This is a genomic window from Mycobacterium sp. E2989 (assembly GCF_001667595.1).
Taxonomy (GTDB): Bacteria; Actinomycetota; Actinomycetes; order Mycobacteriales; family Mycobacteriaceae; genus Mycobacterium.
The window spans coordinates 1-56,004 of sequence record NZ_LZJX01000043.1 but is presented as its reverse complement, the minus strand read 5'-3'; the positions used below and the strand labels follow the sequence as shown (position 1 = coordinate 56,004).

At 68.5% G+C, this 56,004-nt stretch carries 58 protein-coding genes (1 of these 58 only partly in view); 31 read left to right on the top strand and 27 right to left on the bottom strand.

Annotation, left to right across the window (positions count from 1 at the left end):
- A protein-coding gene (locus A5680_RS08790) for an FKBP-type peptidyl-prolyl cis-trans isomerase (protein WP_067818341.1) crosses the window boundary here: on the top strand, positions 1-26 show its 3' end. The gene continues 562 nt to the left of window position 1, outside the view; only the last 26 of its 588 coding nucleotides appear in the window; its start codon lies beyond the left edge, outside the window; the stop codon is at positions 24-26.
- Between the two features lie 25 nt (positions 27-51).
- Here the strand turns inward: A5680_RS08790 and A5680_RS08785 are convergent, their stop codons facing one another.
- Entirely contained in the window at positions 52-495 is a 444-nt protein-coding gene (locus A5680_RS08785) for a nuclear transport factor 2 family protein (RefSeq protein WP_055399243.1), read from the bottom strand.
- A 117-nt stretch (positions 496-612) separates the two neighbouring features.
- Between A5680_RS08785 and A5680_RS08780 the strand changes: the two genes are divergently transcribed.
- The gene (locus A5680_RS08780) at positions 613-1,245 is read left to right on the top strand and encodes a heme oxygenase (biliverdin-producing) (protein ID WP_067818339.1); all 633 of its coding nucleotides are present in this window, start codon (positions 613-615) and stop codon (positions 1,243-1,245) included.
- A gap of 25 nt (positions 1,246-1,270) precedes the next feature.
- On the opposite strand, the gene A5680_RS08775 is transcribed toward A5680_RS08780, so the two are convergent.
- Entirely contained in the window at positions 1,271-2,704 is a 1,434-nt protein-coding gene (locus A5680_RS08775; protein ID WP_067818337.1) for an FAD-binding oxidoreductase, read from the bottom strand.
- Between the two features lie 239 nt (positions 2,705-2,943).
- Between A5680_RS08775 and A5680_RS08770 the strand changes: the two genes are divergently transcribed.
- Both A5680_RS08770 and A5680_RS08765 read left to right on the top strand, forming a co-directional pair.
- Positions 2,944-3,627, top strand: a complete 684-nt coding sequence (locus tag A5680_RS08770; RefSeq protein WP_067818336.1) for a GAP family protein — start codon at positions 2,944-2,946, stop codon at positions 3,625-3,627.
- 52 nt (positions 3,628-3,679) lie between these two features.
- Positions 3,680-4,450 (top strand): class I SAM-dependent methyltransferase, encoded by a 771-nt coding sequence (locus A5680_RS08765; RefSeq protein WP_067818333.1) that lies wholly within the window; start codon positions 3,680-3,682, stop codon positions 4,448-4,450.
- Positions 4,451-4,461: 11 nt separating this feature from the next.
- On the opposite strand, the gene A5680_RS08760 is transcribed toward A5680_RS08765, so the two are convergent.
- The gene (locus A5680_RS08760) at positions 4,462-5,697 is read right to left on the bottom strand and encodes an osmoprotectant NAGGN system M42 family peptidase (protein ID WP_156675038.1); all 1,236 of its coding nucleotides are present in this window, start codon (positions 5,695-5,697) and stop codon (positions 4,462-4,464) included.
- Positions 5,698-5,784: 87 nt separating this feature from the next.
- Positions 5,785-6,210 carry a hypothetical protein gene (locus A5680_RS25640; protein WP_156349397.1) on the bottom strand — a complete coding sequence of 142 codons (426 nt, stop codon included), beginning with the start codon at positions 6,208-6,210 and terminating at the stop codon, positions 5,785-5,787.
- 357 nt (positions 6,211-6,567) lie between these two features.
- Between A5680_RS25640 and A5680_RS08750 the strand changes: the two genes are divergently transcribed.
- Positions 6,568-7,305, top strand: a complete 738-nt coding sequence (locus A5680_RS08750) for a sensor domain-containing protein (protein WP_067818383.1) — start codon at positions 6,568-6,570, stop codon at positions 7,303-7,305.
- A 10-nt stretch (positions 7,306-7,315) separates the two neighbouring features.
- On the opposite strand, the gene A5680_RS08745 is transcribed toward A5680_RS08750, so the two are convergent.
- On the bottom strand, positions 7,316-8,197 hold the full coding sequence (locus A5680_RS08745; protein ID WP_067818327.1) for a CoA ester lyase: 882 nt from the start codon (positions 8,195-8,197) through the stop codon (positions 7,316-7,318).
- Positions 8,198-8,321: 124 nt separating this feature from the next.
- Here A5680_RS08745 and A5680_RS08740 point away from each other — a divergent pair, with 124 nt between their 5' ends.
- On the top strand, positions 8,322-9,245 hold the full coding sequence (locus A5680_RS08740) for a class I SAM-dependent methyltransferase (RefSeq protein ID WP_067818380.1): 924 nt from the start codon (positions 8,322-8,324) through the stop codon (positions 9,243-9,245).
- 8 nt (positions 9,246-9,253) lie between these two features.
- On the opposite strand, the gene zwf is transcribed toward A5680_RS08740, so the two are convergent.
- Positions 9,254-10,762 (bottom strand): glucose-6-phosphate dehydrogenase, encoded by a 1,509-nt coding sequence (gene zwf / locus A5680_RS08735; protein WP_067818324.1) that lies wholly within the window; start codon positions 10,760-10,762, stop codon positions 9,254-9,256.
- A 152-nt stretch (positions 10,763-10,914) separates the two neighbouring features.
- Between zwf and A5680_RS08730 the strand changes: the two genes are divergently transcribed.
- A complete protein-coding gene (locus A5680_RS08730) occupies positions 10,915-11,097 on the top strand; it encodes a hypothetical protein (RefSeq protein ID WP_055399222.1) in 183 nt (60 codons plus the stop codon).
- Positions 11,098-11,100: 3 nt separating this feature from the next.
- On the opposite strand, the gene A5680_RS08725 is transcribed toward A5680_RS08730, so the two are convergent.
- Together A5680_RS08725 and hrpA are read right to left on the bottom strand one after the other, a co-directional pair.
- Entirely contained in the window at positions 11,101-12,579 is a 1,479-nt protein-coding gene (locus tag A5680_RS08725) for an FAD-dependent monooxygenase (RefSeq protein ID WP_255380316.1), read from the bottom strand.
- A 121-nt stretch (positions 12,580-12,700) separates the two neighbouring features.
- On the bottom strand, positions 12,701-16,600 hold the full coding sequence (gene hrpA / locus A5680_RS08720) for an ATP-dependent RNA helicase HrpA (protein ID WP_067818321.1): 3,900 nt from the start codon (positions 16,598-16,600) through the stop codon (positions 12,701-12,703).
- Between the two features lie 53 nt (positions 16,601-16,653).
- On the opposite strand from hrpA, the gene A5680_RS08715 reads away from it, so the two are divergent.
- The 3 genes from A5680_RS08715 (at position 16,654) to A5680_RS08705 (ending at position 18,558) form a co-directional block, all read left to right on the top strand.
- Positions 16,654-17,427 carry an enoyl-CoA hydratase/isomerase family protein gene (locus A5680_RS08715; RefSeq protein ID WP_067818318.1) on the top strand — a complete coding sequence of 258 codons (774 nt, stop codon included), beginning with the start codon at positions 16,654-16,656 and terminating at the stop codon, positions 17,425-17,427.
- A gap of 7 nt (positions 17,428-17,434) precedes the next feature.
- Positions 17,435-17,794, top strand: coding sequence for a DUF3253 domain-containing protein (locus tag A5680_RS08710; protein WP_231964960.1), 360 nt, complete (start codon positions 17,435-17,437; stop codon positions 17,792-17,794).
- Between the two features lie 86 nt (positions 17,795-17,880).
- On the top strand, positions 17,881-18,558 hold the full coding sequence (locus A5680_RS08705) for a cutinase family protein (protein WP_067818315.1): 678 nt from the start codon (positions 17,881-17,883) through the stop codon (positions 18,556-18,558).
- A 4-nt stretch (positions 18,559-18,562) separates the two neighbouring features.
- Here A5680_RS08705 and A5680_RS08700 read toward each other — a convergent pair whose 3' ends face one another.
- Positions 18,563-19,225, bottom strand: coding sequence for an IF2 family translation initiation factor (locus A5680_RS08700; protein ID WP_067818312.1), 663 nt, complete (start codon positions 19,223-19,225; stop codon positions 18,563-18,565).
- A gap of 26 nt (positions 19,226-19,251) precedes the next feature.
- On the bottom strand, positions 19,252-19,809 hold the full coding sequence (locus A5680_RS08695) for a CsbD family protein (RefSeq protein WP_055399212.1): 558 nt from the start codon (positions 19,807-19,809) through the stop codon (positions 19,252-19,254).
- A gap of 246 nt (positions 19,810-20,055) precedes the next feature.
- Here A5680_RS08695 and A5680_RS08690 point away from each other — a divergent pair, with 246 nt between their 5' ends.
- The 6 genes from A5680_RS08690 to A5680_RS08670 all read left to right on the top strand — a co-directional run bounded on the left by A5680_RS08690 (position 20,056) and on the right by A5680_RS08670 (position 24,002).
- Positions 20,056-20,310, top strand: a complete 255-nt coding sequence (locus A5680_RS08690) for a hypothetical protein (RefSeq protein WP_055399210.1) — start codon at positions 20,056-20,058, stop codon at positions 20,308-20,310.
- 176 nt (positions 20,311-20,486) lie between these two features.
- Complete coding sequence (locus A5680_RS25105) at positions 20,487-20,732, top strand: DUF6480 family protein (protein ID WP_082970311.1); 246 nt, start codon at positions 20,487-20,489, stop codon at positions 20,730-20,732.
- Positions 20,733-20,754: 22 nt separating this feature from the next.
- Positions 20,755-21,000 carry a hypothetical protein gene (locus A5680_RS08685; RefSeq protein WP_369827633.1) on the top strand — a complete coding sequence of 82 codons (246 nt, stop codon included), beginning with the start codon at positions 20,755-20,757 and terminating at the stop codon, positions 20,998-21,000.
- 103 nt (positions 21,001-21,103) lie between these two features.
- Complete coding sequence (locus A5680_RS08680; protein WP_055399202.1) at positions 21,104-21,319, top strand: ferredoxin; 216 nt, start codon at positions 21,104-21,106, stop codon at positions 21,317-21,319.
- The gene (locus A5680_RS08675; RefSeq protein WP_067818307.1) at positions 21,316-22,719 is read left to right on the top strand and encodes an NAD(P)/FAD-dependent oxidoreductase; all 1,404 of its coding nucleotides are present in this window, start codon (positions 21,316-21,318) and stop codon (positions 22,717-22,719) included. The genes A5680_RS08680 and A5680_RS08675 overlap by 4 nt, the downstream gene beginning before the upstream one ends.
- Before the next feature lie 14 nt (positions 22,720-22,733).
- Positions 22,734-24,002, top strand: coding sequence for a cytochrome P450 (locus tag A5680_RS08670; protein ID WP_067818304.1), 1,269 nt, complete (start codon positions 22,734-22,736; stop codon positions 24,000-24,002).
- A gap of 6 nt (positions 24,003-24,008) precedes the next feature.
- Here the strand turns inward: A5680_RS08670 and A5680_RS08665 are convergent, their stop codons facing one another.
- The 3 genes from A5680_RS08665 to A5680_RS08655 all read right to left on the bottom strand — a co-directional run bounded on the left by A5680_RS08665 (position 24,009) and on the right by A5680_RS08655 (position 26,943).
- Positions 24,009-24,854, bottom strand: a complete 846-nt coding sequence (locus A5680_RS08665; RefSeq protein WP_067818301.1) for an MOSC domain-containing protein — start codon at positions 24,852-24,854, stop codon at positions 24,009-24,011.
- A gap of 89 nt (positions 24,855-24,943) precedes the next feature.
- Positions 24,944-25,225, bottom strand: coding sequence for a DUF732 domain-containing protein (locus tag A5680_RS08660; protein WP_156675037.1), 282 nt, complete (start codon positions 25,223-25,225; stop codon positions 24,944-24,946).
- A 389-nt stretch (positions 25,226-25,614) separates the two neighbouring features.
- Complete coding sequence (locus A5680_RS08655) at positions 25,615-26,943, bottom strand: PPE domain-containing protein (RefSeq protein WP_067818368.1); 1,329 nt, start codon at positions 26,941-26,943, stop codon at positions 25,615-25,617.
- 360 nt (positions 26,944-27,303) lie between these two features.
- On the opposite strand from A5680_RS08655, the gene A5680_RS08650 reads away from it, so the two are divergent.
- Both A5680_RS08650 and A5680_RS08645 read left to right on the top strand, forming a co-directional pair.
- Entirely contained in the window at positions 27,304-28,494 is a 1,191-nt protein-coding gene (locus A5680_RS08650) for a glycosyltransferase (protein ID WP_067818293.1), read from the top strand.
- 9 nt (positions 28,495-28,503) lie between these two features.
- Complete coding sequence (locus A5680_RS08645; RefSeq protein WP_067818289.1) at positions 28,504-29,547, top strand: bifunctional 2-polyprenyl-6-hydroxyphenol methylase/3-demethylubiquinol 3-O-methyltransferase UbiG; 1,044 nt, start codon at positions 28,504-28,506, stop codon at positions 29,545-29,547.
- Positions 29,548-29,552: 5 nt separating this feature from the next.
- On the opposite strand, the gene A5680_RS08640 is transcribed toward A5680_RS08645, so the two are convergent.
- Both A5680_RS08640 and A5680_RS08635 read right to left on the bottom strand, forming a co-directional pair.
- The gene (locus A5680_RS08640) at positions 29,553-31,058 is read right to left on the bottom strand and encodes an FAD-dependent oxidoreductase (protein ID WP_197499748.1); all 1,506 of its coding nucleotides are present in this window, start codon (positions 31,056-31,058) and stop codon (positions 29,553-29,555) included.
- 59 nt (positions 31,059-31,117) lie between these two features.
- Positions 31,118-31,942, bottom strand: a complete 825-nt coding sequence (locus tag A5680_RS08635; protein WP_067818283.1) for a hypothetical protein — start codon at positions 31,940-31,942, stop codon at positions 31,118-31,120.
- A 133-nt stretch (positions 31,943-32,075) separates the two neighbouring features.
- Here A5680_RS08635 and A5680_RS08630 point away from each other — a divergent pair, with 133 nt between their 5' ends.
- From A5680_RS08630 to katG, 3 genes are all read left to right on the top strand, one after another.
- Positions 32,076-33,332 carry an Ig-like domain-containing protein gene (locus A5680_RS08630; RefSeq protein WP_067818281.1) on the top strand — a complete coding sequence of 419 codons (1,257 nt, stop codon included), beginning with the start codon at positions 32,076-32,078 and terminating at the stop codon, positions 33,330-33,332.
- An 84-nt stretch (positions 33,333-33,416) separates the two neighbouring features.
- Positions 33,417-33,857: a Fur family transcriptional regulator gene (locus tag A5680_RS08625; protein ID WP_055399182.1), complete on the top strand. Its 441-nt coding sequence runs from the start codon at positions 33,417-33,419 to the stop codon at positions 33,855-33,857.
- Positions 33,858-33,953: 96 nt separating this feature from the next.
- Complete coding sequence (gene katG / locus A5680_RS08620) at positions 33,954-36,080, top strand: catalase/peroxidase HPI (RefSeq protein WP_231977593.1); 2,127 nt, start codon at positions 33,954-33,956, stop codon at positions 36,078-36,080.
- A 61-nt stretch (positions 36,081-36,141) separates the two neighbouring features.
- Here the strand turns inward: katG and A5680_RS08615 are convergent, their stop codons facing one another.
- The 3 genes from A5680_RS08615 to A5680_RS08605 all read right to left on the bottom strand — a co-directional run bounded on the left by A5680_RS08615 (position 36,142) and on the right by A5680_RS08605 (position 39,330).
- Positions 36,142-36,879, bottom strand: a complete 738-nt coding sequence (locus tag A5680_RS08615; RefSeq protein WP_082970309.1) for a glycerophosphodiester phosphodiesterase family protein — start codon at positions 36,877-36,879, stop codon at positions 36,142-36,144.
- A 69-nt stretch (positions 36,880-36,948) separates the two neighbouring features.
- Positions 36,949-37,608, bottom strand: a complete 660-nt coding sequence (locus tag A5680_RS08610) for a DUF1906 domain-containing protein (protein ID WP_369827636.1) — start codon at positions 37,606-37,608, stop codon at positions 36,949-36,951.
- 168 nt (positions 37,609-37,776) lie between these two features.
- Complete coding sequence (locus A5680_RS08605; RefSeq protein WP_067818273.1) at positions 37,777-39,330, bottom strand: GMC family oxidoreductase; 1,554 nt, start codon at positions 39,328-39,330, stop codon at positions 37,777-37,779.
- Between the two features lie 290 nt (positions 39,331-39,620).
- Between A5680_RS08605 and A5680_RS08600 the strand changes: the two genes are divergently transcribed.
- The 4 genes from A5680_RS08600 to A5680_RS08585 are packed head-to-tail and all read left to right on the top strand — an operon-like array spanning position 39,621 to position 43,069.
- Complete coding sequence (locus A5680_RS08600) at positions 39,621-40,874, top strand: glycosyltransferase family 4 protein (protein ID WP_067818270.1); 1,254 nt, start codon at positions 39,621-39,623, stop codon at positions 40,872-40,874.
- Positions 40,868-41,620: a class I SAM-dependent methyltransferase gene (locus A5680_RS08595; protein WP_067818268.1), complete on the top strand. Its 753-nt coding sequence runs from the start codon at positions 40,868-40,870 to the stop codon at positions 41,618-41,620. The genes A5680_RS08600 and A5680_RS08595 overlap by 7 nt, the downstream gene beginning before the upstream one ends.
- Entirely contained in the window at positions 41,607-42,683 is a 1,077-nt protein-coding gene (locus A5680_RS08590) for a prenyltransferase (RefSeq protein ID WP_067818266.1), read from the top strand. Before A5680_RS08595 ends, A5680_RS08590 begins: the two co-directional genes overlap by 14 nt.
- Entirely contained in the window at positions 42,680-43,069 is a 390-nt protein-coding gene (locus A5680_RS08585) for an ester cyclase (protein ID WP_197499747.1), read from the top strand. Before A5680_RS08590 ends, A5680_RS08585 begins: the two co-directional genes overlap by 4 nt.
- A 34-nt stretch (positions 43,070-43,103) precedes the next feature.
- On the opposite strand, the gene A5680_RS08580 is transcribed toward A5680_RS08585, so the two are convergent.
- Positions 43,104-43,769: a class I SAM-dependent methyltransferase gene (locus A5680_RS08580; protein ID WP_067818263.1), complete on the bottom strand. Its 666-nt coding sequence runs from the start codon at positions 43,767-43,769 to the stop codon at positions 43,104-43,106.
- A 156-nt stretch (positions 43,770-43,925) separates the two neighbouring features.
- Here A5680_RS08580 and A5680_RS08575 point away from each other — a divergent pair, with 156 nt between their 5' ends.
- The gene (locus A5680_RS08575; RefSeq protein ID WP_369827635.1) at positions 43,926-44,561 is read left to right on the top strand and encodes a cutinase family protein; all 636 of its coding nucleotides are present in this window, start codon (positions 43,926-43,928) and stop codon (positions 44,559-44,561) included.
- A gap of 128 nt (positions 44,562-44,689) precedes the next feature.
- On the opposite strand, the gene A5680_RS25635 is transcribed toward A5680_RS08575, so the two are convergent.
- Positions 44,690-44,896, bottom strand: a complete 207-nt coding sequence (locus tag A5680_RS25635) for a hypothetical protein (RefSeq protein ID WP_156349501.1) — start codon at positions 44,894-44,896, stop codon at positions 44,690-44,692.
- A gap of 257 nt (positions 44,897-45,153) precedes the next feature.
- On the opposite strand from A5680_RS25635, the gene A5680_RS08570 reads away from it, so the two are divergent.
- A complete protein-coding gene (locus A5680_RS08570; RefSeq protein ID WP_067818259.1) occupies positions 45,154-45,990 on the top strand; it encodes a family 16 glycosylhydrolase in 837 nt (278 codons plus the stop codon).
- Positions 45,991-45,996: 6 nt separating this feature from the next.
- Here A5680_RS08570 and A5680_RS08565 read toward each other — a convergent pair whose 3' ends face one another.
- Together A5680_RS08565 and A5680_RS08560 are read right to left on the bottom strand one after the other, a co-directional pair.
- Entirely contained in the window at positions 45,997-46,842 is an 846-nt protein-coding gene (locus A5680_RS08565) for an SAM-dependent methyltransferase (RefSeq protein WP_067818257.1), read from the bottom strand.
- Positions 46,843-46,871: 29 nt separating this feature from the next.
- On the bottom strand, positions 46,872-47,528 hold the full coding sequence (locus A5680_RS08560; protein WP_231633787.1) for a hypothetical protein: 657 nt from the start codon (positions 47,526-47,528) through the stop codon (positions 46,872-46,874).
- Between the two features lie 61 nt (positions 47,529-47,589).
- Between A5680_RS08560 and A5680_RS08555 the strand changes: the two genes are divergently transcribed.
- On the top strand, positions 47,590-48,600 hold the full coding sequence (locus A5680_RS08555; RefSeq protein WP_067818254.1) for an NADP-dependent oxidoreductase: 1,011 nt from the start codon (positions 47,590-47,592) through the stop codon (positions 48,598-48,600).
- 2 nt (positions 48,601-48,602) lie between these two features.
- On the opposite strand, the gene A5680_RS08550 is transcribed toward A5680_RS08555, so the two are convergent.
- Together A5680_RS08550 and A5680_RS08545 are read right to left on the bottom strand one after the other, a co-directional pair.
- Positions 48,603-49,436: a class I SAM-dependent methyltransferase gene (locus A5680_RS08550; protein WP_055402258.1), complete on the bottom strand. Its 834-nt coding sequence runs from the start codon at positions 49,434-49,436 to the stop codon at positions 48,603-48,605.
- A gap of 54 nt (positions 49,437-49,490) precedes the next feature.
- The gene (locus A5680_RS08545; RefSeq protein WP_055402335.1) at positions 49,491-50,138 is read right to left on the bottom strand and encodes a heme-binding protein; all 648 of its coding nucleotides are present in this window, start codon (positions 50,136-50,138) and stop codon (positions 49,491-49,493) included.
- 225 nt (positions 50,139-50,363) lie between these two features.
- On the opposite strand from A5680_RS08545, the gene A5680_RS08540 reads away from it, so the two are divergent.
- Positions 50,364-50,618 (top strand): hypothetical protein, encoded by a 255-nt coding sequence (locus tag A5680_RS08540; protein WP_055402337.1) that lies wholly within the window; start codon positions 50,364-50,366, stop codon positions 50,616-50,618.
- Between the two features lie 92 nt (positions 50,619-50,710).
- Here the strand turns inward: A5680_RS08540 and A5680_RS08535 are convergent, their stop codons facing one another.
- Positions 50,711-52,165 carry an aldehyde dehydrogenase gene (locus A5680_RS08535; RefSeq protein ID WP_055402260.1) on the bottom strand — a complete coding sequence of 485 codons (1,455 nt, stop codon included), beginning with the start codon at positions 52,163-52,165 and terminating at the stop codon, positions 50,711-50,713.
- 191 nt (positions 52,166-52,356) lie between these two features.
- Between A5680_RS08535 and A5680_RS08530 the strand changes: the two genes are divergently transcribed.
- Positions 52,357-53,178 carry an alpha/beta fold hydrolase gene (locus A5680_RS08530; protein WP_067818251.1) on the top strand — a complete coding sequence of 274 codons (822 nt, stop codon included), beginning with the start codon at positions 52,357-52,359 and terminating at the stop codon, positions 53,176-53,178.
- 3 nt (positions 53,179-53,181) lie between these two features.
- Here the strand turns inward: A5680_RS08530 and A5680_RS08525 are convergent, their stop codons facing one another.
- A complete protein-coding gene (locus A5680_RS08525) occupies positions 53,182-54,084 on the bottom strand; it encodes an NAD(P)-dependent oxidoreductase (RefSeq protein WP_067818249.1) in 903 nt (300 codons plus the stop codon).
- Between the two features lie 145 nt (positions 54,085-54,229).
- On the opposite strand from A5680_RS08525, the gene A5680_RS26480 reads away from it, so the two are divergent.
- Positions 54,230-54,913 (top strand): PE family protein, encoded by a 684-nt coding sequence (locus tag A5680_RS26480; RefSeq protein ID WP_067818246.1) that lies wholly within the window; start codon positions 54,230-54,232, stop codon positions 54,911-54,913.
- A gap of 18 nt (positions 54,914-54,931) precedes the next feature.
- On the opposite strand, the gene A5680_RS08515 is transcribed toward A5680_RS26480, so the two are convergent.
- Positions 54,932-56,004 (bottom strand): acyl-CoA dehydrogenase family protein (locus A5680_RS08515; protein ID WP_067818244.1); only part of this gene is annotated, 1,073 nt, incomplete at its 5' end.

The following is a 56,004-nucleotide window of genomic DNA, read 5'->3' as shown; positions in this document are numbered from 1 at the left end:
TCAAGATCCTCAGCGCGTCGAGCTAGCCGGACGCGCCAAATCGCTTGTCACTCAACCGTTCAGCGGCGCAAACATCAGCGCGGGGTCGATCCCGAGTTGCTGTGCGACGTGGGACGCGTCCCAATACTCGCGCCAGTAACTGATCGCGCCGTCGCGCACTCCGAAGAACGCCGTGACGTAGAACGTCACGGCGACACCGTTCATGGCGTTTACGTCGACGCGCTCGACGACGACGGTGTCACCGTCGGAAACGATGGTGCGGATCTCGCTGCCCTCGACCATCCCCGTCGAAAGCGTGTTGTGCTTCTCGAGTTCCGCGCGCGCCGCGTCGCGCCCGCGAACGACGGGTGAAAGCGGCACGTGGAGCTGCCAAACGAAGTCGTCGGCCATGAGCGCCGTCATCGCGTCGATATCCATGCTCTCGCCGTAAGCGGAATGGATAAAATCGACGACGATCTTTTCGTTGTCGTTCTTGGTTGCAACGCTTTTCGCCATCTGGTCGTCCTTTGAAGGTGATTGCGGTTCGCTATTGGTCGAACTGTAGACGGCCGCCAGTGGAATAGGCGCCGATATACGAATCGCTTAGCGCGGGCCATGTAATCTGACCAGGACATGCCCCCAACCGCAGCCGCAACCCGCCGCCGCTTGTCGGTCGCGATGAAGGCGGGGTCGGCGGCGGAGCACACCGCCGCCGAACAGAGCGCATTCGTCGCCGAACTACTCGCCGGCCGCGTCACCGCTCGCGGCTACTCCGAATACTTGCTGCGCCTGCGTGTGGTCTACGCCGCGCTCGAGGACGCCATCCGGGCCCGCCGCGAGGATCCCATGGTCGCCGCCGTGTACGACCCGACTTTGCAGCGTTCGGCGGCCATCGACGCCGACCTGGAGCACTGGCGGCCCGGCGCCCCGCGGGAGGTCGACTCACCCGCGGCCACGGCATACCGGGACCGGATCGCCGCCCTGACGTGGGGTGGCGCGCTGCTGGCCCACCACTACACGCGCTATCTCGGCGACCTGTCCGGCGGGCGGATCATCCGCAAGGCGCTCGATCGCACGTTTGACCTTCGCGGCGCCGGGCTCGCGTTCTACGAATTTCCGGTGCGGCCCAAGCCGTACAAGGACGCCTACCGGGCGCGGATCGATGCGCTGCCCACCGGCGCGGACGACATCGAGCGGATAGTCGACGAGGTCAAATTGGCCTTCGGCTTCAATCGTGCGTTACTCGACGAACTCGCCGTCGGCTAGCGCGCTCGAGGGCCCGTCGGCAATCTCAAAGATTCAGCCCCGAGAACATGGTTCGGCTGGGATCGTACTTCTGCCGCACGGCGGCCAGCCGCGACAGGTTCGAGCTGAAATACCTCGAGGCGGGTTGGTTCGCCTCGATGTAGTTCACGTATCCCCCCACCGAGTGGCCTTGCACGGCCTGGTGCGCGGTGTTGAGCCAGTTCGTCGCCGCCCCCGCGTCACCGGTCTCCACGTACCACTGCACCAACGCATACTGCCGGCGCCACGGGAAGGCGGTCGCCCCCGGCGCCACATCGGCGAGGGCGCCGTCGAGCGCATGCATGATCGCCAGCATGCGGCCCGCTCCACGGGGAAAGGCGTTGACGGCCTGGGCGATCCCCTGCGCGGTGGCCGCGTCGACGACCGGCAGCACGTCGGACCCGCCGACGTATCCGAGCGGTGCCGGGTTGAGGTTCCCCACGGCCAGATACCGCACCAGGTCCAGGTAGTTGAACGTGTGGTTCTCGGTCCCCGTCGGTTGCACGCCAACGGCTTTGGTGATGTTGGCCCCGACGCTGGCGCCCGACCCGACCGGGCAGGTGGCCATGATGCGGCAGTGCGTTCCCATCGGCTCCACGGTGGCGTCCGCCAACGCCCAGCTGTTCCGGTCGGCGGTACGCAACCAGTTCTGCCAGCCAACCAACACCTGCGCCAACGCCTCCGGCGGGAAATTGAGGTTCACCACGTCGAGATCGGTGGTCGGGAACGTGGCGAAGGTCAGCGAGGTGGTCACGCCGAAGTTTCCGCCGCCGCCACCGCGCAACGCCCAGAACAGGTCCGGGTTGCTGGCGTTGGAGGCGGTCACCGCCTGCCCGCCGGGCAGCACGACCGAAGCCGACACCAGTTGGTCACAGAGCAGGCCCGCGTGGCGGGAGTTGGCGCCCAATCCCCCGCCCAGCGCGTGCCCTGACGCGCCGACCGACGGGCAGGTGCCCGTCGGGATGCCCCGGCCCGCGCCGGCCAGCGTCTGATGCATCGCATACAAGCTGGTCGCGGGCGCCACGGTGATGTTTCCGGTGGCGGCGTCGTAATTGATGCCCCCCGGCAGCTGGCGGAGGTCGAGCACCATGACGCCGTTCGCGGTCGAGGCGCCGATGTAGGAGTGCCCGCCGCTGCGCGGCGCCACCTTCAGGTTGTGGGCGGCGGCGAACGCCATGGCCTTCTGCACGTCCGCGGGCGACGTCGGGGTGACGATCGCGGCGGGCGTCGAGCCGTTGAAGTTGGTGTTGAACACCTGCTTGGCCGAACCGTAACCGCCGTTGTCGGGCAGCAGCACCTGCCCGCCGATCGCGGTGGACAGCCCCTCCCAGCCGGTGGGGTTGGGGGCGGCGGTGGCCCGGGCCGAGCCGAACACGGTGCCGGCGGCCAAGGCTCCGGCGGCGCCCCGCAGGAACGTCTGGCGGGACATCTCACGCGCCATCGCCGGGCTCCCGCGTCTGCCTCATGTCCGCATTGTCAAACGGGCGACAACGAAACCCGCGGTGCCCCATGCCCTGTGACCGGATCGAAACCGATACGAGCCGCCGCGGTGATGCGCTCCGCGGGACACGTCGACGCCTCGAACAGACACGCCACGTTCCGCCTCGTATTGTCTGCAGCATGGTCGCCGCATCCACGTCCACTCTCGGCGAGTTCACGCGGTAGGCGGGGTCGGGGCGCGTGGGTGCTCTTTTGGTGGCGCTTGCCGGCCTGGCGTTGCTCGATTCGTTGAACGTGCTCAATGTGGGCGTGGTATCCGCGGTCATCTTCGACAGCCGGTTGAGCCGGCGATCACCGATTCCGGGCGCGCTGAGCTACGTCGCGGGCGTGTTCGCCGTGACGACCACCTTCGGGCTTTGCACCGTGCTGGGTCTCAGCTTCTTGACCCATGTCGTCGGGTTTCACGTGACACCGGCCATCCGTTTCTGGGGCGAGCTGGTGCTCGGCCTGGTGCTGACCTGCCTGGCCTACTTTCCGTTGACCGCCCAATCAGCGGCTCCCGGTTGGGCATTGGCGGCGATGCGCGAGCGTCCCTGGCTGCTTGGTTTCCTCGGGCTGGCGGTCGGTAGCGGCCAGGCGCCCACGGCGATTCCCTATCTCACCGGCTTGGCCATGCTCGCCGCCCTGCATCCGCGGCCGCCGCTGTGGCCATTGGTCATCGTCGTCTATTGGACTATCGCGCTTTCCCCGCCGCTACTGATCCTTGCCCTCTCGATGAGGAAGACCATGCGAGCCAAGCGCATTCAGCGTCGGCTGGTCCGCGCCCTCACCCGCTACGGCCCGATATCCGTGCGGCTGCTTTTCCTGGTCTTCGGAATCGGGCTGATGGCCGATGCGCTGGTCAATCACAGCGCGCTGTGGTGAGGCACAACCCTTTCTCACGTCTTGCCCAGCGAACCGGATTACCTTGGCGGATATGACCGATCGCCACGAACGCGCGCTGTCCTTCGGCTCGATTGCGGAGGACTACGACGGTTTCCGCCCGAGGCCTCCGCAAGACGCGGTGGATTGGCTGCTGCCGACCCGGTGCGAGGTGGCAGTCGACCTGGGTGCGGGCACCGGGCTGTTCACCCGGGCGCTGCTCGGCAGGGCGACCGAGGTGATCGCCGTGGAACCCGACGCGCGCATGCGTGCGGTGCTCACCAAGCGGTCGCCCGAGGTGCGGGCCGTCGAGGGCACGGGTGAGTCGATCCCGCTCGAGGACGCGGCCGTCGACGCGGTGTTCGTCTCCTCCGCCTGGCACTGGATGGACCCTGAGCGCGCCGTCCCCGAGATCGGCCGGGTGCTGCGCGACAACGGGCGGTTCGGCCTGATTTGGACCAGTCGAGACCGTGAGGTGGATTGGGTCCGCGAACTGGACCTGCTTCCGGGCGAAGACACGCCCGATGCGGAATCCCCCGACCGCTTCCGCCGGCGCCACGAGAACGTCGTGCTTCCCGACCCGCAGATATTCCACAACGTTTCCCGCGAGACGTTCACGTTTGTGCGGGCCATGACCATCGACGATGTCGTCGCGATGGTCGGCACGTACAGCAGGGTGATCATCGCGTCCCCGGACGAGCGCGCCGCGCGCCTGGCCAATGCCCGCGCCGCGTTGACCGAGCGCTTTTCCGGTGCGGAAGCGATCGACGTCCCGATGAAGTCCCGGTGCTGGCGCGCAGACCGGATGCCCCGCGGCGGCCGGTAGGCGTTAGCCGCTCAGGACTGCGGACCCTCCGACGGCGGCCAGACCGAACCCGGCGAGGCCTCGCCGGGCGAATCGTGTTCCCCACGGGCCAAAGGCACCCACCGCTCGCTGGGCGCGGGCTGCTTGGACGACGGGAAGTCCCGCAGCTTGCCCGACGGCTTGGCATCCCATTTGGCGAACGTCAGCGGAGTCTGCAGCCAGGCGTGCAGCAGGCAGTACGCCGCCTGCAGCGAATCCAGGTGGGTGCGCTCCCAGCCGTGGCTGCCGTCGAGCCCGAACCCGACAAGCGCTGCGCGTGTTCCCGCCCCCGCCTCGATCGCTGCGGCGGCGTCGGAGCGGTAGAACCGGAACACATCTCGCGCGCACGGGACGCCCTGCTCCTCGGCGAGCTTGCACAGCTTCCGGGTCAGGTGGTAGTCGAACGGCCCGTGCAGATCGGCCATCGGGATGGTCACGCCGTCCTCGATGGAGTGCTGGCCCGGTGCGCACACCGCGTTGTCCACCGAGACCAACTCCGCGACGTCGGCGGGCAATCCGTGGCTGGCGCCGTGGCCAACCTCCTCAGTGATGGTGATCATGACCATGGTGCGGTGCGGCAGCACGATTTTCTGCTCGGCGAAGTTCTTGGCGAGCGCGAGCGCGATTGCGACGCCGGCCTTCCCATCAAGGTGCCGGGAGACGATGTAGCCGTCCGCGGTGAGTTCCGGGCTGGCGATGAACGCGACGAAGTCGCCGACCTGTAGGCCGAGGCGGATCAGGTCCTCCCGCGAGGACACCTTGCGGTCGACTCGGACCTCGACGTGTTCCCAGTCGGTGGGCTGCAGGTCGATCTCGTCGCCGAATGCGTGCCCGCTCGCCTTCAGCGGCAGGACGGTGCCCGTGATGAATTCGTCGGGGTCGTCGGAGAAGATGCGCACGCGGGCGCCGGCGGCGAACCGCGCCGAGAAGGTGCCGACCGGAATCACCTCGAGGCGGCCGTTGTCCTTGAGCCGGCGCACCATGCAACCGATCGTGTCGGCGTGCACCACGATCGCGCGGTCGATGGCCGCCGACTTTCCGGGGAGTTCGGCGGTCAGCGCCCCGCGCCGAGTCAGCTCGAACGGCACGCCGAAGCCATCGAAGATGTCGCCGATGAGCTGCATCACCGCGTCCGTCCGCCCCGCCGGACTCGGCGTTTGGAGCAGCGCGAGCAGCGTGTCGACCATCCATGTGCGGTCGGCTTCGGACATGGCCGCGCTTGTGCGCACGGTCCCTCCTCTCGAATCACCCGGGACCGGACCAACCTACCGCGTGGCCACCGTTGATCCACCCGCCCGGGCCAAATGCCCGCGTGCTCAGGGATTCACGTTGGGGCAGACCTGCTTGATCCAACCGGTGATCTGGTCCCTGTTGGCGTTCAGGTCGGGATCGTCGGGCCGCGCACCGCCGGTGGTGACGAAGTGCTCGATCGCGGCCTTCACGTTGTCGGGCGGGCCGTACTTCTCCAGCGTGTCCGCGTACTTGCGCGCCTTCTCGGGGTTATTGGCCACCATCAAGTTGTCTTTGGCGAACGAAATGTCCAGGCAGGTGGACTGATCCAACGGACCGCCTTGCGCGGCGGACGGCGACGGCGTCGTCGTCGACGGCGGCGGTGGGGACTGCGAACTCGAGGTCGGCGACGGGCTGGACGATGAATCCGAGGACGAGGCGCCGTTCGAGCAACCCGCCGTGACGATCGCGATGGCGACGATCCCTGCACTAGTGATTCGGTCTAGCCTCATCGGAAGCTCCTCTGCTTCTTCAGGTGGTGTTTGCTGCATGCACCTTATCGGCAACTTGCCTCGCGCCGCCGTGCGAACAGTCCGAATCCGCAGCGAGCGGCGTGCGGCGGCTCTGTTCGCGGTCGCGTACCGCCCGCTTTTGTTGCCCTGGGAAACCCTTGATCTGCGAATGTTTCACGATTGCCGCGCATCGCACGGGTGTCGTGGGCCACTCGGCGAGTCGCCGGCTTCCCCCAACCGCGCGGCTCACCCGACGGTTGCTGCAAAACTTCGCGGTGAACCGCGCGATTTGCTGCCACAGCGGTTATGCTTCCGTCCGGCTTCCGGCAGCGGATGCAATCACGAAGGGTGAGCAACATGCGCCAATTACCAGTCGCCGTCGCCTCCATCGCCGTCCTAGTCGCCGCATGCGGGGGCGGCAAAGAAAGCGGCTCCGGCTCGTCGACGACCTCGACGGCGCCCCCGGTCGCGCAGGCCGCCCTGTCGGGCTTGCTGCTCAGCTCGGCCGACCTCGACGCCGCGCTGGGCGTGACCGGATCGAAGAGCAAGGAGAAGAGCGACAAGCTCAAGGACGACGCCGCCAAGCAGCCGTGGCCCGCGGGCTGGAAATTCCCCGACGACTGCGTCTACGCGTTCGGCCCGGGGCAGGCTCCCGTGTATGCCGGCAGCGGCTATACCGCGGTCAGCGGTGACGACGAGGTCGCTTCCCTGCCCCCCAACTCGAACGAACCGGACCCCGAGGTCGAACAGGTGCTGGTGTTGTTCCCGACCGCGAAGGAGGCCGGCGCCTTCTTCGCCCAGTCGGCCCAGCGCTGGCCCGCCTGCGCCAACCGGCAATTCACCACGCCGGCCGGGCAGGACACCCCCGAGACGGGTTGGCAGGTGGGACCGGTCACCAACTCCAACGGAACGTTGAGCACCACCCTGACCATGACGATGCGCGACAACGGCAACGTGCTGCTCACGATTACCGCCCAGCGGGCGCTGACGGTGCGCAACAACGTCGCGATCGATGTCAGCGCGCTCCGCAAGGACCCGACGGACTCCGCCGTCAAGCTCGCCGGTCAGATCGCCAACCGAGTCGACAAGCAGTGAGCCACATCGCCTAGGAGGCGGACGCCAATTCCGCGATGAGATCCGCGAGGGCGAGGATCCGTTCCGCGTTGCGGACGTGCAGGCTTTCGATCATGCGACCGTCCACCGTGATGACGCTGGTCCCCGCGGCACGGGCCTCTTCGTAGGCCGCGACCACCTTGCGGGCGTCGGCGACGTCTTGCTGCGACGGACCGAACAGGTCGTTGGCCGGGCCGATCTGGGACGGATGGATCAAAGTCTTGCCGTCGAAACCCATTTCGCGGCCCTGCCGCGCTTCCGCCTGGAAGGCGTCTTCGTCCGTGATGTCGTTGAAGACCCCGTCCAGGATCACCTTGCCGGCTGCCCTGGCCCCCAGCACCGCCAACGACAACGCGGCCAGCACCGGCGCTCGGCCAGGCACGTGTAAACCGTGCAGGTCGTTCACCAGGTCGTTGGTGCCGACCACCAACGCGGCCAACCGGTCACTGGCCGAGGCGATCTCCTCGGCCCTCAGGAAGGACCTCGGCGTTTCGATCATCACCCACACCCGCAACGACTCCGGCGCGCCGAGCCCGTCGAGCGCGGCGGCCAGGGCCCGAACCTGCTCGCCCGACTCGACTTTCGGGACCAACACTCCGTGGGCGGCCGAACCGGCCACCGCCGCCAAGTCCGCGTCGTGCCACTCGGTGTCCAGTCCGTTGATGCGCACCACGACCTCGCGGGGCCGGTAGCCATCCGCCGCGATCGCGTCGCAGACGGCGGCCCTGGCGTCGGCTTTGGCGTCGGGCCCGACCGCATCCTCGAGGTCGAGAATCACCACGTCCGCGGGCAACGACTTTCCCTTCTCCAACGCTCGCGGCTTGTTGCCTGGCAGGTAGAGGGCGGAGCGTCGCGGGCGCAGGGTCGGTGCCAAGTGAATCGCTTCCTGTCGTCTAGCAGAGCGGGCGCGCGGTGCGCGGCATAGGCAGAAAGTACCCTTCGGTCTTGGCGGTGTGGTCGCGCAGGCGATCGGCGGCGACACAGGAGGGAGCGAGAAAGTGTCATCACTTGGTTCTGCGCGCACCGAGGGCGACAGCTGGGATTTGGCGTCCAGCGTGGGGGCGACCGCGACCATGGTCGCCGCGTCCCGAGCGCTGGCCTCCCGCGGGCCGGACCCGCTGCTCGATGACCGGTTCGCCGAGCCGTTGGTTCGCGCGGTCGGGCACCCCTTCTTCGTCCGCATGCTGGACGGCCAGATCCCGCTCGACAGCGACGACATGCCCCTGACCCTGCAGCAACGCCGCGAGCAGATCGCCGTGCGCACCAAGTTTTTCGACGACTTCCTCACGTCCGCGACCAGCACCGGGATCCGCCAGGCTGTCATCTTGGCCGCCGGCCTTGACGCCCGGGCCTACCGGTTGGACTGGACCGCGGGCACGGTGGTTTACGAGGTGGATCAGCCCGAGGTCATCGCCTTCAAGGGCGACACACTGGCCCGGATGGGTGCCGAACCGACCGCCGAACGCCGGACCGTGGGCATAGACCTGCGTGAGGATTGGCCAACCGCATTGCGGGACAAGGGCTTTGATACCGCAGCGCCCACCGCGTGGATCGCCGAAGGCCTGTTGCCCTACCTGCCGCCGCAGGCCCAGGACCGGCTGCTGGACAGCATTACCGCGCTCAGCGCGCCGGGCAGCCGGCTGGCCACCGAGAACATCACCGACATGGGCGTGTTCAGCGACGAGCGCGCGCGGGCGATGCGCACGGCGTGGCGCAAGCACGGACTCGACATCGATGTCGCCGAACTGGTGTGGCAGGGGGAACGCCAGATAGCCGGAGAGCACCTGGCCGCCACCGGGTGGGCCGTCACCCGCTACCCCACCGAGGAGCTATACGCCGATTACGGCTTCGTCGTCCCCGACAACGAGATTCTTCGGCAGTTCCGGCACGCCATCACCTACGTCAGCGCCAAACTCGGCTGAGCGCGCCCTCAGCCGTCGTTGGGTTTGGCCTCGCGCCACTCCCGCTCGAACGGCAACCGCCACGCGTTGGGGGCGATCAACTGATGAATGGCGTTGGGTCCCCAGGTGCCCGGCTGATACAGCTTCGCCGGCGGCGGGTCGTCGAGCAGGTCCTGCGAACGCTCCCATAGCGATTCGATGCCCTCCGCGGTGTTGAACAGGGTGTGATCGCCGCGCATCGCATCGAGGATGAGCCGCTCGTACGCCTCCAGCACGTCCACCACGGTGTCGATCTCCTGCGAGGAGAACTGCATGGACAGCTTGTCCAGCTTCATGCCCGGTCCGGGCCGCTTGCCGTAGAAGGACAACGAGACTTTCGAGTTGTCGGCGAGGTCGAAGGTGAGGTGGTCGGGCCCCTGGGTGCCCACCCCCGAGCCGGGCGGAAACATCGTCCGCGGGGCCTCTTTGAAGGCGATCGAGATGATGCGGATGCCCTCGGCCATCTTCTTGCCGGTGCGAAGGTAGATGGGCACGCCCGCCCACCGCCAGTTGTCGATGCCGACCTTGAGAGCGATGAACGTCTCGGTGTCGGAATCCTTCGCCACGCCCTTCTCGTCGCGGTAGCCGATGTACTGTCCGCGCACCACGTTCGAGGGCTTCACCGGCAGCATCGACCGGAACACCTTGTTCTTTTCTTCACTGATCGCGAAGGGCTCGAGCGCCGTCGGTGGCTCCATGACGACGAACGCCATCACCTGGAACAGGTGGGTCACCACCATGTCCTTATAGGCGCCGGTTTCCTCGTAGAAGTTCGCCCGCTCATCCAGGCCCAGCGCTTCGGGGATGTCGATCTGAATGTGGTCGATGAAGTTGCGGTTCCAGATCGGCTCGAACAGGCCGTTGGCGAAGCGGAACGCCAGGATGTTCTGCGCGGCCTCCTTGCCCAGGAAGTGGTCGATGCGGAAAATCTGGGATTCCTCGAAGGTTTCGTGCACGAAGTCGTTGAGCGCCACCGCGCTGGCCAGGTCGGTTCCGAACGGCTTCTCCATCACCACGCGCGAGCGCTCGACGAGCTTGGCGTCCCGCAGCATGGTGATGACTTCGCGCGCGGCCTTCGGCGGCACCGACAGGTAATGCAACCGCCTGACGTTGGGACCCAGGTTGGCTTCGGCTTCGGAAACCGCCTCGGCCAGCGCCTCCGGTCCATCGCCCTGCGGAACGTAGGTGATGATCTTGGCGAAGTTGGCCCACTGCTCGGACGTGAGCTTGTGGCTGCCGAACGAATCGATCGCGTCCTTGGCAATCTCGCGGAAGTCGTCGTCACTCAGGTCTTCCAGCGACGTCGCGACGATCTGGATGTCGGGCGCGAGTTCGGACTGGTCCAGGTACGCCAGCCCGGGGAGCAACTTGCGTTTCGCCAGATCTCCCGTCGCGCCGAACAGGACGATGACATGGGGGTCCAGCGGGTCGGTGTCGTGGCGGCGCCGCCGTTGATCCGGCGCCGGGTAAGAGATGGTCTGCGGTTTCTTGTCTGCCACTCTTGCGATACTTCCACCGACGCGGCGCAATGTCGCGTCCGTCACGTCTAGCTCGGACAACGTGGCCCTTTGCCGCCACCAACCAACGATTTCGGTTATCGCGCGGCTGACGGGGTACTGGGTACCGACGGGGCGGTACCCAACCAGAGTCGATGGAAAGCGATATGACGAATCCCGACAAAGACCTACGCGGGCACTCTCAGGAGCTGGAGGACATCGTCGACCAGCTCGAGGAAAAGGTCGCCGACGACCGGGAGGCCGAAGGGGTGGCCGGCAAGCCCAGCGACCGGGAACGCACCCCCACCCGCGGCACCGGCGACGAACCGCCCGACTAGGAGTTAAGCGCCGAACCACGCGGTGAGGGCGCTGCGAAGGCCGGAGTCGCCGGAATCTTCCACCCAGGCCACATGTCCGTCCGGCCGGATCAACACGGCATCGGGGGCCGCGACCGCACCAACAGCCGGAAGTTCCCAGCCACCGGCACATTTCGCGTCGATCAGCGCGAGCCGCTGTGCCCAGGGCGTGATGTCGAATCGACCCGGTTCGCCGAGGTTGAGCAGCACCGGGCGGGCCTGGTGCAGGAGCACGTAGACGCGCCGCGGGCCGTCGGCGGTCACCAGGTCGAGGTCGGGCATGCGGCGTCCGAGCAGCGGGTGCCCGTCGCCCAGGTCGTAGCGGATGTCCAGACCCGACATCATCGCGGCGAACCGCTTGCGCGGTTCCTCCATGGCCAGCAGGTCGGACACGGTGTCGCGCAGGGCCTTGGTGCGGTCGTCCGGGCGGAGCAGCGCCATCTGCGCGACGGCGTTGCGCAGCACGCGCGCGGCGACCGGGTGGCGCTCGGTGTGATAGGTGTCGAGCAGGCCGTCGGGCGAGAGCCCGTTGACCACCTGACCCAGCTTCCATCCCAGGTTGACCGCGTCCTGAACACCCGTGTTCAGACCCTGTCCGCCCACCGGGTGATGGACATGGGCGGCGTCACCGGCCAGCAGGATGCGCCCATCGCGGTAGGCCGCGGCCTGCCGCGCCGTGTCGGTGAACCTGGAAAGCCAAGCGGGACTGTGAATCCCGTAGTCGGTTCCGTAGACGGCGACAAGCGCCGCACGCAGCTCGCGCAGCGTGGGTTCGCTGCTGCGACCGAGGCTGCGCTCGGTGACCATGACGCGCACAGCCCCGCCGTCCTCGGGGGCGGCCAGGGAATGCACGCCGAGCGCGTCGTGGTGGATTCCCCACCTCGGGGAATCGCCTGCCCCTAAATCCATTTCGACCTCGGCCAGCAGGTAGCTGGTGGTGGGCTCCCATCCGGGGAAATCGATGCCGGCGGCTTTGCGGACCACGCTGCGCCCGCCGTCGCAGCCGACGAGGTATCCCGCACGCAGCGAGCGGCCATCGGACAACGCGACGTCCACGCCTGCGCCGGATTGGGCGACGCCCGTCACCTCATGTCCGCGATAGAACCGCACCCCGAGCTCGCTCACCCAGTCGGCGAGTATGCGCTCGATCTCGTTCTGCCACAACGCCAGACCGTAGGGGTGCCGGGTGGGAAAGTCGCTGATGTCCAGACGGATCTGCGAGAACCCGGCGACCTGGGCGACCTGGCCCCGGGCGAGAAACCGGTCGGCGATGCCGCGCTGATCCAGGACCTCGATGGTGCGCGCGTGCAGACCCCCCGCGCGGGCGCCGACCAGGCCTTGGTCGACGCGCCGTTCGACGACGGCCACGTCGGCGCCCGCCAAGGCCAGTTCACCGGCCAGCATCAGCCCGGTCGGGCCCCCTCCTGCAACCAGCACCGCATGGTCGACGTTCCTGCTTGACAACTCTTCAACCCCCAGACAAGTGCGAAAATCGGCTTCGGCCAGCGATTGTGCGGCATCACCCCGCCCTTGCGGCAAGCCCCCCGGTGCGCTATAGGTTGAGAGTGGGAGGGCAATAATTCGCTTAGCGGTCCCGCAGCGCGTCGATGGCGCGGTAGATCCGCTGTTCGCTCACCGGCCGTGGGGTGCCCAATTGCTGGGCCCACAGGCTCACCCGCAATTCCTCGATCTGCCAGGCGATGTCGCGGATGTCGTTCGCCGCCGGTGGCGGCGTGGCCGCCAGTTCGTCGTAGGCCCGCTGCACCGCGTGGACCCGCTGCATCCGGTCGCGGTCGGCCGCTATCGCGTGCGGAAGCCGGTCAAGGCGCTGCCGGATGGCGGTCAGGTAGCGGGTGAGGTCGGCCAGGCGCGGGCGCCCGGTGACGGTGACGAACCCCGGCGGCAAAAGCCGCTCCAGCTGGGCGCGGATGTCGGCGATCGCGTCGGCCTGCGCGGGCGGCGGCTGTCCCGGTAGCAGCAGGTGCACCTGCTGCGCCGCGGCCAGCACCCGCTCCACGCGGCCCACGATGTCGACGGTCGTCGACACCAACGCCTTGCCGACCCGGTCGCACAACGCCCTGAACTCGTCGCGGGTCCACACGGGTCCGGTCATCAACGCGTCGGTCGCGGCGTCGGCGCAGTCTTCGAGCAGCGCGGTCAGGGAGCCGTCGGGGTTGGCGCCGAGCGCCAGCCGCGAACGTGGGCTCAGTTGTCGCTCAATCGATTTGACCGGTGACGCCACGCTCAGCCGCACCAATCGGCGAATGCCGGGCCCCGACAGGGCGTCCCGCTCTTCCGACGTCGCAAACACCCGAAGGTCGACCGCGCCGCCCGCGTCGACGAGACCGGGAAAGCCGCGCACCGCGCGTCCGTCGACCGTCCGCTCGACGGTGCGCGGCAGCGCGTCCAGCTCGTCGGGCCAGGCACGCAGGCCCGTCCGCTCCAGTTCGGCGGCGACCGCCTGCGCGACGGCCCGGCGAGCCGGGCCGGCCAGCCGTTGCTGGATCGCCGCCAGGTCCTTGCCGCGCGCGACCTCGGTGCCGTCGCCGGATTCGACCGCGAAGGTCACCCGCAGATGCGCCGGCAGCTTCTCCAGGTCGAAGGCGTCGACGGGCACCAATATGCCGCTGCGACGGCGCAATTCGCGCTGCAGCGCCGGCAGCAGCGGCTCACCCGCCGGATCGATCCCACCCAGCACGGCGCGGGCGGCGTCGGGGGCGGGAACGAAGTTGCGGCGCAAGTCCTTTGGCAGTGAGCGGATGAGGGCGGTCACCAGCTCCTCGCGCAGCGCCGGCACCTGCCAGGCGAACTCGTCGCCACCCAGCCGCGCGAGCACGTCGATCGGCACATGCACCGTGACACCGTCGTCGGCGGCGCCCGGCTCGAACCGGTAGGTCAGGGGCAGGGTGACATCGCCGGAGTGCCAGGCCGTCGGCCGCTCGGCGTCGGCTGTGTCGCCGGTGCGCAACAGGTCGTCGCGGGTGAACGTCAGCAGTTGCGGGGTCTTGTGCCGCTGCTTGCGCCACCACGCGTCGAAGTGCCGCGCGGAGACGACATCTCCGGGGATGCGCGCGTCGTAGAACGCGTACACCTCGTCGTCGCCGACGAGCAGGTCGCGGCGGCGGGCCCGCTCCTGAAGTTCCTCGAGCTCTGCCCGCAGCCGCGCGTTGTCGCGGAAGAAGTGATGGCGGGTCTGCCAGTCTCCCTCCACCAGCGCGTGTCGGATGAACAGTTCGCGCGCCACCGCCGGCTCCACCCCGGCGTATCCGACGCGGCGGCGCGCCACCAGTGGCAGCCCGTACAGCGTCACCCGCTCGTAGGCCATCACCTCGCCGGGCTTGGCGTCCCAATGCGGTTCGCTATGGGTGCGCTGCACCAGGTCGCCCGCGACCCGTTCGACAACCTCCGGCTGGATACGCGCGGCGGTGCGCCCGAACAGGCGGCTGGTTTCGACCAGCTCGGCCACGACCACCCACCGCGGCGGCCGCTTGGTCAGCACCGAGCCCGGCGCCAGCACGAAGCGGGAGTTACGGGCGCCCAGATACTCGCGGCCGTCCTCGCGGCGCATGCCCACATGCGACAGCAACCCAGCCAGCAGCGCCGCGTGCACGCGGGCCGGATCGGCCGGTTCGTCGGACTCGATCGCGCCCAGGTCGCGCGCGATGCTGCGCAGCTGCCCGACCAGGTCCTGCCACTCGCGGATGCGCAGATAGTGCAGGAACTCCTCCCGGCACATCCGCCGAAAGCCGTTGCCCGACAGCCTGTTGCGTTGCTCCCGCAGGTAGCGCCAGAGGTTGAGATACGACAGGAAGTCGGAGTTCTCGTCGGCGAATCGGGCGTGCTTCTGACGAGCGGCCTCCTCGCGGTCGGCCGGCCGTTCCCGCGGGTCGTGGATGGTCAGCGCCGCGGCCAGCACCAGGACCTCCCGCACGCAGCCCTGGGTTTCGGCTGCCAGGATCATCCGGCCCAGCCGGGGGTCGACCGGCAGCCGCGCCAGGCGGCGGCCGAGCTCGGTGATCGCCCCGTGGGCATCGAACGCCCCCAGCTCCTGCAGCAACTGCACCCCGTCGCGGATGCTGCGCCGGTCCGGCGGGTCGAGGAATGGGAAGTTCTCTACCTCGCCCAGCCGCAGCGCCGCCATCTGCAACAGCACGGCGGCGAGGTTGGTCCGCAGGATCTCGGGCTCGGTGTAGCGCGGGCGGGCCGCGAAATCCTGCTCGGAGTACAGGCGAATGCACACCCCGGCGGCGACCCGGCCGCAGCGGCCCGCGCGTTGCGCGGCGGACGCCTGCGAGATCGGTTCGATCGGCAACCGCTGCACCTTCAAACGGCGGCTGTAGCGCGAGATGCGGGCGTTGCCGGGGTCGACGACGTAGCGAATGCCGGGCACCGTCAGCGACGTCTCGGCGACGTTCGTCGCCAGCACCACCCGGCGCCCGGTGTGCGGTGCGAACACCTTCTGCTGCTCGGCGGTCGGCAACCGGGCGTACAGCGGAAGCACCTCGGTGTAGCCTGGGCCGGCCGTCAAGAAATTCAAAGCCTCTGCGGTGTCCCGGATTTCGCGTTCCCCGGAGAGGAACACCAGCACGTCCCCGGGCGGCTCGGCCTCGAGTTCTGCGATCGCGTCGACGATCGCCTCGACCTCGTCGCGGGTTTCGGTGCGGACGATCTCGTGGTCGGGGTCGTCGGGGTCGTCCTCGGCACCGCTCACGACGGGAAGTTCCAACGGCCGGTAGCGGATCTGCACCGGGTACGTCCGCCCGGACACCTCGATGATCGGCGCGCCGCCGAAGTGGTCCGAGAATCGTTGCGGCTCGATGGTTGCCGAGGTGATGATCACCTTCAGCTCGGGGCGCCGCGGCAGCAGTTCGCGCAGGTAGCCCAGCAAGAAGTCGATGTTCAGGCTGCGCTCGTGCGCCTCGTCGAGGATCAGCGTGTCGTAGCGCAGCAGGCGGCGGTCGCGCTGAATCTCGGCGAGCAGGATGCCGTCGGTCATCAGCTTGATCAGCGTGCGGTCGCTGACCTGATCGGTGAAACGGACACTGTAGCCGACGGTTTCGCCGAGGGGGCCACCCAATTCGTCGGCGATGCGCTGGGCGACCGTGCGTGCGGCCAGCCGCCGGGGCTGGGTGTGCCCGATGGTTCCGCGGACGCCCCGGCCGGCGTCGAGACAGATCTTGGGCAGTTGGGTGGTTTTCCCCGAACCGGTTTCGCCGGCGACGACGACGACCTGGTTGGCCCGCACGGCGTCGGCGATCTCCTGGCGCCGCTCGCTGACCGGCAGGTCGGGGTAGGCGATGGCCGGCACGGCGGCGTGCCGCGCGGCGACGAGCGCTTCGGCCCTCGCGATCTGCTCCGCGAGCTGGCGCAGTTGGTCGGGTTTCGCGCCGCGGAGGTTTTTCAGGCGCCTGCCGAGGCGGGACGCCTCGCGGATGGTCAGACCGTCAAGGCGGCTGCGCAGATCCGCGACGGACAGTTCGGGCACTTTGGCCAGGATAGGCGTGCCGTCGACGACGTCCGCCGCCCTAGGGTGAACCCATGAGCCTCGTCACCTATGAGCTGGACGACCACGTCGCCACCATCACCCTCAACCGCCCCGAGGCTCGCAACGCCATCAACGGCGCCCTGCGCCACGATCTGAACGCGGCCTGGGATCGTTTCCGCGACGACCTGGACGCTTGGGTCGGGATCCTGACGGCCAACGGCAGCGTCTTCTGCGCCGGCGGTGACCTCAAGGACGGCGAGGGCTCGGTCGGCACCTTCGGCGGCACGTTCTGGGAGAAGCCGACGATCAACTCCTTCGAATCCGGGATGGAGCTGTTCAAGCCGACCATCGCCGCCGTGCACGGGCCCTGCATCGGTTACGGGGTGACCGGGGTACTGTTCTGCGATTTCGTCATCGCCAGCACCGAGGCCACGTTCTGCTTTCCCGAGGTCGCGATCGGGGTGCCGACCATCGTCGGGGCCATCCGGCTTCCGCAGCGGGTGGGCTGGGCGAACGCTATGGAGCTGCTCCTGACCGGCAAGCCGATGAGCGCCGAGCGGGCAAAGGAGGTCGGTCTGGTGTGGCGGCTGGTGGAACCCGATCAGCTGCAGGCCGAGGCCAAGGCGTGGGCCCGCACGCTCACCGAGGCGGCCCCCTTGGCCCAACGGGCCACCAAGGAGGTGGCGTGGCGAACCGCGGACATGGGCTGGATCGAGTCGGTCCGCTTCGGCGAGACCATGCGCAAGGTGGCCGGCGCGACCGAGGACGTCGGCGAGGGGCTACGGGCGTGGGCCGAAAAGCGCAAGCCGCAGTGGCGCGGCCGCTAGTTGCGCGGTGGCCTTGACCGGTCGGGCGGGTGAGCGATTGCGGGCCGAGCTGGCGCGGGTCCTTGACGGCGGCGGGCGCGGGGCCGACCACGCCGCGCGCGCCCTCGGGGACGGGCCGGTCGGGCAGCGGCTGGAATCGGCGATCCGTGCGCTGGCCGGGCATCGCGGCCGGCGCAGCAGCATCTGCCCGTCGGACGCCGCCCGGGCCGTGGGCGGCGACGACTGGCGCGCGTTGATGGCCGACGCCCGGCAGGTCGCCCGGGACCTGGCCAAAGCGGGCGACGTCCAGATCACGCAGCGCGGCGCCGTCGTCGACCCCGACGCTGAGTGGGCCGGACCCATCCGCATCCGAACCACCTCGGATTGACCTGTGCGGCAAGCCGACTCGGCCGTGCCCGCACGGGTACCTGCCCGCCGGGACGGGCGTGGCCGGTGATGTGACAGGATTTCGGCATGAGTTCACGCAGACTTGCTCGCATTATGGGTGTTTCGGTGGCGACGACGTGGGCGGCCTTGAGCAGCCCGCTCTGGGGGCCGTCGGCCCTGCCCACCGCGGGCGCCGATGCCTGCGCCGACGTGTCGGTGGTCTTCGCCCGCGGCACCCACCAGGAGCCCGGGCTGGGCAACATCGGCCAGGCCTTCGTGGACTCGCTCACCTCGCAGCTCGGCGGGAAGTCCGTCGACGTCTATGCGGTCAACTACCCGGCCAACGACGACTACCACAACAGCGCGAACGCCGGGTCGAACGACGCGAGCACTCACATCCAAGACACCGTCGCCAGCTGCCCGAACTCGAGGATCGTGCTCGGCGGATACTCCCAGGGCTCGACGGTGATCGACTTGGCGACCAACGCGATGCCGCCGTCGGTCGCCGATCACGTCGCCGCCGTCGCCCTCTTCGGCGAGCCCAGCAGCGGGTTTTCGTCCATGCTGTGGGGCGGTCAACCGCTACCGACCATCAGCCCGGCCTATGGGTCCAAGGTGATCAGCCTGTGCGCCCCGGACGATCCGATCTGCTCCCCGGGCGGCAACATCATGGCGCACGTCTCCTACATCGACGCGGGAATGACCGCCCAGGCGGCGACGTTCGCTGCCAACAAGGTCAACCAGGCCGCGGCGCCGCGCGCCTGACGCGTCAGTCGTCCTGCCGCTGTTGCTTCTCGGCGGCCGCCAGTTGGGCGACCCGGTCCGCTTCGGAGCGCCTCTCGGCGGCGTCGCCCAGCTTGTCCTCGGCCTCGTCGATTTCCGCGGCCGCGGCCTTGGCGGCGGCCTTCTCGGCCGCCTTGGTCCGGGTCTCCACCTGGCGCTTGGCTGATTCGACCGTGTGCTTTTGCCGGTCAGCCGCCTCGTCGGCGCGCCGCTTCGCCGCGGCGCTCTGCTGGTTGGCCGCCTGCGCCGCTTCGCGTTTGCGTTGCTCGGCGGTGGTGCGCGCCTCTTTGATCTCCTGTTGCGTCGCCGCCTGAGCCTCCTGGCGGTCTTCGATCGCCTGGTCGCGGGCGCCCCGCAGCTTCGCGTCGGCCTGCTCGCGGCGGGCCGCGGCCTTCGCGTCCAGCTGGGCGGCGCGGCCCAGCGCGTCGCTGCGCTGGACGAGCGCGGTCCCCCGCTCGACGAGCTGCGGGTCGTCGAGCGCATTGCCGACGGTGGTGTCCAGCAGGCCAAGCGAGCGCTCGAAGATCAGGCGCGCGGACGCCTCGCTGGGGATCCGGGTGACCACCCGGTCCTCGATGACCTGCAACGGGAAACGGGCCAGTTGGTAGTGAAACCGCAGAACGGCCAACGGGACTTCGGATATCTTCATCAACTTCTCCTGTCTGTGGGCCGCCGTCAGGGCAGGTCGGCGTCGTTGGTCACGTTCTGGGCCTGGCGTCGAAGACGGTCGGCCTCCGACTCCTCGTTCCGGGCGACCTGCACGGAGCTCTGGTGCTCGGCGGCGGCGTCGACGATGTCCTCGGACGCGTCGCGGATTTCGGCCCGCTCCTCGGCCTTCGCCCGCTGCATCTCGTGCTGCGCGTCCAGCTCGGCCCGGGTCTTCTCGGCGGTCGCGCGCTGCCGCGCGGCCTGCTCGGCGGCGCGCTCGGAAGCCGCCGCTTGGGCTTCGATCGATTCCTCGGCCGTGACGGCTTGCGCGTTGGCGGCGACCCGCTGCCGGGCGCCTTCCGCCTTGGCCTGGGCCGCATCGTCTTGCGCGCGTTCGGCCTGGGCCTCGGCGACGGCCTCCATGGCGTTGGCTTCCTTGCGCTCGTGCGCCTGGGTCTGTTCGAGTTGCCCCTCGGCGGTCAGTGATTCGTTGCCGGTGACGGCCCCGAAGACCTCTTTGGCTTTGCCCTTGACCGAATCGATCAGGCCCCGTCGCGCTTCGTCGGCTTTGTTGTGCTCGCTCATCGAAAGTCTCCTTGCGGCGTTAGCCAAGAATTGCGTTCGTTCGTTGGTGTCACGGTCAGTGGTTCCACCGATGCGGCCGATCAAACACGCGTGTGATCTGCGTCACCCGCTTCTGGTGCGCCGCGATGAGGCCGTCGGTTGGTGAATTATCAACAGCTGCAAGGGAAGTCACCGATCGCAACCGAGACGGCATCACGGCCGACGGCGTGTGGGGCGTGCGGAGCCTGACCGGCTACCGTCGACGGTATGTCCAAAGTCTCCGGTAACGACCCGATCGACGACGTCGCCCCGGGCGACATCATCAGCGTGAACCGCGGCTCTGGTGACCGGCCCTACAAGGTGGTGTTCAAAGACGCCACCGACGGCGGCTACCGCATCACGTTCGAAGGTGACGGCGGGGAGACCTTCCAGCTCGACCTGGCCGCGGGCACCACGGTCACGAGGGCGCTCGCGTCGAAGTGGGAATCTGCGCAAAGCCCCACCCCGCAGGCCGAAGCGTAGGCGCCCGTCCCCGCACCGCCCTGCCGATTGGCGACGCGATCGCCGGTGCGCGATTTGCGGCGGTCCGTTTGGGCGCGTGCTGGGCGGGAATGCAGCCGCAACGGACCGAGTGGCGATGCGGCTCGGTGGAAAGCGCCGCTGCCGCCCGGAAGCCCACGAAAGGACCGGTGCCGACGATGACCGCGCAACCCCCCAATCCGGACCCCCTACGAACGCCCGGGCTCGAGCCGGGTGGTGGCACCGCGCCGGGGACCACTCCCCCCGCGGCGGCGCAGACCTCGGGCGTGGTAGGGCATCAACCACCGGCGACCCGGCGATTCACCCCCAGCTCAATGCTCACGGTGATCGCCGTGTGCGTCTTCGCCGTGGTGTTCCTCGCGGTGGCGGTGCTACTCGTCATGAAAATGGTTGGGGCGCACTAACATGGCCGGATTCTCTTCGACCGTGAACGCCGACGATATCCGGCGGTTGTTGGACTGCCCGGACGAGCAGGCCGCGCTGGTCGCGATCGAGGGCCGCATCGACGTCGTTTCGCCGGCGCAGTTGGAAAGCCCGGATTACCGCGGCGCCCTGCAGATCGCCACGCGCCAGGAGGTGCTGCAGCGCACCGGCGGTGCGCAGCTCTCGGAACGCGAACTGGCCGAGCAGGCCGAGGAACTCGACACGGCATTCCGCAATCTGGGCGCCTGACGTACCGCCCCGGGCGCGCGAATCCTCGCGAATCCTGTAGCGGGCGACCGCGGCGAAGTAATCTGCCCGCTAAGGGGATAATCGCCGGGCGGAAGGTCGGAACATGCGGCTGGTCGTGGATCTCAACAAGTGCCAGGGCTATGCGCAATGCGTCCCGCTGGCGCCCGACGTGCTGCAACTCGTCGGCGAAGAAGCGCTGGCCTACGATCCCAATCCTGACGACTCCCAGCGACAGCGGGTGTTGCGCGCCGCGGCTTCCTGCCCCGTCCAGGCGATCATCCTCGAAGTGGACCCACCGACCGACCGGCACGCCCCATGACCACGCGGTCGTTGGTCAGCCAGCTGGTCGACACCTTCAGAGCCCAGGGCCGAATCGTCATCGTCGGCGCGTCCCTGGCCGGTTTGCGCGCGGCGGAAGCGCTGCGCGAGAAGGGGTTTCAGGGACCGCTTACCATCATTGGCGACGAACCCCATGAACCCTACGACCGGCCACCACTGTCCAAGCAGGTTTTGAGGGGCTGGGTGCCCGCCGACCACACGAAACTCCCCCGCCTGCGACCCGTGAACGCGCAATGGCGGCTGGGTGTCGCGGCGGTGGGCCTGGACCGGCCGAACCGCCAGGTGCTGCTCGCCAACGGCGAGAAGGTGGACTACGACCGGCTGCTGATCGCCACGGGCACCAGGGCGCGCCCCTGGTTCAACCCCGAAGAGGCGGCTCTGGCGGGGCTGTTCAGCGTGCGCACGTGCGACGACGCGGCCAAGCTTGCCGCGGCGCTCAAGGCACGGCCCCGCCGGGTGCTCATCGTCGGCTCGGGGTTCGTGGGATCGGAGATCGCCTCGGTGTGCCGCGATCTCGACCTTCCGGTGACCGTCGCCGAGCGGGGCAAGGCGCCGCTGACCGGTGCGCTGGGCGGGGTGATCGGTGACATCGCCGCGCAAATGCAGATCGAGGCCGGGGTCGATCTGCGCACCGGCGTGGCGGTCGATCGGCTCGAAGGCGACGCCGGCGGCAAGGTCCGCGCGGCCCACCTGTCGGACGGCACCGTGCTCGAGGTCGACGTCGTGGTGGCCTCGCTGGGCTCGATCCGCAACGTGGAGTGGCTCGAGGGTGCCCGGCTGGCGAGCGGGTTTTGGGGAGTGGCCTGTGACGCCGGCTGCCGCGCGTTCGACATCAACGGCGTGGTGACCGACAACATCTTCGTCGCCGGCGATGTGGCGCGCGCCCCGCACGTCCTCTACGAATACCAGTTCATGTCGCAAGAACATTGGGACAATGCGGTTTTCGGCGCCGAGGTGGCGGCCAACAACATGATCAGTGTGGAGACGGGACGACGGCCGCACCTGCCGCTCCCCTCGTTCTGGTCAGGACAATTCGGCGTCAACATCAAGAGCGTCGGCGTGTGCTCGTTCGGCGACGAGATCGTCTTCACCCAGGGCTCGGTCGAGCAGCGCCGCTTCGCGGCCGCCTACGGACACCGGGGCCGCATCGTCGGGGCGGTCACGTTCAATCACGGAAAATGGCTGCCGTACTACGCTTCCCTGATCGAGCGGTCCGCACCGTTCCCGCCGCCCCCGCCCGGCTACGACCGGCCCCTCCTCTTCGAGCCGATGCCGGCCCGATTCCCCGACCCGCGCGAACGCACCGACATTCCCGACGTCGTGCTCACCGGACACGACCCGACCTCGCGTGGCGCCGAATTCCGACCCCGGATCCGCTGACGGCAGGAGACGACATGAACGCCGCGACCGCCTGGGCCGAAGCGATGAAGTTCGAGAACCGGCCGAACCCCTACCCGTTCTTCGAGGAGCTGCGCAAAACACCGGTGGCCAAGGTCGCCGACAAGACCTACGTCGTCACCGGCTACCCGGAGTTACTCGCGCTGGCCCACGACCCGCGAATCAGCTCCGACATTCGCCGCAGCCCTTCGGATTTCGGTGTCGATAAGCCCGAACCCGAGCCCGGCAGCGGACACCTGCAGGCCTACGGCCGGGAGCCGAGCATCATCGTCTCCGACCCGCCCGATCACGACCGGGCGCGGCGCCAGGTGATGCGCCACTTCGGGCCGCCGCACTCCCCCGACGTGATCCCCGGCATGGAACCGCTTGTCGTCCGGCTGGCCAACGACCTGCTCGACGAGATCAAGGCGCGCGGCACCGGCCGTCTGGACGTGGTGGCGGAGTTCGCCTATCCGATACCCGTCTCCGTCATCTGCAAGATCCTCGGCGTGCCCGTCGAAGACGAATCGAGGTTTCACGCCTGGATCTTCGACTTCATGATGGGCCTGGATCTCGGGCCCGAGGGTGCCACCGAGGAGGGGCGGGCCCTGGCGGAGAAGGGCCGCGCCGGAACCGCCGCCCTGCTGGCCTACCTGGGTGAGCTGGTGCAGACATACGCGGCAACCCCCGGCGAGGGCCTGCTGTCCAGGCTGCTGCACGACGACGGCCCCGACGGCCCGATGTCGGTGCAGGAGGCGACGTCCAACGCCATGCTGCTTCTGGTCGCCGGACACGATTCCACGGTCAACACCATCAGCAATTGCGTGATGACGCTGCTGCGCAACCCCGGCAGCTGGGATTTGGTCAGGCAGCGTCCGGAGCTGATTCCGCGCGTCATCGAAGAGGTGCAGCGGCTGCAGTCGGCGGTTCAGTTCTTCCCCAGCCGCAGCGCCACCGCGGACATCGAGATCGCCGGGACGCTGATCCCCGCGGGCTCGGCCGTGTATCTGATCTACGCCGCCGCCAACCGGGATCCGCGTCGCTTCGACAATCCCGACCGCTTCGACCCGCTGCGCCCGGATAACGAGCATTTCGGTTGGGGCAGCGGCATTCACACCTGCATGGGCGGCCCGCTGGCGCGGCTGGAGGTCAACCTGGCGCTGGAGATCTTCGTCCGCCGCCTCGAATCTCCCAAGCTGGTGGTCGACCCGCCGCCCTACCGGCACAATCAGGTGTTCCGCGGGCCCCGCCAGCTCTGGGTGGACTTCGCGGCGATCACCGAGTGAATCCCCCTACCCGCCGATGGTGACGCGGTCGCCGACGCGGATGATGCCCTCCGCCGCCACCGCGAGATACGCGCCCGCGCACGGCTGGGGGCCGTGACCGCCTGTGTCCCAACGGTTTTCAGCCGCCGGTGTGCGCAGGGCATGCGGGGCGCGTGGCAGCGATCCGTGTTCGAGCGTCGGTACGACGCAGCGGGATGTGGCCGTGAGGACGCGCAGTCGTGCGCCGCCGACGGCGATGTCGCGGCCGACCCAGTCGTTTTCGGCGTACGGCGGGTAGCCGGGCGGCGTCTCGATAACCAAGTTGGGTCGATACCGAAGCGCCTCCACACCGATGTGTTCGACCGTGGCCGTCGTAATCGCATGCAGCGGCGCCTCATCGGTGAACGCGTCACCCGGCGTCGCCTGGGCGATCTGCAGGATGCGGCCACCGACGTCGGCATCCAGGCCCAGCTCCAGCAACTTCTCCGGATCGGGGCGCACCAACGAGGCGCCCTGCGGGCGCTGGGCGATCATTCGGACCGGGCGCCCCAACAGCTGCGAGAGCAGATCGTCGACGCCGGGGTCGTCGGCCGCCACGCTGGATCCGTCGGGCAGTTCGATGCTCACCCGGCCGGCGTCTGCGTTGGCGGTGCACTTCAACAAACCACGCCACAGCCGGGCATTCTTGGCGCTGGCCACATGGCCGGTGTCGGCGTCGAGCAGCGCCAGCCGCCGGTCGCCCTGGGCGCCGTGCTCGTCGACGAACAGGTGCGGCACGGCTTCGCCGAGCATCGATTTCACCGGATAGCGCAGCAGGGTTTGCACCCGCAGCTCAGCAGCGGCCTGACCCGAAAACCCCGTCGGCTCCGTCACTGCCCGTCCCCACTCAACGACCCCGCCCGCACCGTCCGGATCAGACTATGCGGGCAGCACGCCAACCCCACTGGGGGGTCAGAAATCGATCAGCCCGGGCAATAGGTCGACTCCGCCGCGCTCACCCAGCCGGTCATGTCGGCGAAGCTGAAGCCCTTCGCGCTCATGCCGGAATGCAGGTCGGCGGCGATAGCGTCCGGCGTCTTGCCGGCCATCCGGTCCGCGCAGACCGCGTGCCCCAGCGCGATCATGTCGGAGTCACTCGACGAGGGCCAGGAGAATCCGAGGTTGTGCAATTTCGCCAGGTATGCGTCGTCGGTGCTGTCGGCCGACGCAATCGCGGTCGTTGCGGTGAGGGCAGCGCCAACCATGACGGGAATTGTCAGTTTGGCCAGCCAACGCGATGTAAGCATTTTGTGCCCTTCTTTTGTTGTCGGTATCGAGGTGGGGCAAGTATATGAGCGGGCGATGCCGGCCAATATTAAAAGTAAGAAAATTGCTGCGCCCCTTCGGTAACGGCGGGGACAACATTTCTGCGGGCTTGGTGCGAGCCGTGGTTGCACCGGCTCAGTCGCCCCGGATGGCTGTGCTGCGCCCGGAGTTGCGCAGACGGCGATCGACTGCTATCAGGTTTGCCAGCCAGCCGGTGACACGGCGAGGCCACCCGGAAATTCATTGATCCCGGCAGCAATTGCCCGAGCCATCTGGCGGTATTGGGCGCCGGTTATGGAAAATGCGCCCCATGTCGGCGCGCGCGAGGTCAGTGCGGGAGCAGGCGCTGCTTTTGCTCGAGGAACTCGTCCTCGGTGATGATCCCCGCATCGCGCAGGGAAGCGAGCTCGCGCAGCTCGGCGGCGATGCTGGTGATCGGCCCGCCAGCCGGCACCTGAGGTACCGCCGTGCCGTCCTTCGTCGGCTTTTGCGTTGCCCCCCTGACCCTTTCGGCGCGGCCCGCGCCGCCCGTGCCGGCCATGGCGCGCCCGGCCATGCCCGCCGCGGCCATCTCACCGAACAGGCTGCCGGACGTGCCGGACGAGGCCGGCGCGGCGCCCACGCTGGTGGCGGGCAGCGCCAGGGCGGCCGGCCGTATCTCCGGGGCGGCCGCGGTCCAGGCCGGCGGGACCGACAGACCGCCGACGGTGTTCGCCTGGGCCAGACCCGCCGTCGCGGCCGACCCGCCCGCCAGGTTGGTGATCACCGGGAAGGGCGTCGGGGGAACCGGGGCGAAGCCCGGCCAGGACTGCACCCCGGCCCAGCCGCTGACGATGTCATCGGTGTGGAAACCGGTCAAAGCACCGGAAACGTCGTAGGGAAGGGCCACGACGGCGGCGGCGAGGCCCGCCGCCCCGATCTCCGGGTCGACGAACACCGCGCTGAGGTCCGCCGCCAGGCCCAACAGGTCCCGCCCGCCGAAGCCCGGGAGGAGCGGGCCCGCGAGGCTGTTCAGCGCGTCGGGCGTCGCGGCCAGGGCCTGCTGCGTCGAGGTGACCGCGCTCTGCACCTTTCCGGCCGACGTGGCCGCGGCCTGGTTGAGGGCGGCCGCCTGCCGCACCGAGCCGCCCGAATCGGTGCTCTGCTGTGGCGGGGTGAAGGGCGTCAGCCTGGTCGCCGCCGCCGCGGACGCCGCGTAGCCGTACATGGCCCCGGCGTCCTGGGCCCACATCTCGGAGTACTGCGCCTCCGTGGTCGCGATCGCCGGGGTGTTCTGCCCGAAGACGTTCGTCGCGATCAGGGACATCAGCTGGCTGCGGTTGGCCGCGATGACCGGCGGCGGCACCGTTTCCGCGAACGCCGCCTCGTACGCGGCGGCGGCCGCTTTGGCCTGGTTGGCGGTCTCTTCGGCCTGTGCGGCGGCCGTTCGGGTCCAGCTCACATAGGGGGCCGCGGCGGCCGCCATCGCCTCCGCCGACGGACCCATCCAGGGCCCACCGGTCAGGGCCGTGATCTCGGACTGGTAAGACGTCGCCGCGGCATGCAGCGCGACGGCCAGCGCGTCCCAGGCGATGGCCGCGCCGAGCAGCGGTGCCGCCCCCGGCCCGGTGTACATCCGCGCGGAATTGATTTCCGGAGGCAGCGCTGCGAAATCCATGGTCGTCTCCTCCGGACGGTAGGTGGCCACAGTCTTAACGGTTCGTAGCTGGCCGTAGTGGGATTGCCCAACGGACAGCGAACAAATCTAGATCCTTCCCGCAATAAAGATTTCACCATGACTTGAAACCGAGTCCTGCCGCCGGACGGCGCGCGAGGCGACGCAGAGGCGCGAGTGGGGCCGGTGACCAGCGATGCAACGACGGTGAGTGGCGCCGATCACCGATAAGCAACCCCGGGGTTCCCGCGGAGCCCGGCAACGGCGCGGGCGGCCTCGCCCCGCATGCGGTATAAGCGGACCGGGCGATCAACGGCCGGTCTGCTTGGATCGGTATCACCACCGCGAGTTAGGTCTAAGTGCGTGAAATTTGTACTGGCAAGCTACGGAGGACGGGGCGACGTCGAGCCGTGCGCTGCCCTGGGTCGTGAGCTGTCGCGCCGCGGTCACGACGTACACCTGGCTGTCCCCCCGGACAAGGTCGGCTTCGTCGAGTCGGTGGGACTCGCCGCGGTCGCCTACGGGCCTGAAACACAAGGCTCGATGAATGCGGCGAGGGAACTCCTTGGCAGCTTCCACGGCTTTGGTGCAGCGCCTCAAGTCGCTGAGCGTGTCAACCGAATCTGGTCGGAGAAGAGCATGACCCTGACGGCGCTTGCGGAGGGGGCGGACCTGCTCCTGGCGCACATGAACGACCAGGCGCTGGCAGCCAACGTGGCCGAGTATCACGGCATTCCGCTTGCCGCGCTGCACGTCTTCCCGGCGCGGATAATGCCCTCGAGCGAGTTGTATTTGGGGATCACAAGGGATGCAGGAGACGCCCAACGTCGTGCACTGGGATTGTCGCCGGCGGCCGGTCCGCCGACGCGCGCTGAACATGGATTGCTCGAACTTCAGACCTACGACGAACTCTGCTTGCCGGGCGGGGCAGCCGAGTGGGTGGAGCCAGGCGGTTGGCGTCCCTTCGTCGGCTCGTTGACGCTGGAGATGCCGACGGATGCTGACGACGAAGTCCTGTCTTGGATCGGCGACGGCACGCCCCCGATCTACTTCGGTTTCGGCAGCACTCCCATCGAGTCCCCCGCCGAAACAGTCGCCGTCATCAACGCGGCCTGCGCACAGTTGGGTGAGCGGGCGTTGATCTGCGCCGGCGCAAACGACTTCGGCGGCGTTCCACGGCCGGACCATGTCAAGGTGGTGGCGGCGCTGAATTACGCCGCCGTCTTTCCCGCCTGTCGCGCGGTGGTCCACCACGGAGGCTCGGGCACCACGGCTGCGGGCCTGCGCGCCGGTGTTCCGACGCTGATCCTCTGGACGGTCTGGGACCAGCCGATGTGGGCAGAGGCTGTCGAACATCTGAAAGTTGGTGCCGGGCGGGGCTTTTTCGACAGCACCCTAGACTCACTCGTCGCCGACCTGCGCTCGGTCCTTGCTCCGGAATGTGCCGTCCGGGCCCGCGAGGTGGCCGCGCAGCTGACCAAACCCGCCGAAAGCGTCGGCAGGGCCGCCGATCTTCTGGAAGACGCGGTGGTGCAAAGCGGCCGGGTCGGGTAGAAGGTTCTGGTGCAAGATCCGCCGCCCAGCCCTTTCGATCCGTCGATGCTGCATGAAGCGATGGTCAGGCGGTTGTATCGCCGTTCGTCGTCCGAGGGTCACATCCGGGTGCCGGCCGTGCCCAGCATGCTCGACGAGTACGTCCTGTTGTGCGGCAACATCTGCGCCACCCTGGGCGTCTGGCACACGCCGGAACAATCCGCCCAGCTCAGGACCGCGCTGGCGGCGGAGCTGGCGAAGGGTTTCAAGGCCTCTCCCCGTTCGGACATCCTCATCTCGTTCAACTCCTCCTTCGGGACGAGCGTGAACATCCGCGTCAAAGCCGAATGGCGGACGGTCGAGGCCGACTACGACGGATGGGTGGCCGTGCGTCCGCCGCCGCTGTTCGGCACCGAGCCCGACGCGCGGGTGCTGGCGTTGGCCGCCGAGGCGGTCGACCCGACGGCCCACCGCGTGTTGGACGTCGGAGCGGGAACCGGACGCAACGCCCTGGCCCTGGCCCGCCGCGGGCACCCGGTGGACGCGGTCGAGATGGCGGCGAAGCTCGCCGACATCATGCGCTCGGAGGCCCAGAGCGAATCGCTGGGCGTGCGCGTGATCCAAAGCGATGTCTTCACCGCGATGGAAAGCGTCCACGACGAATACCAGCTGATGGTGCTCGCCGAAGTCGTGCCCGACTTTCGGACCACCCACGAGTTGCGGGGCGTGTTCGAACTCGCCGCCGACTGCTTGGCCGCCAGGGGCCGCCTGGTGTTCAACGCCTTCCTGCCCCGGGAAGGCTACGTCCCCGACGCGTCCGCGGTGGAACTCGGCCAGCAGTGCAACACCATGATCTACACGCGCGATCAGCTGGCGAGCGCGGTGTCCGGACTGCCGCTCGAGCTGGTCGCCGACGATTCGGCTTACGAATACGAGAAGGCGCACCTGCCCGAAGGCGCCTGGCCACCCACGGGTTGGTTCGAGGGGTGGGCCAGCGGCCTCGACGTGTTCGACGTTCAACGCGAGCACTCGCCGATCGAGTTGCGCTGGCTCGTCTACCGAAAGGCCGGCTGACCGCCTCAGGCCGTCAGATCGCGGGTGGCCGGCCCCTCCAGCAGGGTGCCGTCCGGCGCGAAACGCGACCCGTGCAGTGGGCACTCCCACGCCTTGTCGGCGTCGTTCCAGTTCACGATCCCGCCGAGATGCGGGCACACCGGCGAGACGCGGTGCTCGGTGCCGTCGACACGGCAGCGCGCCTCCAGCCGCCACGGCGGCCCGCTCACCACGCCGCCCTCGTCGGGGCCGGGGCTCCGCTTGCCGGTGCGCAGCAGCGGGGTGATCCATCCCTTGGCCAGATCGAAGCCCACTTCGAGGTTGGCTTGCATGGCCGTCGGCAGCCCCGTCAACTCGTGGGGGCTCCAGCTGGCGAACGCTCTGGCCCAGTCCATCCGGCCACCCAGGATGCGGCTCGACAGCGCCAACGCGGCGGCCGCGCCGTTGGTCATCCCCCACTTGTTGAATCCCGTTGCAACGAAGATGGTTTCGCTGTTCGGCAGGATGGGCCCGACGTAGGGCAGCTGATCGATCGGCGTGTAGTCCTGTGCGGACCAAAAATGCGTCTGCTTGGCACCCGGGTAGTGCTTGCGGGTCCACGACGCCAGTTCCTCGAGCGCCTTGGTCGGGCTCTTCTTGCGGCCGACGGTGTGGCCGGCCCCGCCGACGATCAGCAGCTCCCCGTCCGGGACGGGGGCGTAGCGCACCGAGCGGGTCGGCGAGTCGCTGGAGATCATCATCGGCCTGGTGATGTCGCCGGGAACCTTGAAGGCCATGCAGTAGGACCGGCTCGGCTTCACGCGTGCGAAATATCCGCCGCGATCCAGGATCGGAATACCGGTGGCCAGCACCAGTTGCCCGGCTTGCAGCTCGACGTCTTGCTGCGCCGCGTCGTTGACGTGCACGCGCACCCGTCCGCCCCGGCTGGACACCCGCCGGACCCGCGTGTGCTCGACCAGTCGGCCGCCCCGGTCGAGCAGTTCCTTGGCCAGCGCGTCCAGGAACGGCATCGGATCGAACTGCGCCTGGTCGCCGAGCCGGACCCCGCCGTGGTACGGGAACGGCACGGCGGCCTCGTCGTCCCAGACGGCGGGCAGCCCGACCGCTTGGCACGCCTTGAGTTCCAGGCGCGCGGACGGCACTCCCTTGGCGGATTGGGCATAGGTGTAGGCGTCCTCGCGCTGCACCGGTATGTCATGGGACTCGCAGTAATCGATCACCCAGTCCTGGCCCTCGCGGTTCCCGTCCACATAGGCGCGCGCCAATTCCCGGCCATGCCTGGGCAGGATCTTCGACAGGTGGGTGCTTTGCAGCAGGCTGATCTTCGCGGTGGTGTTGCCGGTGGCGCAGGCCCCGACGGTGCGCGCCTCGAGCACCAACACATCCTTGCCCGCGCGGGCCAACAGGACCGCCGTCATCAGCCCGGTGATGCCGGCGCCGACGACGATCACGTCCGCGGAATGGGAGCCCTCGTCAAGCTGGCTTGCGGCCCAAGGCTGTTCGGCCCGATTGGCCAACCATAAAGACGTCACGCGTGGGCTAATACCCCTCCCGAACCCGGGGAAACACCGCGGCGCCGCGGTGGCCGCCGTCACGCCCGCTTCAACTGCGCTTTCGCCTCCGCAACCAAATCCGCGGCGGCGCGGCTGGCTTGCTGGGCCTTAACGTACTTCGCCTCGGCGCGGTCGGCGTCGCGTTCGGCCGTGCGCAGGGCCGCGAGCGCGTCTTCACGGCGCTTGCGGGCGGTGTCGCGCTCGGCCAGGCGCTCCGACAGCTCGGCGTCGGCGTCGGCCTTCTTGCGCTCGGCGGCGGCCACGGCGGCGGTCAGCTTTTCGAGCCGCCGCCGCGCGGCCGCGTCGCGCGCGGACGGCTTGGCGGGTTGCACCCCCGATTTCGACGCGGGCGCCGTCGCCTTCGCGGTCCGGGCGCTGCCCGCCGACACCGGGGTCGCGCCCCCGAAATCGCCGAAACCCGACCACTGCTCGGGCCGGGCCAGCCGGCCGAGTCGCCGCCGGACATCAGGGTCGGCGATCGCCGCTTGCAGCGTGCTGGTGACGTCGTCGCGCACCGCCGCGGACGGCCGGCTGATGTCGGCCGCCTCGAGCGCTGCCCGCGTGAGCTCCCCGATGAGCCGATGCTGCTCGGCGGACAAGTCCCGAATGCGCGCGCCGTCCATCGCGGCGTGTGCGGCGCGCAGTTCGTCGCCCAGGTCCGCGAGCCGTTGTCGGGTGTCCCCGCGCGCGAGGGCGAGCCGGTTGACGACCCATGCCGCGGTGGTCGGCTTGTTGGCCGCGGAGATCCGCTTGGCGGCGGCGTCGTCCCCGCGGCGCCTGGCCGCGGCGGCCAATCGGGTGCGCTCCCCGGTGAAATCCTTCGGCGCCGCCCAATACAGACTGTCGAGTTCGTCGTCGGCCATGAGGCCATGATCCCCGCGCCGTGGCCCGTCGGTTTAGAAACCGCACGTCCGTGGCACCTGATGGACAACATCGTCCCGCCGGCGGCGAGCGCGCCCCCCGGCAGCTAACAGAACGCAAGGATCCGTCAGCTCAATGATGCCCACGACCAGCGATCGGCCCGTCCGCCGGATCTTCCGGGACCGCAGCGCCCGCCGGATACTGCTCGCCGTGCTGGCGGTCGTCGTCGTCGCGGCATCGCTTGCCGGCTGCGGTCACCGCAGTGCCTCGTCAAACACCCCGGGGCCCGCGCACGTCACCATCACGCCCGGCCCCGACGCGCGTGACATCGATCCGGTAGCCCACGTCATGGTGAAGGCCGACACGGGGACGTTGACCGAGGTCCGCATGGTCAACGAGAGCGGCAAGCCCGTGCAGGGCGTCATGACCCCGGACAACACTGTATGGAAGCCCACGGTCCCCCTGGGCTACGGCCGCACGTATACCCTGACGGTCACCAGCCGCGGCCCCAACGGTGTTGCGGCGACACAAGTTTCGTCGTTCTCCACGCTGAAGCCGTCCAACCAGACCAAGGTTTCGTTCACCACCACGGCGGAGGCCGCCCTCAAAGACGGCGGCACCTACGGCGTCGGCACGGTGGTCGTGGCCCACTTCGACGAGCAGATCGCCGACCGGGCCGAGGCCGAGCGGCACCTGGCGGTGACCACCGACCCCAAGGTGCAGGGGTCGTGGTACTGGGTGGACGGCCAAACCGCCCACTGGCGGCCGGAGCACTACTACGCGCCGGGCACCACCGTCACCGCCGAAGCAAAGATCTACGGAATCGCGTTGGGCGACGGCCTATTCGGCCAAGACGACGCCAAGGTGTCGTTCCGGATCGGCGACGCGCACGTCTCGATCGCGGACGACGCGACCCATCAAGTGAGCGTCTTCAACAACGGCGCCCTGGTCCGCACGATGCCGACCTCGATGGGGATGGGCGGCACCGAGAACGTCGGCGGCAAGAGCATCTCGCTGTGGACGCCACCGGGCGTCTACACCGTCCTGGATAAGGGCAACCCGGTGGTGATGGATTCTTCGACGTTCGGGTTGCCCAAGAATTCGCGCCTCGGGTATCGCGAGACGATCAACTGGGCCACCAAGATCAGCACCGACGGCATCTACCTGCACGAGCTGGACGCCACGGTATGGGCCCAGGGGCATCAGGACACGTCGCACGGCTGCCTGAACCTCAACGCCGACAACGCGAAATGGTTCTACGACTTCTCGGTGCCCGGCGACGTGGTCGAGGTTCGCAACAGCGGCGGCCCGCCGCTGACGCTGGCGCAGAACGGTGACTGGACGCTCAGCTTGGACGACTGGCGCAAGGGCAGCGCCCTGAAGCCGACGTGACGCAGCTCATTCGTCGCCGGAAGTTGTGCCCCACTTCACAGTAAAGTCTTGACTCGTTCCAGATAAGTGCGTCATATTGGTGCGGTGTCATCGACGGCCGATTACGCGGAACGATTGCGGATGGCCGATCTCCGGGTGACCCGTCCCAGGGTCGCGGTGCTGGAGGCGGTGGACGCCCACCCCCATTCCGACACGGAAACCATCTTCTCGGCGGTGCGAGTCGGCCTGCCGGATGTCTCCCGCCAGGCCGTATACGACGTCCTCAACGCGCTGAGCACGGTCGGATTGATCCGCCGCATCCAGCCTTCGGGTTCGGTCGCCCGCTACGAGTCACGCGTCGGCGACAACCACCACCACGTCGTCTGCCGATCCTGCGGAGTGATCGCCGACATCGACTGCGCGGTCGGCGAGGCGCCCTGCCTCACCCCGGCGGACGTAGACAACGTCCTCGACGGCTTCGTCCTGGACGAGGCCGAGGTCATCTACTGGGGCGTGTGCCCCGATTGTTCGACTGCTGGTTCCTAGATCGCAGCCCCATTTATCCACCACCCCGAAAGGAACGCTGTGAGCGAAAGCGAAAACCCCACAATCTCGGCGCCGACACCGAAATCGAATGCGCCCCTGACGAACCGGGACTGGTGGCCCGACCAGGTCGACCCCTCGATGCTGCAGCCGCACAATCCGAAATCGACCCCGTACGGCGCAGACTGGAACTACGCCGAGGAGTTCGCCAAGCTCGACGTCGAGGCGCTCAAGCGAGACGTCATCGACGTGATGACCACCTCGCAGGACTGGTGGCCCGCCGACTACGGCCACTACGGCGGCCTGTTCATCCGGATGAGCTGGCACGCGGCCGGCACCTACCGCATCTTCGACGGCCGGGGTGGCGGTGGCCAGGGCATGCAGCGGTTCGCCCCGCTGAACAGCTGGCCGGACAACGTGAGCCTGGACAAGGCGCGCCGGCTGCTGTGGCCGGTCAAGAAGAAGTACGGCAACAAGATCTCCTGGGCCGACCTGATCATCTTCGCCGGTAACTGCGCGCTGGAGTCCATGGGATTCAAGACGTTTGGCTTCGCCTTCGGCCGCGAGGACGTCTGGGAGCCCGAGGAGATCCTGTGGGGCGAGGAGGACACCTGGCTGGGCACCGACAAGCGCTACTCCGGCGAGCGTGACCTCGCCCAGCCCTACGGGGCGACCACCATGGGGCTGATCTACGTGAACCCCGAGGGCCCCGAGGGCAAGCCGGACCCGATCGCCGCGGCGATCGACATCCGGGAGACGTTCGGCCGCATGGCGATGAACGACGAGGAGACCGCCGCGCTGATTGTCGGTGGGCACAGCTTCGGCAAGACCCACGGCGCCGGCAGCGGTGACCTGGTCGGCCCCGAGCCGGAGGCCGCCCCGATCGAACAGCAGGGGCTGGGCTGGAAGAGCTCGTACGGCACCGGGGTCGGCAAGGACGCGATCACCAGCGGCCTGGAGGTGGTCTGGACGCCCACCCCGACGAAGTGGGACAACACCTTCCTCGAGACGCTGTACGGCTACGAGTGGGAGCTCCAGAAGAGCCCCGGCGATGCGTGGCAGTTCGTCGCCAAGGACGGCGCGGGCGCGGGCACCATTCCCGACCCGTTCGGCGGGCCCGGCCGCGCCCCGACGATGCTGGTCACCGACATCTCGATGCGCGAGTCGCCGATCTATCGCGACATCACGCGGCGCTGGCTGGACCACCCCGAGGAGCTGACCGAGGCGTTCGCCAAGGCCTGGTACAAGCTCCTGCATCGCGACATGGGCCCGATCAGCCGCTACCTCGGACCCTGGGTTGCCGAGCCGCAGCTGTGGCAGGACCCGGTGCCGGCGGTCGACCACGAACTGGTCGACGAGCAGGACATCGCGGCGCTGAAGGGCAAGGTGCTCGAGTCGGGGCTGTCGGTTCCGCAACTGGTGAAGACGGCCTGGTCGGCGGCGGGCAGCTACCGCAACACCGACAAGCGCGGTGGCGCCAACGGGGCGCGGCTGCGTCTGGAGCCGCAGCGCAACTGGGAGTGCAACGAGCCCTCGGAGCTGGACAAGGTGCTGCCGGTGCTGGAGAAGATCCAGCAGGACTTCAACGGCTCGGCATCCGGCGGCAAGAAGATCTCGCTGGCCGACCTGATCGTGCTGGCGGGGTCCGCGGCGGTCGAGAAGGCGGCCAAGGACGCCGGCTACGAGATCTCTGTGCACTTCGCGCCCGGGCGCACCGACGCCTCGCAGGAGAACACCGACGTGGAGTCGTTCGCGGTGCTCGAACCGCGGGCCGACGGCTTCCGCAACTACATCCGGCCGGGCGAGAAGGCGCCGCTGGAACACCTGCTGATGGAGCGGGCGTACCTGCTGGGCGTGACCGCCCCGGAGACGACGGTGTTGATCGGCGGGCTGCGCGCCCTGAACGCCAACCACGGCGGCGCCAAGCACGGCGTGTTCACCGACCGGCCGGGCGCGTTGACCAACGACTTCTTCGTCAACCTGCTCGACATGGGCACGGAGTGGAAGCCGTCGGAAACCGCCGAGAACGTCTACGAGGGCCGCGACCGTGCCTCGGGCGCGATCAAGTGGACCGCGACCGCGAATGACCTTGTGTTCGGCTCGAATTCGGTGCTACGCGGGCTGGCCGAGGTCTACGCCCAGGACGACAACAAGGGCAAGTTCGTGGAGGACTTCGTCGCGGCCTGGGTCAAGGTCATGAACAGTGATCGGTTCGACCTGAAGTAAGACCACGCGGTAGCGCAATCCGGCATCTCCGCGGGCCTTCGGCTCGCGGAGGTGCCGCGCGCTAACGCGGCCGCCATTCGTTTCGCGCGATGAGGACGTCACGCAGGACGTCCGCGCGATCCGTGATGATGCCGTCGACACCGATATCGCAAAGTGCGTGCATGGTGTTCGGGTCGTCCACGGTCCACGCGTGCACCTGAAGTCCCGCCGCATGCAGGGCCCTGACCAGTCCGGGCGTGATGATCGGTACGCGGCCCAGCCGGGGCGGCAGCTGCAGGCAGTCGCTGTCGCGCAGCATCTGCCAGGCATACGCGCGGGCTACCGGCGTCCTCGCCGCCAGCAGTGCCAGGAACGCGCTCGTGCCGGCCGAACTGGCGACCCGTTTCGACAGCAGACTCAGCGCGCGCCGTCGCCGACGATCGGAAAACGACGTGATCAGCACCCGGTCATGCGCGTTCATCCGTTCGACGATCTCGACGGTGGGCACGATGGCCGACGCCGCTTTGATATCGATGTTGACGCGCATGTCCGGCAGCGCGGAAAGCAGTTCTTCGAGGGTGGGGATCGCCTCCCCCGCACCGAGATTCAACCGGCGGACGTCGCGCCAGTAACACTGGTCGATGGCGCCCGATTCGCCCGATTCCGATCGGAACACGCGGTCGTGCAGGATCACCGCGACGCCGTCGCGGGTCGCCCGGACGTCGGTCTCAATGTATCGAAGCCCGAGCTTCGCCGCCTCGTGAAACGCCCCCATGCTGTTCATCGGCAATCGGAAGGCGGTGAAACCCCTGTGCGCCATGGCGATTCGTCCGGCGTCGCGCAGGTACTGCAGTGTCGGTTCGCGCGGTCGCCTGGCTGCACGCACGGCTCACCGAGCCAGATCCCACTGACCGAAGTCGGGCGCCAAAACGTCGTCGATGTCCACGTTGATCCCGCCGAGGACCGGGCTGGGGTTGGCCGGGCTGTTGACGACGGACTGGTAGAGCACCGCCGCGGGCTCTCGGTCACCATGCGACCACGATCTGGTCTGCCACGCCCACCGGTGCCCGGGGGTTGTCGAGCTGCCGATGACGCCGTCGCGGATCGCCCAGCCGCACGCGGCGGCGTGCCCGTAGATGCCGGTGCGGCCGACGCCCAGCACCGAATTGATGCCCCGGAACCATTGGACCGCAACGCTATTCCAGGTGTTGGCGTCGATGTCGTCGTCGATGCTGAAGAAGATCGGGGCCGAGGACGGGCCACCGGCCGCGCCGTGCAGCCGCAGGGCGCTCTGCGCATCCGCCACGCCACCGTCATAACCGCGTGTGCAGTCCGAGGGATCGGGCCAGCCGGGCTTGCCGTACTGAAAGTTGCTGACGATTTGCAGGCCCGCCGCGCGCAGCGCGTCCGCGTATTCGCGGGTGATTGGCTTCGCCTCGAAATTCGCGCCCGGCCGCGACAACGACACGTAGTTCACCACACCGCCATAGCCCGCCGATTTGATCTCGTCCGGCGCGATGCGGCGCTCGGCGAAATCGATGAGCCGCATGTCCGCGGCGGACGCCTTGGGCCCCGCCGGGCCAGCGGCCAGCGTTGCGAAGCCGAGGAACGCCGGCGCAGCGGCGAGCCGAAGGACGTCGCGTCGCGACACCGATCGCCGCCCGCCGCATTCGCCTGATGCAGCCGAACCCTGCACCGCGCGATGGTAACAAACAGCTCAGAACCGATGCTCGGCCTTGATGAACTGGGCGGCGCGTTCTCCGATCACCACACACGGGGCCATGGTGTTGCCACTCGTGATCCGCGGCATGACCGATGCGTCGGCGACGCGCAGGTTTCGGGTGCCGTATACCTTTAGGCGTCCGTCGACCACCGACATGGGGTCGCGCCCCATCTTCGCCGTCCCAGACTCGTGCCAATACGTGGTTACGGCATAGCGCAGATATTCGTCGAGCTCGGTGCCCGAGAGGTCGCCCGGCATGACTTCGCGCGCGACGAAGGGCCGCAGTTCGGGCGAATTGCCGATCTCGCGCAGCGTTTCGACGCAGGCGATCGCGGTTTTGAGGTCGTCGCCGTTCGAGAGCGCGTTCGCTTCAATGCGGATCGGGTCGGCCGCGTTCGGGCCCGACAACCGCAGCCGGCCGCGGCTTGTGGGGTGCGTCGGGGAACCGAAGAGGATCCAACTGTTAGCCGGCAGGCCGTATCTCGCGGCGTTCTCCGGCGTCGCCTTCGGGAAGGACCCCAAGCAGGCGAAGAGGTCGGGGCTCTGGCCGTTGGCCGCCCCCGAGTCCCAGAACATGGTCGCCCCGACCTGGGTGCTGACCTGCTCCCGGTCCGGAAACTCCCACACGCAGTCGAACCCGAAATGATCCTGGAAATTGCGGCCGACCCCGGGCAAGTGCCGGCGTACCGTGATTCCGACACGCCGCAACTCCTCCCCGTCGCCTATGCCCGACTGCATCAGCACCTTGGGGGTGTGGATCGCCCCGAGTGACAACACCACCTCCGCCTCGGCGGCGACGTGACGAATTGCGCCCGCATAGCCGACTTCGACGCCGGCCGCCCGGTCACCCTGCAGGATCACGCGGGTGACCAGGGCGTGCGGCACCACCGTTAAGTTCGGCTGCCCCATCCGCGGGCCGGCGTAGGTGCGGAACACGGACTCGCGCTTGCCGTTGCGGCTGCGCAGGTCGGCGATGGCGGCGCCGCGTGCGTTTTCCATCATGCGGCCGTTCGGACTCTGGTAGGTGGGGATGCCATAAGAGCGCGCCGCGTCGAGTACCGCGGGTGCGAGCGGATGCATCTCGGAAGCCGGCTCGACGAACACCGGCCCGCCCCTGCCCCGATGATCCGGCTCGCCGGTGCCCTGCCAGTCCTCGAGTTGCCGGTACAGCTGCAACACCTGCTCGTATGCCCAGGCCGGCTCGCCGGACTCGGCGGCGAAGTGGTCCCAGTCCCCGCGGTGGCCGCGCGACCAAACCATCAAATTGATGCTCGACCCGCCGCCGAGCACCTTGCCCATCGAAAACGGGATGGAGCGCCCGTGCAGCCGAGGGTCGGGTTCGGCCGCGAAACCCCAGTCGCGGTCACTCCCCAGATTGGACGGCCACTCGCTCGCCTCGGTCACGGCGGGCAGGTCGTCGGAGCCGCCCGCTTCCAGCAGCAGCACATTGACATCGGGGTTTTCCGCCAGCCGGGCGGCGATCACCGATCCCGAGGACCCGGCACCACACACGATGACGTCGTAACGCGATTTCAATACAGCAGCCACGGCTGCCCTCACCTCCAGCTGAGTATGGTTTTGTGTACCCAGTACTACGCGAGGGCGGGCCGAACGGTTCAACTCGCACTCTGGACCGAATGGCATGATCCTTAAGTGCCGGATTTCCGTCAGAACGTTTACCCGGTGTCCGGTGATGTTCGAGCTCGTTGCGCTCGATTAGGTAATCGAACTATAGTCTGGACACATGTCCAGTTTGCTGTCACGGAGCTCGGGAGTCCGTTGACCGCGATGGGTTCGGCGCTGTTCCGCGGTCATTCACCAGCAAAGAAGAGTTGAGTATGCGAATTGCCCTGCTGTCCTACCGTAGTAAGACCCATTGCGGCGGACAGGGCGTCTACGTGCGCCATCTCAGCCATGGATTGGTCGAACTCGGTCACGACGTCGAGGTGTTCTCCGGCCAGCCCTACCCCGACCTGCTCGATCCGCGGGTGCGGCTGACGAAGGTGCCGAGCCTGGATCTCTACCGCGAGCCCGACCCCTTCCGCGTGCCGCGGCCCAGCGAGATCCGCGACTCGATCGACCTGTTGGAACTGCTCACCACGTGGACCGCGGGGTTCCCCGAACCGCGGACGTTCACCATGCGCGCGGCCCGGGCGCTGGCCGGCCGGACGGCCGATTTCGACGTCGTCCATGACAATCAGAGCCTGGGCACCGGACTGCTCACCATCGCCGAAGCGGGACTGCCGGTGGTGGCCACGGTGCACCATCCCATCACCCGCGACCGAGTGCTCGACCTGGCCGCCGCGCGGTGGTGGCGAAAGCCGTTGGTGCAGCGCTGGTATGGATTCCTGGCGATGCAGCAGCAGGTGGCGCGCCAGATCCCGGACCTGCTGACGGTTTCGTCGTCGTCGGCCGCGGACATCGTCAGCGACTTCGGCGTTGCGCGGGAGCAACTACACGTGGTGCCGCTGGGCGTGAACACCGAACTGTTCAAGCCCGGCTCGCTGGCTCGGCAGCCCGGGCGGATCATCGCGATCGCCAGCGCCGATACGCCGCTCAAGGGCGTGCGCACGCTGTTGCAGGCGATTGCCCGGCTGCGCACCAGCAGGGATCTCGAGCTGCGCCTCGTCGCCAAGGTGGAACCCAACGGCCCCACCCACAAGCTCATCGCCGAGCTCGGCATCTCCGACATCGTGCACATCACGAGTGGGCTCTCCGACGCCGAGCTCGCCGCGCTGTTCGCGTCGGCCGAAGTCGCGTGCATTCCGTCGCTCTACGAAGGGTTTTCGTTGCCCGCGGTGGAGGCCATGGCCAGCGGCACGCCGATCGTGGCGAGCCGGGTGGGCGCGCTGCCGGAAGTCCTCGGCACCGACGGCGCGTGCGCCGAGCTGGTGCCGCCCGCCGACGTCGATGCGCTGACCCGCGCGCTCGGCGACCTGCTGGATTCGCCGGAGAAGCGGCGGAGCCTGGGCAAGGCGGGACGAACCCGCGCGGTCAACGTGTTCAGCTGGGAAGCCGTGGCGGCGCAGACCGTCCGGGTGTACGAGCGGGCGATCGCACGCAACGCCGCCAAAGGTGCCGCCCAATGCTGACCGTGGATTTCGACCGGCTGGGGATCGGGCCGGCCACCAAGGTCATCGACGTGGGGTGCGGGGCGGGCCGGCATGCGTTCGAGGCGTACCGACGCGGCGCCGACGTGGTGGCATTCGACCAGGATGCGGCCGAATTGCGTTCGGTGGATGCCATTCTGCGCGCGATGGCGGAGACCGGCGAAGCCCCGGCCGGGGCGTCGGCGAAGGTGGTGCTCGGTGACGCGCTGAAGTTGCCGTACGCCGACGAGACGTTCGACTGCGTGATCGCGTCGGAAATCCTGGAGCACATACCGCACGACGACGCCGCCATCGCCGAACTGATCAGGGTGCTCAAGGTCGGCGGCACCCTGGCGGTCAGCGTGCCGCGGTGGCTTCCGGAGCGATTGTGCTGGCTGCTGTCCGACGAATACCACAGCAACGAGGGCGGCCACGTGCGCATCTACCGGGCCAGCGATTTGCGCGCCAAAATCGTTGGCGGCGGCATGGAAATAACGTATGCCCACCACGCGCACGCCTTGCACTCGCCGTTCTGGTGGCTGAAATGCGCTGTGGGGGTGTCGAACACCGATCACCGCGCGGTGTCGGCGTACCACAAACTCTTGGTATGGGACCTGATGCAGCGGCCGAAAATCACCCAGCTGGCCGAGTCGCTGCTCAATCCGTTGGTCGGCAAGAGCGTCGCGATGTACTTCGTCAAGCAAACCGAAAGCCAAGCGACTGTGGGATATTCAGTTGCGTCGGGTTAACCCTCCAGCGGTAGCGGGTGTCCTCACCCCCGAGCAATGCCGTCAGACCGCACAATCGATCGCAGCCACCCAGGAACCCTCGGGGGCCATCCCGTGGTCCGAGGATGGCCACACCGATCCGTGGGATCACGTCGAGTGCGCGATGGCGCTGACCGCCGCCGGGCTGCTGGAACCGGCGCGCGCCGCGTTCGACTGGAGCCGCCGCACCCAGCGCCCCGACGGATCCTGGCCCATCCAGCTCCGCGCCGGCGTCATCGAGGACGCCAACAGCGACAGCAACTTCTGCGCCTACATCGCCACCGGCGTCTGGCACCACGTCCTCGTCACCGGCGACCGGTTCTTCGCCGCAATGATGTGGCCGGTGGTGCGCAAGGCGATCGACTTCGTCATCGACTTGCAGGTTGGCTATGGCGAGATCGGTTGGGCGCGAAGCGAAGCCGGCCCGCTGACGGAAGCGCTGCTGACGGGTTGCGCGAGCGTGTATCACAGCATCCGGTGCGCCCTGGCGTTGGCCGGGCTGGTGGACGACCCCCAGCCCGAGTGGGAGCTCGCGCTCGGGCGGCTCGGGCACGCGATAGCCGCGCACCCGGAGGCGTTCACCGAGAAGGACCGCTACTCGATGGACTGGTACTACCCGATCCTCGGTAGCGCCCTGCGCGGGCCGGAGGCGGCCGCGCGAATCACCCAGCGCTGGGACGATTTCGTGGTCGGCGGGTTGGGCATTCGTTGCGTCGCCGACCGCCCCTGGGTGACCGGCGCCGAGACATGCGAGTTGGTGATGGCGCTGGAGGCCATCGGCCAACGGCCGGCCGCCCACCGGCAGTTCGGCGCGATGCAGCATCTCCGTGAGGAGGACGGCTCCTACTGGACGGGATTGGTGTTCGCGGACGGGAAGCGGTGGCCCGAGGAGCGCACGACGTGGACCGGGGCGGCGATGATTTTGGCCGCCGACGCACTGTCGAACACCACCGCGGGCGCCGGGATCTTTCGCGGCCACGGGTTGCCGCTGGGCCTGCAGACCGACTTCGACTGCGAATGCGTCGCCGCCGGGCCCGGCCGGTGAGTACCGACGCGCTGCGCACGCTTTATCTGTCGTATCTCGATGCGTGTAACTCGCACGACTTCGAACGAATGACGACCTTCTATGCACCGACCATCAAGGTCAACGACGCCCCCATGGAGCCGACTGCCGTCGCGGCGCAGTTCGCGCCGCTCGTGTCGGCCTTTCCCGATTGGCATTGGGAATTACGGCATCTGGCCATCGACGGGAACCTGATCGCGCTGCACTTCTCGGTCACCGGTACCCACCGGGACACCTTTCAGGGCATCCCGGCCACGGGTCGGCGGGTGGCCATCTCCGAGTTCACCATCTATCGGGTGGAAGACGGCAAGTTCGCCGAGGTGTGGGATCTCGCCGACATGGGCGCGGTGCTGAGTCAGATCGGTTGAGGCGAAAACGCGGTGAAACCGCGCGGGATGATCTCTATGGGATGCGTTCCCCCGGCGCACCGCTGACCCGTTCGAGCACGCGGAGCGAGCCGGTGGCCGACACCTCCCGGAACTGGCCGGAATCGATTGCGCGACAGTAGATGTAGTACGGCGGCCGGCCGCCGTCCTTTGGGTCGGGGAAAACATCGTGGATGGCCAGCCCGCCGCCGACCGTCACCCACTTGGCCCATCCGTCGAAGTCCTGGTTGGCGGCGGCCTCGCTGTGGCCGCCGTCGATGAACAGAAACCTCAGCGGCGACCGCCACCCGGAGGCCACGACCGGGGACTTGCCCACGACCGCGACGACGTGGTCGTCGAGCCCCGCGGCGTCGAGGGTGTGGCGAAACGCCGGCAGCGTGTCGAACAGGCCCGTGACCTCGTCGACCAGCGAGGCGTCGTGGTACTCCCAGCCGGCCTGATGTTCCTCGGAGCCGTGGTGGTGGTCGATCGTGTACAGCACGCCGGCGGTCTGTTGGGCCGCCGCGCCGAGCAACAGGGTCGATTTGCCGCAATAGGTGCCGATCTCGACACCGACGCCGCCGTCGAGATACCGCAGCGCGGCGTCGTACAGCGCGCGCCCCTCGTCGGCGGGCAGGAAACCCCGCACCTGCTCGGCCAGCGCGAACAAGCGCTCGGGCGCACTGGCATCGGCGTGACTCATCAGCCGAACCTATCGCCTGCCCCGCCGCAGCCGGCACGGTGGTCGACCGAACATCGAGGGGTCTCCATCCGTTGCCCAGCGGCCGGAGCGGGACCGTTTTACCATCGTGCTGTGCGTGCCCTCCCTGTCCGTAGATGTGTCAACGCCGTCCTCGCCGTGGCGGCGCTGACGCTGACCGCCGTGATCCTCCCGCCCGGCACGCCGGGCGCCGCCGGGCCGGCCGCGGCTGCCGGTTGCCCTCCGGTGCAGGTGGTGTTCGCCCGTGGCCGAATGGAATCGCCCGGAGTCGGAACGCTGGGCAACGCGTTCATCAGCGCGCTGCGATCCAAGGTCAACAAGAACATCGGCGTGTATGCCGTGAACTACCCCGCCGACACCGAGGTGGCCCAGGGCGCCAACGACATGAGCCACCACGTTCAGGACATGGTCACCAACTGCCCCGCCACCCGCCTCGTACTGGGCGGTTACTCGCTCGGCGCGGCGGTCACCGACGTCGTGCTCGCCGCGCCCATCGGCGCGTTCGGTTTCGACAGCCCGCTGCCCCCGGGAACCGATCAGCACATCGCGGCCGTCGCGTTGTTCGGCAACGGCAGCCAGTGGGTGGGCCCGATTACGAACTTCAGCCCGATCTACAACGACCGGACCATCGAGCTGTGCCACGGCGCCGATCCCATCTGCAACCCGGCGGACCCCAACACATGGAAAGCGAATTGGCCTCAACACCTGGCCGGCGCGTACATCGACGCGGGCATGGCCAACCAGGCCGCCGATTTCGTCGCCAGCAAGCTCTGAGCGATCCGGCGGTAACGGTTAAGGTCGGTCGGCAGCAATGAGATTCCGAGTTATCGGATCGTTTTCGGTGCCCAATACTTCGTTTGCGGACCCAACTGGCCGGTTATTGCGCGGTTTGCGCGCGGAATTCAGGCCGGGGTGTTGGTGCTCGAGTACAGCTTGAAGTCGCGGACAAGCGGAATGACCTCGCCGCCGACCGCCGCGGCATGCTGGCGGGCCAGGAAGGCCGGATGGCGGCGCATCGCCTCGCTGCGTTCGCGTTCGTGCCGCTGGGCCGCGGTCCACACCGGGTGGGACTGGAGGAAAATAACGTTCGCTCCCGTTGTATTAGCCACGATCGTTAACTCCTCTCACTGCCACCGGCAAAAGCTACGACTAGTGGTTATCGGCTCGTGATCTCAAGGATGCCCGGGCGATCCTGAGACCAAACCATCCAACTAGTTGAGAATTAGCCATGAATTTCGGCTAATGCTCGGCCACCGTCGCGCCGCCGTCCGTGCTGGCCCGCCGGCGATCCGAAACTTTATCGGGGGCCACCGACACATTTCCCGTTTCGGCTTCGCACACGCCGTGCTGCTATGGTCCCTTGCCTATGCCAAAGATGGACCGCCGCCGCATGATGTTGACGACCGGGATCGGCGTGCTGGCAGCCGCGCTGCCTGCGCCGGAAGCCGGGGCGCACCCCTCGGGGCGCGGCACCGCACCCCCGCCCGCCGCGCCCAGCGGCCAAACCGGGACCTACATTTTCCAGGACGAATTCGACGGCCCCGCCGGCTCGGCGCCCGATGCCTCGAAATGGGCGATCGCCAAGGCCCGCGAGACGATCAAAGACCCGACGTATTGGGAGCTGCCCGAGCACATCGGGCAGTACCGGGACGACCGGCGCAACGTCTTCCTCGACGGCAACTCCAACCTGGTGCTGCGCGCCGCCAAGGACGGCCCCACCTACTACAGCGGCAAGGTCCAAAGCCTTTGGCGGGGTGGCGTCGGCCATACCTGGGAAGCCCGCATCAAGCTCAACTGCCTGACGGCGGGCGCCTGGCCGGCCTACTGGCTCGGCAACGACGACCAGGGCGAGATCGACGTCATGGAGTGGTACGGCAACGGCAGCTGGCCCTCGGCCACCACCGTCCACGCCAAGGCCAACGGCGGCGAATGGAAGACCCACAACATCGCGATGGACAGTGGCTGGCACACCTGGCGCACCCAATGGGACGCGGCCGGCATCCGGTTCTGGAAGGACTACACCGACGGGGCCCAGCCGTACTTCGACGTGCCGGCCAGCTCGCTGCCGGATTGGCCGTTCAACGGGCCGGGCTACACGGTCTATCCGGTGTTCAATCTGGCGGTGGCGGGTTCCGGTGGCGGCGACCCGGGGCCGGGCAGCTACCCGGCGGACATGCTCGTCGACTGGATCCGCGTCTGGTAAGCGCGCTCAGTGCGTGAGCAGGGCGGTCGCGCTCCAGGCCCTGCCGCCCGGGTGCCGCGGGTCGGGCTGGGGCAGCCAGGCCAGCGGGCGCATCCATAGCGGCAGGCGGTGAAACCGGTAAGCGGCGAGATACAGCGCCTGCACCTCCACGGTGCGCCAGCCCAGGCCTTCGAAGTAGGCCAAACCGTTCTCCGGCGCGAACTTGAAGGGCGCGTTCTGCATCATGCCCGCCATCTTCTTGTTCATCAGCTTCTTCAGCCCCGGGCCGGCGAAGTCGAGCATCCACCACGCGACCTCGGGCCGCTTGATCGCCGCGGAGAGCGCGGCGACGTCGCTTGCCTCCAGGTACATCAGCAGCCCCTCGGTCAGCACCAGCGCCTTGCTGGCCCCGCGCAGGGCCTCGTCGAGGAAGGCGTCGCGGGCCGCGGGTTCGGCCAGGTCGACGGCCATCCGGGTCAGCCGGCACCGCGGCGTCTCATCGGCGAGCAGTTGCGTCTTCTCGGCGAGCAAGTCCGGCAGATCCGCCTCCACCCAGGTGAATTCGGCCGGAAGGTCGAGCCGATACGGGCGGGTGTCGAGGCCGGCGGCCAGATTGAGCACCCGATCGCAGCCGCCGGCGATAGCGTCGGCGAGCGCGTCGTCGATGAGCTTGGTCCGCGCGACGAGCCACCAGCCGTTGCGCGTCGACCGCGGGACGTTGGCGACGATCTCGCGGCCGTGTTCGCCGGCGAGCCGCTCGGCTAGCGGGTCGCTGAACAGCGCGTCCGGGCGGGCCGATTCGGTCGCCCGGTGCAACGCCGTCCAGCGGGCCGTATCCGAAACATGGGTGATTGTGTGCCTGGGGGTGGACATACCTGCGTTATAGCAGCACCCCGGCCGGCCTATTGGCCGGCCTTGCCCCCGGCGAACCACGCCTCGGTCACCGTGCGGGTCTGCGGCGGTGGGAAGACGGCACCGGGTGCGCCGAGCTGGCCAACCTTGACGGTCCACGCCGGCGCGGAGCGGTCGATGCACGTCCCCGGGCCCTGGCTGGGCAGCCACAGCACCTCGGGGTTGCCGGCGCCGCACCAGTAGATGCCCTCATACCCGTCGGCGCGCAGGCCCCAGGCGCCGCCGTTGCGCAGCCGGCACCGCGTGCCGTCGTCGAGGGTCAGCGCGAAGGGGTCCGGGCTCGCGGTCGGCTGCACCGGCGGGAGCGAACCCCCGTATTTCACCCGATGCAGCTGCCTCTCCCACGGATCGTCGACGCACAACAGTGATCCGGGCGTCGACGGCCAACACGTGCCGGCCCCGGCCGCGCTCGGCGAGCAGGAGTACACGTTGTCGTCCACCGCCGACGGCGACGCCGTGTCGCAGGTGACCGTGACGACGTTGCCCTCCGGCGGTGTCTCCCGGTAGCCGTTGATCGGTTGCCCGTCGGGCCCCACGGCCATGACGGTGATCTGCTGGGTGGGCGGCGGGTCCGCGGTGGCCGACCCGGGCGGCGAGAGCGCCACGATCGTCAGCGCGGCGACGGGGACAGCGACCACTCGCGACATAACGTTCACCGCACAAAACCTCCCGTCCGGCGGGCCCTTTGTTGAAGGGTACGGTGCGCATATGACCGATCGAAACCGTCGTTTCCTGCTTCGCGAACGCCCCACCGGCCGCATCGGCCCCGACACTTTCGAACTGACCGAAGAGGCGATCCCCGAGCTCGGCGACGGCGAGGCGCTGGTGCGCGTCGACTGGATCTCGCTCGACCCGACGAACCGCATGTGGATCAACGACACCCCGACCTACCTGCCCCCGGTTGGGCTCGGCGAGGTCATGCGCGCCGCGGGGATCGGCGAGGTGGTCGCGTCCAAGAGCCCCGCCTACCAGGCCGGACAGCAGGTGCAAGGGCTCCTCGGCTGGCAGGAGTACGCGGTGCTCACGGACACCGCGATGGTCAACCCGGTGGAAGTGGCACCTGGCATGTCGCCGAGCGCCTACCTCGGCGCCCTCGGGATGACCGGGCTTACCGCGTGGATCGGGATCCGCGACATCGGCAAGCCCCGGCCCGGCGAGACCGTCGTCGTCTCCGCGGCGGCCGGCGCGGTGGGCTCCGTCGCCGGGCAGCTCGCCAAGGCGGCCGGCGCCCGCGTCGTCGGGATCGCCGGGGGTCCCGAGAAGTGTGCGCTGCTCACCGATCAGCTGGGCTTCGACGCGGCCGTCGACCACCGCGCCGACGATTGGGCCGCGCAGCTGGCCGCGGCGACACCCAACGGCATCGACGTCGACTTCGAGAACGTCGGCGGCGACCTGATGGACGCAATCTTCGCGCGCCTCAACATCGGCGCCCGCGTCGCGCTGTGCGGCCTGATCTCGGGCTACAACGCCGAGGACCCACCGCCCGGTCCGCGTGCGTTCGGGAACCTGCTCATCCAGCGCGCCACCGTGCAGGGCTTCATCGTCCTCGACCACTTCGGGCGCGCGCCCGAGGCGATCGGCGAGATCGCGGGCCTGATCGGGGCGGGGAAGCTCAAGCCGCTCGAGACCGTCGTCGAGGGATTCGAGCAGCTGCCGACGGCGATCAACATGCTGTTCGACGGCAAGAACGTCGGCAAGCTGGTGGTCAAGCTCGGCTGAGTTCAGCCGAATTCCAGGAGGGCATAGACCCCGCGGTACGGCTTCGCCGGCGGAAACCGCCAGAACGCGGGGTACAGCGTCCCGAAGAACAGGCCCCGCCCCGCGGGCATCGGTACGTCGTGCACCGCGCGGATTCCGGGCATGGTGCGGGGCAGCCGCGCCAGTTGACGCACCGAAAGGCTGAACGGCATCGGCGGCACGCGGTAGCGCTTGGAGGAACGCAGCCCCTTTCGTGCGACCTTCTTGACCACGGTCGGCGGTAGGTCGAAGAACATCTGGCCGCCGGGAAAGCTCCTGGCGCACTGGGCAATGAGCCCCAGCGCCTCGTCGGGCCGCAGGTACATCAACAGGCCCTCGGCGGTGATGAACACGCCGTTGCGGGCATCGACCGCATCGATCCAGCTGTAGTCGAGGGCGGATTGGGCGAGATAGGTGATTCGCGGCGAATGCGGCAGCAGCCGCCGCCGTAGGTCCACGACCGCGGGCAAATCCACCGAGACCCATTTGAATTGTGGGTCGGGCAGTGCGCGGTCCAAGCGCCAGAAGGACGTCTGGAAGCCCTCGGCAAGCGCGACGACGGTCGCCCGGGGGTGGGTGGTGAGGTAGTCGGTGGCGCACCGGTCGACGGCGAGCGAGCGCAGCGCCATCTCCTGGCCGCGGCGGCCGAACTTCTCGAAGTCGAAGTCGATGGAATCGACGAGCTTGACGGCCATCGGGTCGTCGATGATCGCGTCGGGGAGCGCCGCTTGGTGTGCCCTTCCGTAGAGCGTCAGCAGCGCCGTCTCCGAAATTCCGGTGAGCTGCCGCGCGTCCACCCTCTTGTTGTCGTCAGTCATTACGCGAAACAGTAGCCGCTGGGCAGGTGCGCAAGACCGGGAGCGGCAGCCGGGCTAGCGTGGCGCCGACGCCGGGTCGATGGGAATTGCGACCTCATTGCGGCGCCGCATCGGCAGCGTCCAGGGCGGGTCGTAGAACCAGGCCTCCGCATCTCCGGTGGCCTCGATTCCCCTGTCCTGCAATACCTTCGAGAGCTCCCCGGTTCGGGAGGCGACTGCCTTGGGGCTGCGGTCGCCGCTGAATCGCAACACCGCCACGGTCGCGGACGGCACCGCGACGAGCCGGACCTGAGCGTCGTTGGGAGTGGGCAGAGTCTCCATCGTCCACTTCGCGGGCATGAAAAAGCGGATCATCCAGCCGGCCTCCGGGCCGGCGGACTGGACGACCGGTGCGGTCATCGCGATCTGCTGACCGCCCCGGCTCGGCTGCTGGCTGACGGGCGCGGTCATCGCGATCGATGAATTGTCCCGATTGCCGCCGAATATGTATCCCGCCAGCCGTCGGAACCCGACGTCGCGAGCGCGGTGCTGGTCCGCGTCGACGATTGTCTCGGCGGCAATGCGCGGACCGTAGTGGCGTATCTCGACGTTGTCGGTGATCCGTTGGTGCGTGTACGTCGGCTCCTCGAGCCCGACCCGCACGCCACCCACCGCCAGGAGCGATTCGGCCACCTGAGTGGCGATCTTGATCGGGTTCACCATCTGGGCGTTCTCCTTCCAGTGCCGCGAAAGCACCGTCTTCGATGACGGGAACGCGGGGCGGTGCGCCTCGGCGGCATCGACCCACCTTCGCCATGGTGCCGCAAGCGCGGCCTGGCCGACGCCTTCGTCGTCGCGACAACGTTGGGATCGGTAGCCCGCGCCGCGGTTTGTACTTGGCGCAACGACGACGCCAATCCGGCGGCGCCCCACGAAAGGAAGTCAGAAATGAAGATCGTCCCGGCCAGCATCGAAGAGCAGATCAATCGGGTCGACCGGCAGCGCAGCCTCTACATCGGAATCAGCGCGGGCGCGATCGCGCTGTGGAGCGCATTCCGGCTGATCTGGGCCCTCTACATCGGGATGACGTTCGGCTGGTTCCTGGGGTCGATGGTCTTCCAGCTGGTGCTGTGGGGCGTCATCGGTACCGTCGCGGCCGTCGCTGCCGTCGGCTTCCTGACCCGCTACAGCAAGGGGTCTTGAACGCGGGCGTGCCGGCGGAGAGTCCCGAACCTGGTGCGGTTCGGGACTTTTCGCTGTCGGCCGCGGCGACACGCCCAGAACACCGCACCGGGTTAGAGCTGGGCCCAGACCGATTTCGTCTTCATGTAGGCCTCGATCCCCTCGCGCCCGAACTCGTGGCCCCAACCGGATTGCTTGTAACCGCCGAACGGCACATCGTGGTCGAACACCAACTGGCAGTTGACCTGCACGCTGCCAGCCTGCAGCCGCTTGACGATGCGGTGGGCACGGCCAAGGTTTTCCGTCCAGGCCGTGGCGGCCAGGCCGTAGGTGGTGTCGTTGGCCATGGCGACGGCCTCGTCTTCGTCGTCGAACGGCAGGATGCAGACCACGGGCCCGAAGATCTCCTGCTGGTAGAGCCGCATGCCGGGATCGACGTTGGTGAGCACGGTCGGGTGAACGAAGTAGCCCTTGCGATCCAGGCGGTGGCCGCCGGTGACCACTTCGACGCCGTCGCCGCGGCCCTCGTCGATGAAGCCCATGACGCGCGTCAGCTGCTTCTGGCTGATCAGCGGGCCGCTGACGCAGCCCTCCTCGCTGGGAGCGCCCAGCTTGAACGTATTCGCCATCAGCGCAATGCCTTCCACCACCCGGTCATACACGCCGCGCTGCACGAAAATCCTTGAGCCACAAACGCATCCCTGCCCGGAGTGCACGAAGATGCCCAACGACGCCATCATGATCGCCTTGTCCAGGTCGGCGTCGTCGAAGATCAGCACCGGCGACTTGCCGCCGAGTTCGAGCATGACCTTCTTCAGGTTGCCGGCCGAGGCGCGCACGATCTCCTTGCCGACCTCGGTCGACCCGGTGAAGGCGACCTTCTCGACGTCGGGATGGGCGGTGATTGCGGCGCCGGCGGTGTGGCCGTACCCGGTCAGCAGGTTGACCACGCCCTCCGGGACGCCGGCCTGGTGGATCAGCCTGTCCAGCAGCAGCGCCGACAGCGGGGTTTCCTCGGCGGGTTTGACCAGCATGCTGCAGCCGGCGGCCAGCGCCGGTGCGAGCTTCGCGCTGGCGTTGAAGATCGGGCCATTCCACGGGAAGATCAGCCCCACCACGCCGAAGGGTTCCTTGAGGGTGTAGGCGTGCATGTTGACGAAGGCGTCCGTCGCGATCCCGTCGGTCTTCACGTCGTAGGCGACGCCGTTGAGTTTGGAACACCAACCGGCGTAATAGCGGAAGAACTCCGAGCAGGTGGACATCTGCAGCTGCGCCTGCATCAACGGCATGCCGGTGTTGAGCGAGTCGAGTCGGGCGAAGTCCTCGGCATGTTCGTCGATCAAATCCGCGATGCGCCACATGATCTTCGCCCGCGCGCGTCCCGGGAGCTGGGACCAGACCCCCGATTCGAAGGAATCCCTGGCCCGCGCGGCGGCGTCGTTGACGGCCGCTTCGCCGCAGTCGGTGAACTCGGTGATCGTCTCCTCGGTGGCGGGGTCGATGACGGCGATGACCTCTCCCGTGCCCGGGCGCTTGCGGATGTCCTCCAATACGGCCTGCAGCTTCATCTCGTCCCTTCCGTGTCCCGGACTCACGCGCCCTTAATGCACCGAAAGTGCTGAGCACTTGCTTAGCATTGGCCCTGCGGTGCGGTCAAGCGCCGCGGTCAGGGACGGGATCCGCCCGGGTAACTCGCGAAAGCGGTCCCGTTCCGCACGCCCCTGCCGGGTCATACTCCGGAGGCGTAGCGTCCTCAGCCATGGCCGACGACATCCGCTTCGTCGAGGCGAACGGGCTGAGATTCGCCTACCTCGAACAGGGCTCGGGGCCGCTCGTGCTGATGCTGCACGGGTTCCCCGACACCGCGCACACCTGGGATCACCTGCGCCCGCGCATCGCCGACAAGGGTTACCGCGCCGTCAGCCCCTTCATGCGCGGCTACCACCCGAGCGGGATTCCCGCTCGCGACCCCGACCAGGAAACCTTGGCCCGCGATCCGCTGGCGCTGATCGAAGCACTCGGCGCGAGCGACGCCGTCGTCATCGGGCACGACTGGGGAGCGTCGGCGGCCTACGGCGCGGCCGCGATCGGCCCCGATCGTGTCCGCAAACTCGTTGTCATCGCCATTCCCCACCCGGCGGCCCTCAGGCCTTCGCTGAAGAAGCTCTGGGGCGCACGCCATTTCGCGGCGTACAAGCTGCCGGGAGCGGCGAATCGCTTCGCGCGCAACGATTTCGCGGCGCTGTCCGCGATCTACCGGCGATGGTCACCGCTGTGGCGGCCGGACCCCCGGGAGTTCGACGCGGTTCGGGCGAGCTTTTCCGATCCGGCGAGCCTGAACGCGGCATTCGGCTACTACCGCAAGCTCTCCCCCATACCCAGCGCGTCGCTGAAGGCGCGGATCACGGTGCCGGTCGTCGCCTTCGCGGGCCTGGACGACCCGATCGTCGAACCAGCGGACTATCGGCACGCCGCCCGGATGTTCGAGAACGAGTACACCGTCGAGGAGGTGCGGGGCGGACACTTCATGCATCGCGAGCACCCCGACGCGTTCGCGGGGCGGCTCCTGGCGCACCTGTAACGCCTAGGCGCCGACCAACTCCGGATGGAACTTGGCCGCCATGCGGCGCAGCCCGTCGCGCCAGTCCACGGTGGTGCCGCCGACGAGCTCGTGCATCCGGCCGCTGTCGGTCGGATTCCCTCGCAGCGCCTGCGCGCTCACCTCGAATACCGGCTCCTTGCCGACCAGTGCGCCGAGGTAGGCGCACCATTCCTGGATGCTGACCGTCTGGTCGCCGCACCAGTTGACGGTCGTCGCCGGGACCGACGCCACCTCGAGCAATTTCGGGATGGTCGCGATGATGTCGTCCTCGTGAATCGGGTTGTAGCGCGCCGCCTCGCCCGGCGGGACCGGGATCGGGATGCCCGCCAGCATCATCTCCATGTGGTAGAACGGCCATCCCCCGTTGTCGCCGTAGGGCACGTTGAGCCGGGCGATGGTGGTGGGCACCCCGAGGGCCCGCGCCATCGAGCGGGCGACGACCTCCCCGGCGATCTTGGAGATGGAATACGTGGGAAACAGGCATTTGTGGTTGTCGCCCAGCGCGGCGCGTTCGGTGCGGGGATCGTCGCCGGGCGGGTCGTACACGGCCGCCGAGGAGCAATGCAGAAACGCCTTCGCGGCGCGGCAGTGCGCCATCAGCAGGCCCACCGACTCGGCGTTGGCCGCGAGATCCTTGTCCCAGTTGCCGCTCTTGGCCACCGCGAGGTTGAGGACGTACTCGAAATCGGTTGGCAGATCGGAGAAGTCGCCGGCCGCGAGGTTGACCGTCTGGCAGCGGACGCCGGCCTTCTCCAGGCCCTCCCGCGCGGCGGGGTCGGTGAACCGGGCGATGCCCCACACCTCGTTGTCGGCCGCCAGCGCCCGCGCGATGGGGGTCGCGATTTGACCGGTCGGACCGGTGATCAGGATCTTTGAGCCGCGCATGGGCTGATAGTAGGCGACGACCGGGCGGGGCCGGATGAAAGTGTGCGCACCACACCACCGGCCCCCTTAGACTTGATGTCATCGCCCAGCACAGCTGGTCCTTCGACGTACCGGCGCTCAAGGCTCGCACAGGAGCAGTACGCACATGGAATCGATGTCACATGACCCGGCGGCCGGTGCCATCGGGTTGCACGTGGTCGACATCGCGACCCGCGGTCTGGCTTCCGGCGCCGCGGCGTCGGCGCCGGTGACCGCGCTGGTCCCGGCCGGGGCCGACGAAGTCTCGATCATGGCGGCCGCGGCGTTCGCCGTGGAGGGCACCGCCATGCTGGCGTTGAACACCGCCGCCCAGGAGGAGGTCGCGCGCACCGGGGTGGCGCTGACCGACATCGCCCGGATGTACTCCCAAGTCGACGGCGAGGCGGCCGGCGCCCTGGACTCCTCCGGCGCCCGAATCGCCAGCCATACCTTCGTCGGCCCGACGGGCGGTGGGCTGACGGGCGCGAAGCCGCCCGTTGCGGCGGGCGGCTCGGTCCCCCGCACGCCGCCGCTGACCAACCTGGTCCAGGGCGGCCCGGTCGCGGCCCCGGCGCCGACGGCGCCGGTTACCGCGCCGACGGTGCCAAGCCCCGGCGCGGCCATGCCCGGTGCGGTCAACGCCGCATCGACATTGCTGGGCGCCGGCGCCGCCCCGCTGAGCTCGCTTGGCTCGCTCGCGCAGGGTGCGTCGGCCGGCGGCGCCTCCGGGCCGGGGCTGGCCTCGTCGCTCACCGAGCGGAACGACGACGAAAGCGCCGGCAGCCAGCAGCCGGGCCAAAGTCTGGTGTAGCCGCCCGCCGTCTGAGATTCACAGGCCGGGCTGATCCTCGATGATGCCGAGCCATATCTGCGCGACGTCGATCGCGACTTTCTCGCTGATGAAGGCGTGCTGCGTCCCGGTGTAGATGTCCCGGAAGGCGCGCTCGAGGCGGCTGCCCTCGCGGATCGAGCTGGTGCCCGCGACCAGGTGGGCCCATTCGGCGCAGCCCCGCGCCGTGTCGGTCGCGAAGACCGCCGCCACCCGCATGTCGGCGCGCAGGGCCGGTGTGAGCTCCTCGCCCGATGCCACCGCGGCCTCGGCGGTGGTAAACGCGTCGAGGACCAGCAGGCGAGCGGCCCGCCAGGCCGCGCGGTGGTGGGCCAGCCCCTTCTGGAACGTCGGGCGGCTGGCCAGCGAAGCCATGTCACTCATCCGGAACTTCGTCGCGGCCAGCTCCTGGACATCGTCGAGCATGCTCTTGGCGACGCCGAGCGCCCAGGACGCATGGCCGGCGGCGGTGACCGGCATCAGCCCCATCCGGGTGGCCGGTGACGTTCCGCGATAGGGCTGACGCACGAATAGCTCGAACGTGCGGCTCGCCGGCACGAACACCTCCTGGGCGCTGTAGTCGTAGGAGCCGGTCCCCTTGAGCCCCTGCACGAACCAGCCGTCGTCGAAGCTGACCTGGTCGCGGGGAATCACCGCGACCCGCATCTCCGGGAAGCCCTCACTGATCCAGCGCATTTCGCCGTTGTCCATGGGCAGGAACCCCGCCGCGACGTACTGGGAATGACCGATGCCCGAGCCGAAGTTCCACGCCCCGCTCACCAGGTAGCCGCCGTCGACGGCGGAGCCCTGCCCGTTCGGGAAGAATTGGCCGCCCATCGTGACGCGGTTGTCGTGTGCCGTGAACACTTCCGCGAAACCCTCGTCGGGCAGGTACGCCGCCGCGGCGAACGAGGACGGCAGGTTGGCGATGCCGACCCAGCCGAAAGAGCCGTCCTGCCAAGCCATTTCGATCCAGGTCTCGATCATCTCGGTGAACGACGGCTCGACACCGCCGGCCTCGACCGGGTTGAACGCGGACATCAATCCGCTCGCCCACATTTCGTCGACGATCG

Coding starts and splice junctions, on each gene's coding strand:
- A5680_RS08765 (WP_067818333.1), top strand. CDS start 3,680: ATGACCGATCGCCACGAACGCGCGCTGTCCTTCGGCTCGATTGCGGAG.
- A5680_RS25105 (WP_082970311.1), top strand. CDS start 20,487: ATGACCGCGCAACCCCCCAATCCGGACCCCCTACGAACGCCCGGGCTC.
- A5680_RS08750 (WP_067818383.1), top strand. CDS start 6,568: ATGCGCCAATTACCAGTCGCCGTCGCCTCCATCGCCGTCCTAGTCGCC.
- A5680_RS08610 (WP_369827636.1), bottom strand. CDS start 37,608: ATGCGGCTCATCGATTTCGCCGAGCGCCGCATCGCGCCGGACGAGATC.
- A5680_RS08580 (WP_067818263.1), bottom strand. CDS start 43,769: ATGAGTCACGCCGATGCCAGTGCGCCCGAGCGCTTGTTCGCGCTGGCC.
- A5680_RS08670 (WP_067818304.1), top strand. CDS start 22,734: ATGAACGCCGCGACCGCCTGGGCCGAAGCGATGAAGTTCGAGAACCGG.
- A5680_RS08525 (WP_067818249.1), bottom strand. CDS start 54,084: ATGCGCGGCTCAAAGATCCTGATCACCGGTCCGACCGGTCAAATCGCG.
- A5680_RS08550 (WP_055402258.1), bottom strand. CDS start 49,436: ATGACTGACGACAACAAGAGGGTGGACGCGCGGCAGCTCACCGGAATT.
- A5680_RS08655 (WP_067818368.1), bottom strand. CDS start 26,943: ATGGATTTCGCAGCGCTGCCTCCGGAAATCAATTCCGCGCGGATGTAC.
- A5680_RS08730 (WP_055399222.1), top strand. CDS start 10,915: ATGGAAAGCGATATGACGAATCCCGACAAAGACCTACGCGGGCACTCT.
- A5680_RS08540 (WP_055402337.1), top strand. CDS start 50,364: ATGAAGATCGTCCCGGCCAGCATCGAAGAGCAGATCAATCGGGTCGAC.
- A5680_RS08705 (WP_067818315.1), top strand. CDS start 17,881: ATGAGTTCACGCAGACTTGCTCGCATTATGGGTGTTTCGGTGGCGACG.
- A5680_RS08560 (WP_231633787.1), bottom strand. CDS start 47,528: ATGTCGCGAGTGGTCGCTGTCCCCGTCGCCGCGCTGACGATCGTGGCG.
- A5680_RS08555 (WP_067818254.1), top strand. CDS start 47,590: ATGACCGATCGAAACCGTCGTTTCCTGCTTCGCGAACGCCCCACCGGC.
- A5680_RS08535 (WP_055402260.1), bottom strand. CDS start 52,165: ATGAAGCTGCAGGCCGTATTGGAGGACATCCGCAAGCGCCCGGGCACG.
- A5680_RS08785 (WP_055399243.1), bottom strand. CDS start 495: ATGGCGAAAAGCGTTGCAACCAAGAACGACAACGAAAAGATCGTCGTC.
- A5680_RS08695 (WP_055399212.1), bottom strand. CDS start 19,809: ATGAGCGAGCACAACAAAGCCGACGAAGCGCGACGGGGCCTGATCGAT.
- A5680_RS25640 (WP_156349397.1), bottom strand. CDS start 6,210: ATGAGGCTAGACCGAATCACTAGTGCAGGGATCGTCGCCATCGCGATC.
- A5680_RS08660 (WP_156675037.1), bottom strand. CDS start 25,225: ATGGTTGGCGCTGCCCTCACCGCAACGACCGCGATTGCGTCGGCCGAC.
- A5680_RS08630 (WP_067818281.1), top strand. CDS start 32,076: ATGATGCCCACGACCAGCGATCGGCCCGTCCGCCGGATCTTCCGGGAC.
- A5680_RS08675 (WP_067818307.1), top strand. CDS start 21,316: ATGACCACGCGGTCGTTGGTCAGCCAGCTGGTCGACACCTTCAGAGCC.
- A5680_RS08680 (WP_055399202.1), top strand. CDS start 21,104: ATGCGGCTGGTCGTGGATCTCAACAAGTGCCAGGGCTATGCGCAATGC.
- A5680_RS08775 (WP_067818337.1), bottom strand. CDS start 2,704: ATGGCGCGTGAGATGTCCCGCCAGACGTTCCTGCGGGGCGCCGCCGGA.
- A5680_RS08600 (WP_067818270.1), top strand. CDS start 39,621: ATGCGAATTGCCCTGCTGTCCTACCGTAGTAAGACCCATTGCGGCGGA.
- A5680_RS08635 (WP_067818283.1), bottom strand. CDS start 31,942: ATGGCCGACGACGAACTCGACAGTCTGTATTGGGCGGCGCCGAAGGAT.
- A5680_RS08615 (WP_082970309.1), bottom strand. CDS start 36,879: ATGGCGCACAGGGGTTTCACCGCCTTCCGATTGCCGATGAACAGCATG.
- A5680_RS08545 (WP_055402335.1), bottom strand. CDS start 50,138: ATGGTGAACCCGATCAAGATCGCCACTCAGGTGGCCGAATCGCTCCTG.
- A5680_RS08715 (WP_067818318.1), top strand. CDS start 16,654: ATGAGCCTCGTCACCTATGAGCTGGACGACCACGTCGCCACCATCACC.
- A5680_RS08780 (WP_067818339.1), top strand. CDS start 613: ATGCCCCCAACCGCAGCCGCAACCCGCCGCCGCTTGTCGGTCGCGATG.
- A5680_RS08565 (WP_067818257.1), bottom strand. CDS start 46,842: ATGTCCACCCCCAGGCACACAATCACCCATGTTTCGGATACGGCCCGC.
- A5680_RS26480 (WP_067818246.1), top strand. CDS start 54,230: ATGGAATCGATGTCACATGACCCGGCGGCCGGTGCCATCGGGTTGCAC.
- A5680_RS08595 (WP_067818268.1), top strand. CDS start 40,868: ATGCTGACCGTGGATTTCGACCGGCTGGGGATCGGGCCGGCCACCAAG.
- A5680_RS08530 (WP_067818251.1), top strand. CDS start 52,357: ATGGCCGACGACATCCGCTTCGTCGAGGCGAACGGGCTGAGATTCGCC.
- A5680_RS08570 (WP_067818259.1), top strand. CDS start 45,154: ATGCCAAAGATGGACCGCCGCCGCATGATGTTGACGACCGGGATCGGC.
- A5680_RS08700 (WP_067818312.1), bottom strand. CDS start 19,225: ATGAAGATATCCGAAGTCCCGTTGGCCGTTCTGCGGTTTCACTACCAA.
- A5680_RS08690 (WP_055399210.1), top strand. CDS start 20,056: ATGTCCAAAGTCTCCGGTAACGACCCGATCGACGACGTCGCCCCGGGC.